The following is a 53,640-nucleotide window of genomic DNA, read 5'->3' on the forward strand; positions in this document are numbered from 1 at the left end:
GAACGCTTCGCTGGTGATCCGGCCACCCGGGACACCGCGCGAGGTCAGGTAGTCGCGAACCGATGCGTTACGACGCTCGGCGAGGCCCATGTTGTAGGCGGTCGAACCCGAAGTGTCGGTGTGACCGGCCAGCATGACCGCTGCCGTGCCGCAGTTGGCATAAGCCGAAACCGCGTTGTCGAGGATCGTCGCTGCTTCCGGAGTGATGTCCGATTCGTCCCAGTTGAAGAAGACGATGTACGGACCCTGCTCGCAAACCGGCGCAGGCGGCGGCGGAGGCGGCGGGGGCGGAGGCGGCGGCGGCGGCGGCGGCGGGGGCGGCGGAGGCGGCGGCGGAGCTGCACCGAAGTTGTAGGTCAGCGTGCCCAGCAGCGAGTGCGTCCGGACCGTTTCGTCCAGCGTATTGCCGTCGAGGTCGACCAGGTTCACGCCCGTCGCGTTGAAGAAGCGATAGCGAAGGCCGACATCCCAGTTGTCGCTCAGCGGAGCGCGCACACCGGCGAGCACCTGCCATGCAAGACCGCTGTCCGAATCGTCGAGCGCGCCGAAGTCCGAACCGGTCACATCGACGCTGGTCCGCGCGACACCGGCACCACCGCCGACATAGCCCTGAAGGCCGTCATCGGGGCCAAAGTCGAGCAGGCCATTGACCATGAACGACAGGATGCTGGTCGATCCGCCGGTTTCGGTAACACCCGCCGGCAGAAGAACACCATTACCGATCCGCAGGCCAAGAGCACCCGCGGTGACAAAATCAATATCGGCTTCGCGATAGCTGACTTCAGCTTCGGCACGGAACGGGCCGAAGTCGTAGCCAACGAAACCGCCGAAGTCGTAACCGGGTTCGTGATCGACCGAGAAGATGTCTTCGTTCGTACCGTCGAAGCGATCGAAGTCGGCATCCTGCACGATCATCGCGCCACCTTCGAGGCCGACGTACCAGGCGTCGTCCCTCGAGAGGGCAGGCGATGCAAGGGCCGTAGAGGCCATCGCCATACCTATGACGAATTTCCGCATTATAGTTTCCCCTTTTTGCGAATAAGAGCCACCGAGTGGTGCATGTCTAACTTTTCACCCGATAAGTGGCAAGCGGGCAATGCCCGGGAACTGTTGCAATTTTGCCGCTCTGGAAAAGCGGCGACGTGGTGGTTGGAAGGTCATTCCCCCTGGGGCGCGCAACGTCCCGTCTCGCATCAAGTTCCCGGCAAGATTCAGGCAATTACTGCCGCCCCCCGCAAAGCGGCCAGAATGGCGTTGATCGCCGACCGGGCCTGCGTGTCCACCACCGACCCGCCGGATGGTTCGGATAGCGATTGCGGCCGGCTCCAATCGGACAGGTAAATCCGGATAGAAGCACTGGCGATCTCATAGGCGGCGAGGCCGACCACCGGCTGCGCGAAGGTCCATTGCGCCCCGTCCCAGCCGGCGATGGCGCCGTCCATGTCGGCCCAGTCCCCGGAGGCACCGGGCGCGACGATCCAGCATTCGCCCGGAACAGGAGCCGCAGGCGCCGAAGCGGCTTCGCCCTGCACCACCGGGTGCAGCAACATGTCGAGCAACGCGATGCTCTCGTTCACGAAGAGTTCCTTCTGTACCTGGCCCGGCACTAGGTAGGGCATTGCATGGCGCGGGCTTTTGGCATTGAATTCTATCGGCTGGGTCATGGTCGTTTCGTGTCCTTAGGTGGGCGGCAGCACGCCGAGGGAAAGCGCGGCTGACTTGGCGAAGCTGCCCTGCTGCCTGACCCAGATCGCCGCGCCGGAATGGCTGGCGCGCAGGGTGGCAACGGAAGCAGAATCGAGGCTGAAGCGGGATGAATTCGTGCGATACAAAGCATGGGGTGCGGCTGGTGGACCGAAACCGATCTCATAGGCCTCGGCTTGCTCGACCAGAGGCTGGTCTGCCGCATCCAGCCAAGCCCATCCGCCACGGGCCCGGCGCGTCCATCCGCATGCCATCGATCCATCGGCACCGAACGAGAGCCATCCGTGGCACGGAAATGGCGGCCGCCGGCTCAGTCCGGGATTTTCGAGCGTCGCATAGACCGGCTCGGTGTCCGCCAGGCCGATGACGGCGAATTGACCGCCGTCGGTGTGCTGGACTTCGCTCTCGCGCAGAGCCACGAGTCGCTCGTCGAGCAGCGTGATGCTGGTCTGGGCCGGATGGGCGTGCACAGCGTGATCCTCCGTCCCGCCCCTGCCACGCAATAGTCCGCTCAAGACCCAGCGGCCCTCGCCAAGCGGTTCGGCTTGCGAAAACTGCACGATCTCGGAGCCCAGGAGCAAGCGATTTGCGCCGCGCGCGAGCATCTCCGGCGTTGCCGGATGCAGCGTGGCGGTGGCGGGTTCCAGCGCCACGCGAAGGCTGGCAGCGCGATCGAACCTGAAGGGAAGACCGGGCGGCAGGCTGTGGGTAAGAACGCCCGAGATCGCGCGCCGCCGCGGCGCGGCGGAAAGCTTTTCCAATGCGTCCCCCTGGCGGGCGTAGAGGCTCGCCCCTGCCCAGGCGCCGTCGGCCGCGCCGATCGCTGCATAGGCCCGCACGGTATCGGCAGGGCCATATCCGTCCCACGGCAATTCGAACATGCGCAGGCTGCTTGGCTGTGGCGGCAGATCGCTCGGCCGCCAGCCCAGCCCTGGATCGGACGGCCTCGTCGTCGGGCGCAAATCCAAAGCGCGCAGCAATTGCAGCTCGATGCCGGCCTCGCGCCACTCCCACGAGGCAATGCGCCATTCGCCGGGATATCCGGGCGCGCTGACGATCGTTCCCGGTTGCAGGGCGGGATCAAGCTCGGCCATCCGCCACGACAGCGTTTCCTGCGCGATCGCCTCGCGCGTCGATATCTCGCGCAAGAGACCGTTGGCTGATCCGGCCGAAAGGACGCCTGGAAACTCGACCTGTTCGTGGCGGCCCGCGGCGTGCTGGCCTTCGACCCGCTGAAGCCCCGGCTGATAGTCGCGCGCCGGATCGTAGTACCGCAAGGCCGACACGACACTCGCGGGCGAGGCCTTCCGGGTCGTTGAAACACCATCGTCGCGGCCGAAGTCGCCCTCGTTCCAGCGCGCGGCAGGCGGCAGGGACCGCGCATTGCCGTTTGGTTTCGCGGCGGGGGCAACAGTGATCCTGCTTCCCGAGAGGAGGGGAGTCAGAGGGTTTAGGCGGTCGACCAGTGAAAGCACCTGCGCGGGGGTCCCGCCATCGTGCACATATCCTTCCAGGACATCCACCGGTGCCGACCCCCGGGCTCCGGCGACGTCTTCGATGAGGCCCGACACCAGGTGCGATCCGGAGCCGGCAAAAACCTCGAAGCTCAGGGCCGGGATGCGATTGCCGAAATCGCCCAGTTGCAAATTCTCGAAAACGACATAGGCGCAGCCGCGATGGGCCGGGCATCTCTGCTCGAGCGCAGCCGCAATCAGGGGATCGGGCTCCTGATCGGCGTGGCCGGTATGGACACGCAGAACGCCGGCCGTTTTCATGTCGCCGGCGGCGCCGCGCAACAGGTTGCCATCCGCCCAGATGCGCCCGATCCGGTCGATCGGTCGGCTCGAAACGGCAACGGCGAAAGACACGCTGTAGCTATATCGCGTTGCATCGGGACTGCCCTTGCCACCGCCCGATGTCTCCTCGGTTTCGACCAGGTCAGTCGCCCAGATGATTGTCCCGGGCGTGCGCACCGTGCCGAACTGGCGCGCGATCGGTTGGCCATAGCTCGAGGTCGAGATCGCGAGATCCTTCAGTCGCGGGCCGTCGGATCTGGGCTGACCGAAGATCGCGCCGTCGATCTGGCGTCCGATCAAGGCGCCCACGGCACCCCCGAGCGGCCCTCCGACAAGCGTGCCGAGGCCGCCGATTACCAGCGTTGCCATATCAGTTTCCCGAATTGGGGGCGCACAGGCGCCAGTGATGAAGGATCGGCCATGCGATCTTTCCGGAATGAAGTGCGACACGGCGCAGGCCCGCATGGGCGTGGACGAAGTGCCGGGCGGACAGGGCGATCATCAGATGCGCCTGTGCCGGACCGGGGCGGACCAGCAGCAGGTCCCCCCGGCAGGGCGGGGCCGCCGGATGATCTGCGACAGTCTCAAACCCGTTATCGGCGGCCAGGGCGAGGTGGCCTGCAATACTCGCATTGCGCAGGCGATAGCTGTGCGGAGCCGACGGCCTGCGGCCGATATGCTCCAGCGCGCCTGCCACAAGGCCGACGCAGTCCACCCCATGTTCGCGTGAACGCCCGTGCAGGACGAAGGGCGTCCCGATGAAATCTTCGGCCGCCTTGGCGAAAGCGGCGGCATCCGCGTTCATCGCGGAATCGGATATTGTGCGAGCAGATCATTGCCCGGCAGGAAGGGTTCTCCGCGAAAATTATGGGCATTATCGAAGCGGTCCGCGCAACTGGCGATCGTCCTGTCGCAGCCTTCCCGGATGCGGACCTGCACACCGACCATGAGGCTGTCTTCGATCGGACTGTCCACCGTGACGCTGGTCGAGTCCGCATCGAGGATCCGCATTGTCATGCCGGTGCGCGCACCGCCCATCAGGCGCAACTCGCCCAAGGCGTAGTCCTCGTGACTGGCGAGATCGAGCGTCAGCCGGTTGCGTGCCCGATCGACCGCGACGATCCGCGACACGCGCTCGAAAGCGGCCGGAGCAAGCGCGCACCCCGGCCCGCAGAAACGCGCCCTGCAGGTCGGGCTGGAGACCGGCACGATATCGACTGCCAGGTCGGCCTTCGCCGAGTGCAACTGGGCGCTGAAACTTCCGCCTTCCTGCGCGATGGCCCCGATCGAGCCGCCGTAAAGCATCGCCCGTTCGAAGGTCTCCCAGTCGACGATGCCGCTGACGACGCGCGCGCCATCGAACAGGCCGGCGGACAGATCCGCCGCGCGGATGCTGTCGTGCGTCAGGGCGCCTTCGACCTCGCTTTCGTCATCCTCGAAGCCGATCGTGCGGCGGATGGCGCTTGGCAGCATGCCCGGCGCGGCTCGGTGGAGCAGGCCGTCGAACCACAGGTCGCGATCATGCGTGGTGAAACCGAGAGCAACGCCATCCCTGCGAAAGACCCGCCACCAGGCGGCCGCGGTATCGAGCTCGCCGGCAAAGAATACCCTGCTCATGCGTCCTCACGCAGTTCGACGAGCGGGACGGAGGGCGCTTCGCCCGCCGCGAAAGACGTGCCGCTGACGTCCAGCCGGTCTTCGGCAAAGCGGACCGGCACGTCGAACTCGAACCCGGCCCGTATGTCCGCGCCTGCGGCAGGCGCGACGTCGAACCGGATCCAGCCCTTGCCTTCGTAGGTGAAGCCAGCCGTTTCGATGCCGTCGACGCTGATCCGGATCGTCTCGCTTCGCGGGCGGGTTATCGTGCGCCGCTGTTCGCCGTAATACTTCGCGAGCTGGAAGCGCGTAGTCCCGCCGTCGCCGGTGCCGAGGGGCTGGTCACCGGGGCCCGGCGCATCGATCATGGCATGGGAGCTGAAATCGTAGGGATCGCGGAAGCGGAAGCCGCGCGCCGGGCCGTGGCGCGCCCTGAAAAAGGCGAGCAGCGTCCCGAGCTCGCGTTCGGACCGGATTCCGGGGCCTACGTCGTAGCGCAGGCGGGCATCGGACCACAGCGCGTTACGCCGTTCGTGCCCCGACGCGGTGACCGCGACCGAGGTCGAGAACTCGGGACTGACCGCAGCATCGCGGCCCAGCGCGAGCGGATAGGAAACATCGTCGAAAGCTTGCACATCGTCCTCCAGATAGGGCAGGCGGGTGTATCCATCGCGCGCGACCTGCGGCAGCGCCCAGACGTATCGCTGCGAAATTCCCCGCTGCCGCGCTTCGTCGAGCGCGCCGTCGATCAGCGGCCAGAACCGGTCTGCATCTTCAGGCAACAGGACGAAGCCCGACATGTAGTCGGTCGCCTCCACCGGGTAGCCAAGATGCTTTTCGACGAAGTCGTAGGCGTTGCGTCGGGCGCCCTCCGCGCCATGCGTCAACCAGTCATAGTCCTCGATCTGGAGGCGGTCGAAGGCGGGCCAGGCCCAGCCCACGGGCATGTTCGCCCGCCAGGCATCGGGGCTGCGGGTATCAAGAACGGTAGGCGTGAAGGTCAACAGCAGGATCTCGACCGGACCGTTCGCCACGCTGCGCACATGTGCAGCCAGGTCGGCAGTGGCAGCCGACAGGATCGCTCCGGCCTGGTCGAGGAGGGCCTTCTGCTCGTCATCGAGGGGCCCCCAGAGAGTGTCGATGACGACCGGATTCCCGCCCAGTGCCGCCTTCGTCGTATTGTCGTAAAAGCACGGCGCGCCGGTTTCGGGGATAGTCCACCACCAGGGTTCGCCGATCTGGAACAGCGCGCGGCCGCCAGCCGCTTCGAGCAGGCTGATGAAGTGGGCCGCAGCCCCCTTCAAAAATTCCACCGCGCCGCTGTGTGCCGGCGAAAGCAGGGCGGACGGCGGATCCCAGCCGGTGAGTGCATGCGTGCCGTCATGCGCCCGTTGGCGCCACCAGTTGGGGCAATGCTGGGCCAGGATTTCGAACGACAGCGAGACGATCGGGGCAAGCGCTGCCTCGACCGCGCCAGTGAAATAGGCTTCGTGCCAACGCCTGGCCGGACCGCACAATTCACCCGAGGGTTCGACATAATGGCTTCCGTTGGCATGTCGGAAGAGTCGGAAGAAATGACTCATCCCGACGTAGTGGATCACCCGCCCGCGATAGCCGAGGCCGATGATCGAGCGCACAAGGCGCGCCGGCGTCTGGTTGAAGCTGTCATCGTACGCGGTTGCTATTCCTTCACCATGTGGTGGCAGGAGTACATCGCCGATTTCCAGCATCGCCCGCTCGCCCTGGCAGTCGATCTCGGTCATCTCGGCCCAGGCGTCCACGCGGGAGCCCAATAGGGCGGTCGAGCCTTCGACATACCCTTCGGGCACCAGGCTGATGAACATGCGGTCTATATCGGCGACATGCACGGCTTCTCCGGGCAGAGCGTACCCCGACTCGAGGCCCGAAAATCGCAATTCGATGCGGGCGTCGGTCGGGCTCCCGCTGGCATAGTTCCATAGCCGCACATACCAGCTGCGCGGATTGCCGGCGGCATCGCGGCCCTCGATGGTGAGCGTTGGCCCGTGGGGCACGTCGAGCGGCAGGATGCCTGCGCTGCGCCAGCGGAACCGCAACACGCAATGCGAATAGTCGCGCCGGGTCTCATAGGCGAGGAGGGGATGGTCGAGCGTGTCCTCGCTCTCCCAGATCAGGCCGGCCAGTTCCCCCTTGTGGTGGAACTCGCAGTCCACGCGCATGGCGTCATGTTCGGTGCTGACCACGCTGGCCATCATCGGACGCGGGAAATTGACGGTCCAGAACCGCGGGTCGAAGCGCTTGATCCAGTCGCTATGCTGACCCTCGCGCTCACGGGCGAGCCAGAATGGCATAGGTATTCTCCTAAAACGAGAGCGCCCGGCGAACCGCCGCGGCGACCTGGCGCGAGCTGCGTTGCATGGCGACCGGTGCGCTGGTGCCGCGGGGGGCCGAGAGGTTGATTGCGACGCGCACGTCCCGGGCTGATCCCCCACCGGCATTGGCTTCGACGCGGCCTGCGCTGGTGGGGACGAACAGCTCCGGCCCACGTTCGCCGACCAGATAGGGCTTGTCCGGCCCGACGAGGCCCCCGGTCGCGCGGCCGGGCAGGCCGAACAGCGCGCCCAAGGCACCGGAAAGCAGACCGCCGACCCCGCCCGGCTGGCTTCCCGCGCCGCCGAACAGCCGGTCGAGGCCCAGCTGCAGCGCCTGGCCCGCGATCTGGTCGAGCGCGGCCGACGCCGTACGCTTGAGATCCTCGAAGCCGAGCGAGCCCTTGCGGACCGCACTCAGCAGGCCGCGCTCGAGCACGTTGCCGGCTTTTTCGAAGCCGTCCATCAGCGTCCCCTCGAAGCTTCCGCGCATCGTCCGCATGTCGGCGGCAAACGCCTGAGTATCGGCGCGCACCGAGACGATCAGCTCGTCGATCTCGTCATCCATTCTCGTCCCTTTCGATCATCCGCGCGATCAGGTCGCGCGTGGGCGGGGTCCCATCCGCACGCGGCGGTGCGAGGCTGGCGAGCAGCTCCGCCGGCGTGGCGTTCCAGAAGGTGTCGGGCGTCCAGTGCAGCGTCGTCGCGGCGAGGCCTGCACAGCGCAGCGCCATCTCCGCGAAGCGCTCGCTCATTGCGCGCCCTTGAGTATCTCGCCGAGCAGGATGCGCAGCGGTTTCGCGCTGGCGGCGAGGCCCTGCGCCATGACTGCCTCGCCGACCCGTTCGCGCGACAGGGCTTGTCGATCGGCCAGGCAGTGCCAGAACAGCGCGACGATCTCGGAGAGCCGCAATTGCCCTTCGCACGCCCGCTCGACGAGCGCGAACAGCGGTCCGAGTTCCTCCTCCGCACGGACCAGCGCATCGAAACTCGGGCGCAGAAGGTAATTCGCACCGCCCACTACCAGGGTCGCCTCGCCGCGACGTTCGTTGCTCATACCGGCAGCACCTGGCCCGAGCTTTCCAGCTGGACCGAATAGGTGCGCTCGCCATTGAAATCGCCCGCGTAGTCGAGCCGCTGGACGAGGAACTGGCCGCGCATCTTCGCGCCGTCCTCGAACGACAGCTCATAGGCATCGAGCGTCCCGGCGAGGGCATTGCCGCGCACCCGGTCCTCGGCATCGGAACCGAGAAAAATCCCGCTCGCCGAAACCGAGACCGAGCGCGTGCCTGCACCCGACAGCAGCTCGCGCCAGCCGCCCGATTCCTTGGTCGTCACGACGACGGTATCGCCGTTGATCGACATCTGCGTGGTGCGCAGGCCGGCGACGGTTTCGTAGGTTTGCGGCGATCCGCCGTCCCCGATCTTGAGGAGGAAGGCGGCGCCTTTCTGGGCTGTCATGGCGAATTACTCCGTTGCGAAAATGAGAAAGCGATATTCGAGCAGCACCGCCCGGGCGCTGCGAGCGCGGCGCTCGACACGGCTGCGCAGGAATTGCGTCGCCGCCACGCGAAAGCCCGGCTGATTGGGGCCAAGCGTGGCGATGCGATGTTCGATTTGCGCCACGATGGCGGCCGTCGCGGCTGGATCGTCGCTGCGGTCGACCAATTCGAAGGCGATGCGGACCTCGCGGCCCGCGCCGGTCTTGTGGCTGCGATCCGCCGCTGCCGAGGCGACGATGGCGAGCGAGGGTGGGCTGGCGGCCACCGGGCCTTCCTCCTCGACCGCATTCAGCAGGCCTGCGAGCGTGCTGTCCGCGCGCAACCAGTCGACCAGTGCGCGGCGCAGGGCGCTTTCCATCATGAGGATGCTCATTCGGGCCTCCGGGTGAAGTCGGGCCACAGCAGGCGTGGTTGGCGCCAGCGGGCGGGATCGGCGCGGCGATGCAGTTCGGCGCGGGCTTGCGCGATATGGGCGGCGCGTCGGGTCAGGGTTCGGGCGATGTCGGAGAACGTCACAGCCGCAACCTGCGCCATGGCCGCCAAAGGGCGGCGACCGCGCTGGGGATAGCGCTGTCGCCGCCCTGGTCGCGCTCGCGATAGGCGTGGGCGGCGAAGCGGACGATGCCGTGGCGCAGGCCGGAATCGAGCGATGCCCAGTCGTTTGCCAGTCCGACATCGTAGGAGATGCGAAGATGCGGTTCCGGGATTGCGGCGTTCAGCCTGACGCGCGCGCCATCGCCTGTGCGTTCGCAGGTGTACTCCCCCGGATCGAGCAGCCGCGACAGGCCGGTGTGCGCGATGGCCTCGACCGTGCCTACGTTGATGAAGGGGCGGGCGTTCAGGACCTGCCATTCGCACGAGGCATCGAGGCGTTCGCGGACACCGGTCTTGAGGGGGAACAGGCCGGTGAAGCTCTCGCACATCGCAGTGGCACTGGCGATCAGGCCTGCCAGCACCGCGTCGTCGCGTGTGCCGCTGATGGCGAGCCAGGTCTTGAGTTCGGCAAGCGGGAGTTCGGTGAACCCGGCCTGCGTCACGATTTGGCGCATGGAATTGGTGTCCTTTTATGAGGGCCCTCAGGCGCCGGGCGGAGCGCGTCCGCGCTCCTTGGCTATCCTCGCTCATGCGGACTGCGTCCGCGTCGCTGCGGGCGCGCCTGCAGGTGGCCTTCGGCCAGCTGCGTCTTCGACTTCGCTTCCGCGCTTGCCTCGCTTCGCTCGGTGCTCTGGGAGGGGATAGTTTCGCGCTGGATCCGGGCCGGCGGAGGCCCGGCAAGGCCAAGCGGCCGCCCCGCAGCGGGTGCGGCTTGCCGCACGTCTAGCGAGGACGAACCCGCGGATGCGGGTTCGCAAAACAAAAACACGGGCGGAGAGGGGTTAACTCCGCCCGTGTTTCGCGACCTACAGCTCGATCTTCAGGAGCTTGATCGCATTGCTGTCGACCACCTGCCCGCCCACGCGCTTGGTGGCGTAGAAGTGGACGAAGGGCTTGTTGGTGAAGGGATCCCGCAGCACCTGCGTGGCGCTGCGTTCAGCGATCAAGTAGCCGTGGCGGAAATTGCCGAAGGCGATCGGGAAGGCGCCTGCAGCGATATCGGGCATGTCCTCGGCTTCGACCACCGGATAGCCGAGCAAGCGGTCGGGCTGGCCCTCGACGAGGCCCGGCTGCCACAGGAACGCGCCGTCCGCGGTCTTGAGCTTGCGAACCTCGGCCAGCGTCGCCGAGTTCATCACGAAGCTCGCGCCCTGGCGATGGCCGGCCTTGAGCGTGTGGACCAGGTCGATCAGCTTCGCATCGGGATTGTTGTCGAACCCGTCCGCATCGCCGCTGCCGACATATTGCAGCGCGCCGAAATTGCGGCTGCCGTCGGCTTGGGTGGAGACGGGCGCATTGAGGAAGCCTTCGGGCTGGTTGAAGCCGGTGCCGTTGACGAAGGCGGCACCCTCGGCGCGGGCGAACTCCATCGCGATTTCGCTCGCAAGCCAGCTTTCGAGGTCGAAGCCGGCATCGTCCAGCATGGCCTGCGATGCCGCCGGATTGGCATAGAGCTCGCCCGTCGGCGGGGCGATTTCGGCAAAGATCGGCGTCTCGGTTTCCGGGCGGCCGGCGGTTTCGCTGACCCAGCCGCTGGCGGTGCCGCCGGTGGCAACGAGCTTGCGATAGCCCGCGCTGCCCGTCTGGACGACCTGCGCAATGGCGCGGATCGGGCTGATCTCGGTCAGCTCGCGAGCGATCATCGCATCGATCTGGCGCGGCACGGCATAGCCGCCGTCGGACGGCACAGCCCCGCTGATCGACTTGTATTCCGCCGTCGCTCCGCGGCGCAGGTAGCTGTCGACGAAGCCTTTCACTTCGGGGGCTGCCTGCTCGGTACCGCCGATGACGGGGCGAGCTGCTGCGCGGCCGATCTTGTCGACGCGAGCCTTCACCTCCTCGACATCGCTGCGCAGCGCGGCGACGTCCTGCTCGGTCCTGTCCTGGCGGGCGACGATATCGAAGCTCGCTTCTGCTGCGTCGGCGGGGGTGGGTGTCGTATTATCCATGGGTATTCCTCTTTCTTCAGGGCACAAAAAAGCCGCCCGGAAGGCGGCGAGGGGAGGGGTCAGGTGGTCAGATGTATCCGGGCTTCGGATTGCAGGGGGTGAGTGACCACGCTGACCTCGAACAATTCGATATCGGCCAGCTCGCGCCCCGCCCCGGTGTGGCGATAGGCGCGAGCGCGGTAGCCGAAGCTGAGGCCGTTTACCGCGCGCTCGCGCAGGAGTTTCGCTGCGCGCCCGTCGGGGTTGTCGATGCTCGCGACGATGCGCAACCCGCGCTCGTCCTCGCCCGCGGTTTCGACCCAGCCGATGCGCTGGTCGGGGCGATGCTGCCAGTAGAGCGGGTAGGGGCCCAAACGAGAGGATTGGCGCTCGGCCAGCGTCCGACGGAAGGCGCCGGGGCGGATCGTGTCACGCACACCATCGGCGCGGTCGAAGAGCGCGGCATAGCCGGCGATACGGAGAGTCACGAGAGCATCTCCCCGACGCCCATCCGCACCGCGATGCCGACCAGCAGCAGCGCCAGCATGCCGCGCACAAGCCATTCCAGGGCCGCCTTCCACGCGCCTTTCTTGGCGTCGCGCCAGGCGGAGAGCAGCTCGCGCAGCTCGTCGATATCGTCCTGCGCCCGCGGATCGGACAGGCCCAGCCGGTCGAGCACGCGGTTCGCGCCCAGCTCGCTCGCTTCTTCCACGATGGCGCGCAGCGTGATGAGCTCGACGCCCCCATGCGGATCGGGGCTCGCCGCTTGTGCGATCAGCCGGGCGAGCATGTCTTCTCTGGTCATCGGGCATTCTCCTGCGGCGCAATGCCCAGCATCGCGCGCTTTTCTTCGGCGCTCAGGAAATCGGCATCGCTGACCCGCGCCCACAGCTTCTCGCGGTCTTCCGCGAGGGCCGGCACGCGGTCGAGATCGATGGCGGGGGCGGATGTGAACCAGTCGGCGAGGCCCGCATGCAGGCCGCTCAGGATCTTGCCTGCCAGCGGCAGCAGCGTGAGCCGCCACAGCGCGCGGCTCGCCTCGCGATAGTTGGCATAGGTGTTGTCGCCCGGCAGGCCGAGCAGCATGGGCGGAACTCCGAAGGCGAGCGCGATGTCGCGCGCCGCGGCGGCCTTGAGCGTGGCGAAATCCATGTCCGCAGGGCTGAGGCTCATCGCCTTCCAGTCGAGCCCGCCTTCGAGCAGCATCGGCCGCCCGGCGTTTGCGTGGCCCTGGAAGGCGCTCTGCAATTCGGCCTTGAGCCGGTCGAACTGTTCGCTCGTCAGCCCGGCCGCATCGCCGCCGTCATAGACCAGCGCGCCGCTCGGCCGCGCCGCATTGGCGAGCAGCGCGCGATTCCACTCGCTCGCCGCATTGTGGATTGCGACGGCAGGAGCGGCGGCAGCGAGACAGCCCGCGCCATAGTGGTCGTCCGCCGGGTGGAAGCCCTTGAGGTGGATGACGTTCGGCCATCCGTCCTCGTCCTCCAGCGGGATGGTCAGCGTGCGATCGGCGAGGATGTAGCGATAGGCGCTGGGCCACCCATCCTCGCCCGCCACCACCTGCACCCGCTCGGGCCGCAGCGGATAGAGCTCGACCGGCACACCCGCACCGTCCTTGACGATCTGGACATAGGCATTGCCGTGCAGCGTCAGCTGCGCCGCCAGCACTTCGAGCAGCGGCTGCGACCCGCAGGAACAGGCGAGCAGCCGCGCGAGCCGCTCGTCCTCGCAGGCGACGGGCGCACCGCCGACCCCCTCGGCCACGATCCTGACGGAACGCTGCGCGATCGGATTGGCGCAATACCCTTCGCGCACCGCGCTGGCATAATCGAACGGCGCCGGCCCCGCGTCGAGCGCAGTCGCCCAGGGCGAGATGAAGCCACGCGAAACAGGCACGCGCGATTGGCCCCCGCCCTTGAAGGCGGAGGCGATACTGGTGAGGAAGGACATGGAAATTCCTATCTACGGATGATGTAGTGCCGTATTCAGGGACTTATCCCCAAAAACTGGAACAAAAAGAGACTTTCGCCTTGCGACTCATCACTTTCATCTGTGATGATCGGTCTTGGTAGCTGGTCTGCCGCATTTCGATCCGGAGTGCCGTCTCTCTGAACGGCGCGGAGGCGATGGTGCCTTCCGGAGCGCGGGCTTCAACCCGCATTCGAAAGGCGGGCAATATGCGACTTGTATTCGTACGAGCGTATACGCGCTGGCGGCTGGGCCGGGAGGAGCACGTCACTGCTCACACCCGGCGTTGGCCTAGACAGCTAGTGTTCTCGTTCTAGTCCTCTCTAGGCGGCAGGCTGGCTACCACCCCATTCCGTGATTATTCGCTCGGAATAAAATTTGAATCGCACAACTGAACCTCCCTTTCAATCGTGGGCGTTCAAAAATTTTAGTTTGCCCACTCAAATTGTCCGCACCCGCGGCCTCCCACGACGCCCCAGCATCAGCTCGCTCAGCGCCCAGACCAATGCATCTGCGCGGTCCGGACTTCGCCCCGGCCCTTCGTAGCCGCCGCCGGTCATCAACCCGCAAAGCTGGTCCTCCAGCTTCGCGAACAGGCCGGCGTGCCGCACCCGCCCGCTTTCGTAGAGCGCGGCGATGGGTTCGGCGCGGGCGACCTTGCCGCGGCTCGCGTGGACCAGTGTCAGCGGCAGGGTGAGGTCGGCGGCGCGCAGGACGCTGCCGACCATCTGGCCGCCCTGGTTGGCCTCGGCCACCACGCGGTCTGCATTCCACGCGCTCGCCGCCTCGGCCACGGCGCGCGCCCAGCGTTCGGGCGAGGGGCGGGCAAGCGAGCAATCGGCCAGCACCTGCGCCACGCCGTTCTCGCCCACGCCGCACACCACGATGCCGCATTCGTCGCCGCGCTCGCTGGCGGGCGGATCGACGCCCACCACCACGCGCGCCATCGGCATGGTGCTGTCCGTATCGCGGCACCGCTCGATCAGCGATCGCGACCATAGCGCGCCCTCGATATCCTCCAGCATCACCCCGTCGAGTTCCTGCCGCCCCAGCGCGGTCTTGCCGTATTGCCGCTGCATCCGGCTGATGAAGCGGGTGGGCAGGTGATCGGCATTCTCGTAGCTCGAGCCTGCAGTAACCACGGTGCTGCCGTCGGACGTATCCAGAAGGCGGCGCATCAGCGGTACCGGGCGCGGAGTCGTGGTCGCGACCACCTGCGGCTGCTCGCCCAGGCGCAGGCCCATCAGCAGATTGTCCCACGCCGTCATCGCGCGGTCGGAGGCATTGTCCCACTTCGCGATTTCGTCACACCAGGCGGCATCATGCTGTGGCCCGCGCAGGCTTTCCGGCTCGCCCGCCGAGTAGAGGAACGCCTGCGCGCCATTGCCGAATTGCACGCGGCGCAGCGAGGGTTCGAACACCGGGCAATTGTCCGGCGGGGCGATGGCCAGCAGGCCGCTCTCGCCCTCGACCATCACGGCCCGCGCTTCCGCCAGGGACGCGCCGACCAGCGCGATGCGCGCATCGGGGTGGCGCTTGGCATATTCGCGGACCCATTCGGCCCCGGCGCGGGTCTTGCCGAAGCCGCGGCCCGCGCTGATCAGCCAGCATTGCCAGTCGCCCTTCGGCGCGCGCTGCTCGCGCCGCGACCACAACTCCCAGACGTGCTGAAACGCTCGTCTTTCCGCCGGGCGAAGCGTCTCCATCGCCTCGAAGCGCGCCTTGTCGTCCTCGATCCGCAGCAATTCTTCGAGCAGGGTGTTCTGCTCGGGCGTCCTATTCTCCATCCGGGTCCACCCGATATACGCCGGCCTTTCCGGTTTCCGCTTCCATCGCCAGGCGCCGCTCGCGCATCTTGGAAAGCTTTTCGTTGATCGAGGCGATAATCGCATCCTCGTCTTCATTGGCGCGCAGGGCCTTCTGGCGGCCGACGGCTTCGCGATGCGCGGCCAGCAGGCGGAAGGCGATGGCATTGTCGAACTTGCGGCGACTCTTGGTCGGCCCGCCACCGGTCAATTCGCCGATGCGCAGGCGGCGGAGCAGGTCCATTTCGAGATTGTCGTATCCTTCGGCGAGCGCTTCCTGCCAGTTGCGGTAGAATTCGGCATCGCTGCGGCGCGCCTTGTAGACCGCGCCCGGATCGACATTCGCCTTGCGCGCGGCGGCAGCGACGTTCGATGTCCGGGCCAGTTCGGCGAGGAACTTGTCCTTCCACTGGCGGGGCGGCCGTTTGGCCCTTTTCGCTTTCGCCACGCATCCCTCCGTTTGTCGTGCGCAGCGCAAAAGGCGGCCCGCGACCTGCCGGTCGCCGCCGCCCTTCGAAACGCTGCTGGCTGGTGAATCACACTATCGCGATGTTCCGGTTATGTACCCAAACAGCGTCACGATGTCAATAACAAAGTACCAAATAGGTTCGCTCCGAGATCATTGCCAACAGCGCTCCGCTCGCCTAGTCCGGCGCGTGTCGGAAACGCCTGGGGTCCTGCCAATATCATGCTCATGAAACCGCTGCGCGGTCTGTACGAATGGACCATGGAAAAGGCCTCGCATCCCCATGCGGAATGGTGGCTGGCGTTCTTCTGCTTCGTCGAATCGAGCTTTTTCCCGATCCCGCCGCATCCGCTGCTCGGCCTGATGTGCCTGGCGGAACCGAACAAGGCGATCCGCTTTGCGATCATCGCTACCCTGTCCTCGGTCGCGGGCGCGCTGCTCGGCTATGCGATCGGCTGGGGGCTCTACGATACGGTCGGCGTGTGGCTGATCGGCACGCTCGGCCTGACCGAAGCCTTCCCCGTCGCCGCCTGCCACTTACGCGAGTACGATTTCGAGGCGATCCTGATCGCCGGCGCGACGCCGGTGCCGTTCAAGCTGCTGACGATCACCGCCGGCTTCGTCGGCATGAACCTTGTGACCTTCGTGCTCTCCAGCCTCTTCGCCCGCGCGCTGATCTTCATGACCGTCGGGATCCTGTTCCGCGTCTTCGGCGCCCCGATCAAGCGGGTAATCGACAAATACCTCGGCACGGTGACCACGGTCTTCGTCGTGATGGTGGTCGGTGGCATCCTGGTACTGACCCAGCTTGGCGGTAGCGAGGACGAAGAGGGCGGCCCCTGCGCGAACGCGACCGAGGTCAATCCGAGCGCTTGATGTGCAACGCAGAGCGGGTGTTGTCCGCTAGCGAACCGATGGCGGATCTTGGTTCAGGCGGCTCGTGACTCCAAAACGCACTCTCGAACTGCCGCATAAAACGATATTGGCTCGTTATCTTCTGTGAGCCACGTCAGGTCGTCATCTGTGACGTTTCCTACCTGAAGGACTAAGTCGTCTAATGTCTCGACCCGACGGTCACCATTAGCGACATGCTGCCCCTCAGCGTTTACGAAATCGAGCTTCCAGCCGCCGGGAACCTCTTTGTAGAACGTGATGGTCGTTTGCGACCAATTGTCGTCTACGTTCGCTGAAAAGGTGCGTGTCCACATCGTTATTCAACCAACTGTTGCACTAGCTACGACGTGGCTAAAGCCCTCGCGGATTGCAACGAGGCCTTTCCACCGAACAACGACCTTACCCCCCGTCGCTCACTCCAACGCAAACAGCGCGAGTGCCGCGCGGTCGGGGATCGCGATGCAGCCGTAGCCGCGCGTCACCAGCTTGCGCTTCTGCAATTCGCGCAGCGCGGCATTCGCAGTCGCGCGGGTTACGCCGAGCAGGTCGGCCAGTTCCTGCTGGGTGATCGCGATCTGCGCAGCATCCTCCTCGTTACCCGCCATATTGGCAAGGAGCCCCGCCAGCCGCTTGGGATTGGTCCCGCGCCGCAGGCCGGCCAACTGGCCAAGCGTATCCTGCAATTGTTCGGACAGGGCGGCCAGCAGCGCCCGCATGGAAGCAGGATAATTGCCCAGCGCATCGAGGAAGGCTTTCGCGCCGATCAACCGCAGGCTGCTGTTCCCGCGCGAAATGGCGTCGACGATCCGCGGGCGTCGCGCGAAGACTGCCAGCTCGCCATAGGAATCGCCGGGGCCGAGCAGGGCGACCGCGCGAAACTGTCCGTCCGGACCGAACTGGCCGATGGTAACCGCGCCCTCCTCGATCAGCCAGAACCCGTCTGCCGCCTCGCCCCGCTGCTGGATGATCTGCCCGTCAGTAAAGCGGCGCAGGATCGCGCCGCGAAGGAGATGCGCCTGCAAGCCCCGATCGAGGCTGGCGAACAGCATCGGCGCGGCAAGCGACCGCCGAGTCCTGGCAGAATGTAAAGAACTGGACATTCTTTCGCCTCGGTAAACGCTAGAGCCGGATTCGACAAGCGAGCCAGAATTTCCGGGAGACCCACCATGCCCACTTCGACTTTAGCGATTGTCGCGATCTATTTCGGTTATGCCGCGCTCGAATTGTGGCGCTCGAACCTGTTCGGGAAGGCCGAACAAACGCGCGACGACGGCATCGTCGAGGCGGTCAGCATGACCATGTTGCTGGCGGTCACCCAGCCTGCCGTGCTGTTTGCCGCCGGCGCGCTCGCCGATACTATCGCACCGCACTACGCCGGCGCGCTGTCCGGGCTGAACGTGTTCGCCGCGATCGCGCTGTTTCTCGTCGCGGACGACATGCTCCAATATTGGTGGCACCGGGCGAGCCATACGACGCCGTGGCTCTACAATCTCCATCGGGCCCATCACAACGCGCGCTACATGAGTGTGCGGCTCGTCTACCGGAACAACGTCATCTACTATGCGATGATGCCCAGCCTGTGGATGTCGGGCGTGCTCATCTGGCTCGGACTGGGCTGGGTCTATGCGGGCTATATCGTGGTCAAGCTGCTGGTGATCACCGGCGCGCATTCGGATGTCGCCTGGGACCGGCCGCTCTATCGCATCGGCTGGCTCTCGCCAGTGATGTGGCTGGTCGAACGCACGATATCGACGCCCGCGACGCATCATGCGCACCATGGCCGCCACGCCGACGATCCGGCGGTCCACTACAAGGGCAATTACGGAAACCTGCTGTTCGTCTGGGACGTGCTGTTCGGCACGGCGAAGATTACGCGGACCTATCCGCAGAGCTACGGGGTCGAGAACCTCGCGCCGGCATCACTCGGCCAGCAACTGCTATGGCCGATCTTCCCGGAACAGAAGGACAGGGCGAACGAACCGGTTAGAGAGGGGGCCGCGCCAACGAGCGCGGCCTGACGAAGGGGCCGGCCGGGCATAGCGTCCGGCCGGCCTTGAACGGCATCAGCCCTCGAATTTCGTGTCGAGTGTGATCTCGGCATTCAGCAGCTTCGAGATCGGGCAATTCGCCTTGGCATCGGCGGCAAGCTCTTCGAACTTCGCCTGTTCCATTCCGGGGACCTTGCCCTTGGTCGATAGCGCAGACTTGGTCACCGTGAAGCCATCGCCATCCTTCTCGAGCGTCACTTCGGCGCTGGTGGTTACGGTGCCGTCGGTATGGCCGGCTTCGGCCAGCTTGAACGCCAGGGCCATGGTGAAGCAACTGGCGTGGGCCGCCGCGATCAGTTCCTCGGGATTGGTCCCCGCCTCGTCTTCGAAACGGGTCTGGAAACCCTAAGGTTGGGCGGCGAGGGCGCCCGAGCCGGTCGAGACATGGCCCTTCCCGTCCTTGCCAAGGCCTTCGTAGGTCGCACTGCCGCTATTGGTCGTTTTCATGCAGAAACTCCTTTCGCCCTCCCGACGAGTGGCGAGCGATAGGGTTCCGCTTGCGCCTACATCATGTGCATGACGGACGGGGCCAGCGAGATCGCCAGCGAAATCAGCGCTGCGAAGGTGCCGAACGTCCCGGCGAGGGTGGTGAACGGGCTGCTGCCGGTATTTGCGAACATGAGGTTTCTCCTGATGGCGATACCTCATCGTTCGCCGACGACAGCGACTTGGTTACATGATGGTCCAGAAGAAAAGGGCGACCACACTGGCCGCCCCTTCACCCTGTTTGATCAATCGTCGTCGCGCCGGCGGTCCCTGCGCCTTTCGCGGCGGTCGCGTCGCTGGTCGCGCCGGGCCTCTTCGCGTCGATCGCGACGAGCTTCACGGCGAGCATCCCTGCGCCGGTCGCGGCGTGCCTCGCGTCGGGCTTCCGCGCGCCGGTCGCGCCGGGCTTCCTGGCGGGCCTCACGACGCTGCTCTGCACGCTGGCGCTGGCGGTAGTCGCGGCGCGCCTCCTGCCGACGTTCGCGAATGATCTCGCGACGGCGTTCTGCGCGGCGTTCCTGACGATAGTCGCGCCTGCGTTCTGCCCGGCGCTGGTCGCGATAGCGCTCGCGGCGATCCGCACGGCGCTCGGCCCGGCGTTCCCACCGGTCCCAATTGTTGCGCAGGCGGCGCTGGTCGCGCATCTCGGCCCGGCGGGCGAGCCAGTAGCGTTGCTGACGCGCGTTCCAGCGATGGCGGCGGCGATCCCGGTCGTAGACGTAGTAGCCGGTACCCGGATAATAGAAGTCGTCATACCAGCCGTAATAGCCGTCGTTGTAATAGCCATCGTCGTAATAAGGGTCGCCGTAATAGCCTGCGCTACCGACCGATACTCCGCCATAGGAGCCGAGGCTGCAGGCGTTGAGCAGACTGGTGCCGGCGGCAACCGCGAGCGCTGTTCGTTTGGATAGTCCCATCCCGTAATCTCCTGAATTCGTTGGAGACGGTCTAGGGGGCGGGGATTGAACTGCCTCTGAACCCGCGGTCACGTGGGGTTCATGCGGCCGGTCCGGCTCAGATAATCCCGACCTGTCTGCCCGATTGTTCGAAGATCGAAAGGATTTCGCCGACTTCCTCTTCGCTATGCTCGGCACACAGGGAGCAGCGCAAGAGCGTCATTCCGGCGGGTGTCGCCGGCGGCCGCGCGAGGTTCACGTAGAGGCCGTTCTGGATCAGCGCCTCCCACATCTGCGCGCCCTGTTCGAGGTCGGGCATGATGACCGCGATGATCGCGCTCTGCGGTTCCTCGGTCCCGAGCTTGAAGCCCAGGTCCTTGAGGCCCTTGTGCAGGGAGCGCGAATTTTCCCACAGGTGCGCGCGCTTGTTCGAACCGTGCATCAGCTTGCGGATGCTGGCCTCCGCGGTCGCAACCACCGATGGGGGAAGCGATGCGGTAAAGACGTAGGGGCGACAGACCAACCGCATGATCTCGAACTTGGGATGGTTCGAGACGCAGAAACCGCCAACGGTGCCGACGCTCTTGCTGAAGGTGCCGATGATGAAATCGACATCGTCCATCACGCCGGTATCCTCGACCACGCCGCGGCCGTTTTCGCCGATGAAGCCCATCGAATGCGCCTCGTCGACCAGCACCATGGCACCGTACTTCTTAGCGATCGCGACCATTTCCTTGAGCGGTGCGACATCGCCCAGCATCGAATAGACGCCCTCAAGCACGACCAGCTTGCCCGCGCCTTCGGGGATGCGCTTGAGGCGCTTCTCCATTGCCTCGATATCGTTGTGCTTGAACGGCACGACTTCGGCCTGGCCCATCGCGCAGCCGTCCCAGATGCTGGCATGGCTGTCGATATCGAGAACGATGTAGTCGCCCTTTCCGGCGATGGTCGAGATGATCCCGAGATTGGCCTGGTAGCCGGTGGAAAAGACCATCGCATGGTCCATTCCGTAGAAGTCCTTGAGCGCCTGCTCGCACTCCTTGTGGCCCTGATAGGTGCCGTTGAGCACGCGGCTGCCGGTTGTGCCGGTGCCGTAATCGGCCAGCGCCTGCTTGCCCGCCTCGACCACGTCGGGATCGAAGGTCATGCCCATGTAATTGTAGGTGCCCAGCAAAATGGTCTCGCGACCGTTGCAGATCGCGCGGGTCGGCGAGAGGACCTTTTCCATGACCAGATTGAACGGGTCTTCCTGTCCACTGGAAAGCAGCCCTTCGCGCAGGGCGATGATGTCATCGAACTTGGAGAAGAGATCCTTCCCTTCTCCTTCGAGTGTTTCCGGCTGGTCGGGCTGGATGATGCCTTCGCTCATCAGTCGGCCTGCAGCTTGGTGACGGCATCGACCAGCTGGCCGTAGGTTTCGATCTCGGCTTGCTGGTTCATCGAGATGATGATGTCGAATTCGTCTTCGATCTCGGCCACGAAATCCATCACGGTCAGGCTGTCGAATTCCAGATCGTTCTGGAAGGTCGTGTCCTCCTCGATCGTCACACCCTTCTTGTTGAAGGGCTCGATCAGCGAGCGGATCTTGGTGTCGACTGCGGCGCGGTCCATAGGGGGCTTTCCAATCCTTCGGGGGCGCGGCCCGGCGGGCGCGCTGTGCCCGTGCGGCAAAGCGGTGAAACACGTCTTTTGTCAAGGTTTGGCGCGCGCGGCCGCGGCTTAGTCACTCGGCAATCAGGGCGCGAACCTTGGCCATGAAGGGCATGATCGAAACCGGTTTGGCGAGGTAATCCGCGGCGCCAGCCTCGCGGATGCGTTCCTCGTCACCCTTGCCGGCATAGGCGGTGACGGCCAGCACGGGCACCTGCGCCATCGCCGCATCGCGCTTCAACTGCGCGATCAGGTCGATGCCGCTCACATTCGGCAGCTGGATGTCCATGATGACGAGATGGGGGGCGAATTTCTTCGCCGTCGCCACCACATTGGATCCGTCCGCCACGGGAACGACTTCGAAGCCGTGGGCTTTCAGGACATCGCAGAACAGTTTGCGATTGAGATCGTTGTCCTCGACAACCAGGATTCTCTTTGCCACGCCGCAGGGCCTCCCTGATACCGGGCCCCGAACTGGACCTTGCACTGGGGCAGCGCCATATGGAAAACACAAGCACGTGACAATCATTCGCAACCAAGCCGCCAGATCCGCCGAAAGCCGCGCCCCCGAAGTGTTGGCGCTGGAGGCGCTCGGCTGGGCACTTGCCGACAGCCAGCGCGCCGAACGCCTGCTGTCTCTGACCGGCCTGACGCCCGAACGCTTGCGTCACGGGATCGAGGATCGCTCCGTACAAGCCGCAGTGCTGGAATTTCTGGCCAATCACGAGCCCGATCTGGTGCTGGCGGCGGACAATCTGCAGACCACACCGGAGGCCCTGATTGCCGCGCACCGGGAGTTGTCCGCATGAGCCGCCCGCTGATCATTTCCGATTGCGACGAAGTTCTGCTCTACATGGTCTCGCCGTTCCGCGACTGGCTGGCCGAAACGCAGGGCGTCGAATTCCGCATGCAGGGCGGCGACTTCGCGACAGCCCTGCGCTGGCAGGACAGCGGCGAAATCCTGGCGCCGGACGAAATCTGGCGCAAGCTGGGTGGCTTTTTCGATACCGAAATGCACCGCCAGACCGCAATTCCCGGCGCGATCGAGGGCCTGAATGCCCTCACCGAACACGCCGACGTCGTGGTGCTGACCAATCTGGTCGACAAGCGGCAGGAAATGCGCCGCCAGCAATTGGCCGATCACGGGCTGGAGGCGCGGGTATTCACCAATCAGGGGCCCAAGGGTCCGGCCCTGCAGGCCATTCTGGATGAATACGAGCCGTCGAAGGCCATCTTCATCGACGACCTTGCCCAGCACCACCGCTCGGCACGCGAAACGCTGGGGAACATCACCACGTTGCACCTGTGCGGCGAGCCGATGATAGCACCGCATATCGACTGCGCTCACAAATCCGGCCATGCCGACGCGCGGATTGACACCTGGGACCACGCGCTGCCGTGGCTGATGGACCGACTGGAAAAGGAGCCCGCATGAGCATTTCCGCCCGCCTCGAGGAACTGGGCATCGCCCTGCCGGAAGCCGCCGCCCCGGTGGCCAGCTACAAGCCGATCGTCGTGCATGGCGGTCTGGCCTACATATCGGGCCAGCTACCGTTCGTGCAGGGTAAGATCGTGACTGGTAAGCTCGGCGCGGATCTCGATTGCGAGGAAGGGCGCAAGGCGGCGCGCGCCTGCGGGCTGATGATCCTCGCGCAGCTCGCTGCAGCCGATCTGCTCGAACGGGTGGAGTGCGTAGTGAGACTGGGCGGCTTCGTCGCCAGCACCCCCGACTTCACCGAGCAGCCGCAGGTGGTGAACGGGGCGAGCGACCTGATGTACGAGGTGTTCGGCGACTGCGGCCGCCATGCGCGCGCCGCGGTCGGCGTGCCGGTCCTCCCGCTCGACGCCGCGGTGGAGGTCGATGCGATCATTGCTCTCGAAAATTGACGACTTGCGTGTCCGCCGGTCCGATCCCGCGCGGATCGGCTGGCTGGCGCAATGGACCTATGCGCATCGCGGCCTGCACGGGGCCGGCCAGGTGGAAAATTCGCGCGGCGCCTTCGCAGCGGCGCTCGCCGCCGGCCTCGGCATCGAATGCGATATCCAGCGCAGCGCCGATGGCGAAGCGATGGTGTTCCACGATTGGGATTTTACGCGGCTGATCGGCCGACCGGAAAAGACCGAGAGCCTGACGGCGGCGGAATGGAAGAAGCTGAGCTATCTCGAGGGCGAGGAGCCGCCGATCGCGCTTGCCGACCTGCTGGAGATGGTGGCGGGTAGGGTGCCGCTGCTGATCGAGATCAAGTCGAGGCGGGGCTATGACGTCGCGCAAAGTTGCGTCGCGGTGGCGCATTGTCTGCGCTCCTATGCCGGCCCGCATGCCGTGATGAGCTTCGATCCACGGGTGTCGCGCTGGTTCGCTGCGCATTCACCGCAGACCGTGCAGGGCCTGGTGATGCGCGAAGACGACAAGGGCTATACCCAGAAGGCCTGGCAGCGACATCTGACGCTGTGGGCGGCGCGGCCCGAATTCCTTGCTTATCACATCGAGGCGCTGCCCAATCCGATGGTCGCCGGACTGCGCGAGGCCGGCCTGCCGATCGCGACCTGGACAGTGAATTCGCCCCAACTTGCGGACCGCGCACGGGACCATGCCGACGCGCTGATCGCGGAAGGGGCGGGGCTGGCGTGAGCGATCGAGATGCCCTTGCCGGTCTGGCCGCCCGCGTCGCAGGGTCCGTCGGCGCCTTCGCGCGCGACGACTGGAATGCGATTGCCGGCGACAATCCTTTCGTCAGCCACGAATTCCTCACCGCACTCGAGGATTCTGGCAGTGTCGGCGCCGGGACCGGCTGGCAAAGCGCGCCGATCGTGATTTCGCAGGACGATGGCCCGCCGCTTGCCGCCATGCCCGCCTATCTCAAGAGCCACAGCCAAGGGGAATACGTCTTCGACCACAGCTGGGCCGATGCCTACGAGCGCGCCGGCGGACGCTATTACCCCAAGCTGCAGATTGCGGCGCCCTTCACCCCGGCGACCGGCCCGCGGCTGTTGTTGTCGGAGGAGGCACTTGCCGGCCCGCTGCTGGCGGCGGCCGAGCAGCTATGCGTCCAGAACGGCTTTTCCTCCGCCCATGCGACGTTCATCGAGCCGGCGCAGATCGAATTGTTCGAGGACGCCGGCTGGATGCTGCGCTCCGACATCCAGTTCCACTGGCACAATCGCGGCTTTGCCAGTTTCGACGATTTTCTCGCCAGCCTGGCGTCGCGCAAGCGCAAGGATCTGCGTAAGGAAAGGGCGGCGGCGCAGGAGGGGGTCGAGATCGTGCGCCTGCAAGGCGACGACTTGAAACCTGCGCACTGGGACGCCTTCTGGGGCTTCTACCAGGATACCGGCGCGCGCAAATGGGGCCGGCCCTACTTGACCCGGGAGGCGTTCGATTTGTTCTCGGAGCGGATGGGCGAGCGGATCCTGCTCGTGCTCGCCCTTGTCGATCGCGAGCCCGTGGCGGGGGCGCTCAACTTCATCGGGAAGGATGCGCTTTACGGCCGCTATTGGGGCTGTTCGCGCGAAATCCGCTTCCTGCATTTCGAGCTGTGCTACTATCAGGCAATCGATGCCGCGATCGAGCTGGGCCTGTCGCGCGTGGAAGCCGGAGCGCAGGGCGGACACAAGCTGGCGCGCGGCTACGAACCCGTCGAGACGATGTCGGCGCACTGGATCGCAGATCCCGGTTTTCGCAACGCGGTCGCGGATTTTCTCGAGCGCGAACGCGCAGGCGTGGCAGCCGATCGCAATTACCTGCAGGCGCGCACGCCGTTCAGGAAGGGCTGATCGTCAGGCGACTTTGCGCTGACCTTCTGCGAGCCATTCGCGGGCTCTGCGCTGGGCTTCGGCGATTTCGCGAGCGGTCATTTCTTCCGAAACATCGGCGCGGCACCAGGCAGCTTCCTCATGGCCTTTCGACGCGGCGATGTTGAACCATTTATGCGCCTCGATCAGATCGCAGTTGCATCCGCGGCTGCCGGTCGAGAAAGCCACGCCCAGCCCATAGAGCGCATCGGTGTCCCCTCGCGCATATCCCTGCAGCGCATCGGCAATCACAGCGATCGCCTCTTCGCCCTGTTCGATCCTGCCTGCGCCGCCTTCGATAAATGTCAGTGCCATCGGAATTCCCCCTGTGTTCGTCCGGCCCCCCGACCGGTCGATCACCGGGTTCGCGAATTATGGTCAATAAAAGGTTAACGCGGGCCGAAATAATCGCATCGAAACAATAGTGCATGACGCAGTCCGGCCACGCTCATCTGGCGAACGTCGGACATGGCAGGATTGCTGCTTGTGCCGTTTGGGGTGCTTGCCTATAGGCCGCGCCATTCGGACTGCCCGGCTACCGGAAAAATCCGGGGCCGCAGGGGGGCGGCGATCCTGATGCGGTAATTCGAGGTGAGAGGGCGATGGCCTCACTGGCTAAGAGCGATACGGAAAAGCGGTTGGCGGCAGCCCGTGCTGCGATCGGCGCCGACTACACGCCGAGCGAAGACGAAGATTACATGAACGAACGGCAGCTCGACTACTTTCGGGTGCTGCTGCTCGACTGGAAGAAATCGATCCACGATGCTGCGGGACAGACCCTGCAGTCCCTGCAGGACGGTCCGATCCGCGAGCCCGACCTCAACGACCGGGCCTCGTCGGAAACGGACTGGGGGATCGAACTGCGCACTCGCGATCGCCAGCGCAAACTCATCGCCAAAATCGATTCGGCGCTTCGTCTCATAGACGGGGGGGAGTATGGCTATTGCGAGGTTACGGGCGATCCGATTGGCCTGAAACGCCTGATCGCGAGGCCCGTCGCCACCATGACCGTGGAGGCGCAGGAAGCGCACGAGCGGCGCGAGAAAATCTCGCGCGACGACTGAAATTTCGCGCCAATTCTTTGCCGAGTGTTAACCGTTTGCGGCTATCCGCGATCGACCCGGGCAATGTGATTGCTCGCAAGGCCAAAAAACGGAGTCGAGACTGCGATGCAATCGGTGGAAACCAGGAATGTCGCACGCGATAGCCTGTTCCTGTTCGCGGAACTGCATTTTGAAGGCCGTCCCGAACCGGTGCGGGTCAAGGTTCGCAATCTGTCGGCTGGCGGCATGTTGGCCGAGGCCGAGGTCGCTACCGAGCGTGGCGCGCGTCTGGTGATCAAGCTGCGCAATATCGAAGACGTGAAAGGCGCGGTCGCCTGGGTACAAGGCCCGCGCTTCGGTATCGCTTTCGATACGCAAGTGGACCCGCGGGTTGTGCGCGCACCGGTTGCGGCGTCGACCGGGCCGACCACACCATCATACGCACGATCCGCAGTGACCCGCGCGTCCTATGGCGAAGGCCCGCTGCGGACGATCTGACCGGCGCCGCAGCCAGGGAAATTGTCCGGCTGACGCCTTCCTTTCATGATGCTAGGCGGAAGGCCATGCGGCTCGCCCTCGCCCTTATTGCTGCCTCGCTTGTGCCGGCCTGTTCCGGCAGCGTCGACGACGGTGTGGTCGATGTCGCCTTCATCGCGCCAGCCAGTGAGCTTGAGGCAAGCGGCCTGCGCCTCGGCGCCGCAGCCCAGCATTTGCGTGCGGCGCAGACTCAGGGTCTCGTATCGCTGGCGGCCAATGGCGAAGTTGTGCCCGCCATTGCCGAGCGCTGGATCGTAACCGATGACGGCGAGAGCTATATCTTCCGCATCCGCGAATTCGACCTGCCAGACGGTTCGCGCCTGACGGCGCAAGTGGTGCGCGATGCGCTGGCGGTCACGCTGCGGCGGCTCGAAGGGACCTCGCTCGGCCTCGATCTCGCCAAGGTGCGCGAAGTGAGGGCAATGACGGGCCGGGTCGTCGAAATTCGCCTGTCCAGTCCGATGCCCGACCTCCTCCAGTTGCTTGCCCAGCCCGAACTGGGGTTGGCGCTCAGAAATGCATCGCTCGGTCCGATGACGGTGGAGAAGTCCGACGGCGGGCTATTCCTGGAGGCTGTGCCCCCCGAGCTGCGCGGGCTTCCCATGCAGCCGGGTTGGGACGAAGATCTGGTCGCAGTGAGGGCCTATGCGGTCGAGCCGCCAACTGCGGCCGAGGGATTTGCGAATGGCAGTTACGAGCTCGTTCTCGGCGGGCGGCTGGCATCGCTGCCGCTCGTCGATATCGGGCCCCTGACCCGCGGCACGATCCGGCTGGATGCCGCGCTTGGCCTGTTCGGGCTCGACGTTCAGCGCCGGCAGGGCTTTCTCGAGGATCGCGACAATCGCGAGGCGCTGTCCATGGCGATCAATCGTTCCGAGTTGCTCAACGCGTTCAATATCGGCGGCTGGGCGCCCACGACACGGCTGGTCTCGCCGGGGCTGCCGGGCGATAGCGGCACCGTGGCGGAGCGCTGGTCCGGTCAGTCGATCGATGAACGCCGGGCGTTGGCGGCAGCGCGGGTCCGTGGCTGGACCTCGAGCGCCGGTGCATCACCCTCGGTTTCAATCTGGCTGCCCGATGGGCCGGGATCGGACATGCTGTTCGATGCCTTGGCGAGCGATTTCGCGGCGATCGGCGTCGCGAGCACGCGCGAGGAGGTCAAGAGCGAAGCCGACCTTGTCTTGCGGGACCGCGTGGCGCGCTATGGCGCGGCGCGCTGGTTTCTGAACCAGTTCAACTGCAAGGTATCGCCGCGGGTATGCGTCGAAGATGCCGATTATCTCGTGGAACTGGCCGTTGACGCCCGCGACCTGACCGAGGAGGCATCTTTTCTGGCGGAAGCGGAAACGACCCTCACCGCGGCAAATACCTACATCCCGCTCGGCTCGCCGATCCGCTGGTCTCTGGTGCGCGGCGATATCCAGGGGTTTCTCGAAAATCGCTGGAACGTGCATCCCTTGTTCCCGCTCACGCGCGCTCCCATCTAGCGGTCATGGACGATATGCCCAACCGTGCCCGCCCGCTGGGGATCGAGCTCCCGACCGGCCGCGACCCGATCTCTATCCGTAAACGTATCGAGGCGATGGAGCAGGTGCTGGAACGCAGCTTCACCATTCCCGGAACAAACTATCCCGTCGGGCTCGATTCGATCATCGGCCTCGTCCCCGTTATCGGCGATGTCGTGACGGCAGCCATGGGCGCCTATATCGTGTGGGAAGCCCGCAATCTCGGCATCCCGAAATGGAAACTGTGGCGCATGGCCGGCAATATCGCGTTCGACAGTGCCATTGGCGCAGTTCCCGTCGTCGGCGATGCTTTCGACCTCGCCTTCCGGTCGAACACGCGCAACCTGCGGATTATCCGCAAGCATCTCGACAAGCACCACCCCCAGACGCGGATCATCGAGCAGTAGTTTCGCGTCGCGCCAATGCACGCTAGGGCACGGCGCATGGCAAGCGATGTAACCTATTCGGGCTATCTCGATCTCGACCGCATCCTCGCGGCGCAGCACCCCGCGTCCGACGCGCATGACGAGATGCTGTTCATCATCGTCCACCAGGCGAGCGAGCTGTGGCTCAAGCTGTGCCTTCACGAATTGCAGGAAGCGCGCACCTGTATCATCGCTGATCGCCTGCGCCCGGCCTTCAAGATGCTCGCGCGCGTGGCGCGAGCGCAGGGACAGTTGATTCAGAGCTGGGATGTCCTCAGCACCATGACGCCCCACGATTATTCGACGATCCGCCCGCATCTCGGCAGCTCCAGCGGCTTCCAGAGCGCGCAATACCGAATGATGGAATTCATGCTCGGCGGCCGAAAGCCCGATATGGTGACGATGCACGAGGCGACGCCCGACGTGGCGGCAGAGCTGCGCGAGGAGCTGGCTCGCAAAAGCATCTATGCGGAAGCTATCGCCCTGTTGGCGCGGCGCGGCTTCGCCATCCCGCAAGCGGTTCTGGACCGGCCCGTCGACACGGCGTGGGAACACTCGGCGGACGTCGAGGCGGCCTGGGCCGAAATATACCGCGATCCCAAGGAACATTGGGACCTTTACGAACTGGCCGAGAAACTCGTCGATCTGGAATATCACTTCCAGCGCTGGCGCTTCGGCCATCTGAAGACCGTGGAGCGGATCATCGGCTTCAAGAAGGGCACTGGCGGCACGCCTGGCGTGCCCTATCTCGCGGGTGTGCTGAAAGCGGCCTTCTTCCCCGAATTGCTCAGCGTGAGGACAGCGATATGAGCTCGTGGCGCAGCAAGCGGCGGATCTGGGATATTTCCCAGACCCTGCGGCCAGGATTGCCTGTCTGGCCGGGGGATACCGAATTCGACTTCGATCGGACGTGGAAAATGGAGGATGGCTCGCCGGTCAATGTCGGGCGGATGACCATGAGCACCCATTCGGGCACGCATGGTGATGCGCCTCTGCATTACGCTGCCGACGCGCCGGACATCGCCAGCGTCGAACTCGATCCCTATATCGGCGAGTGCCTGGTGGTCGATGCGACCGGCGTAAGCGGCGGGTCCATCGGCGTCGGCGACCTGCCGCATATCGACAGTGCGGACCGCGTGCTGTTCCGCACCTTCGAGCGCTTCCCGCACGAGGCGTGGGACCCCTCCTTCACCGCGATCGACGCCGAAACCATCGAGTGGCTTGCGTTGCAGGGCGTGAAGCTGGTGGGCACCGACGCGCCGAGTGTCGACCCGCAGGAATCGAAGACAATGGCTGCCCACAAAGCAGTGCTGGAACACGATATGTGTATTCTCGAGGGGCTGGTGCTCGATGATGTGCCGGAAGGCCGCTACGAACTGATCGCGCTGCCCCTGAAGGTGGCAGGCGGCGATGCGGGTCTGACCCGCGCGATTCTGCGCGAGCTGGCCGAATGATCGAGCGCGCAAGGGTTCTCGATGCGGGCGATCCGCTGGCGCATTTTCGCGAGCGCTTCCACGTGCCCGACGGCGTGATCTATCTCGATGGCAATTCGCTCGGCTGCCTTCCACGGGCCACGCCGGACCGCATGGCCGAAGTCATGCGAAAGGAATGGGGCGAGGCGCTGATACGCAGCTGGAACTCCGCTGGCTGGATCGACCTGCCCCAGCGGGTCGGTGGCAAGATCGCGCCGCTGATCGGAGCGCAGCCGCATGAAGTGATCGTTGCCGACAGTGTTTCGGTGAACCTCTTCAAGCTCATTAGCGCAGCACTGATGATGCGGCCCGGCCGGAAGGTCGTACTGAGCGAGCCGGGTAATTTCCCGACGGACATTTACATGATCGAGGGACTCGAAAAGCAGGGGCTGGCAGAACGGCGGCTGGTGCCGCGCGAGCAGCTGGTCGATGCGCTTGACGGGGACGTGGCGCTACTGCTGCTGACCCATGCGCATTACAAGACCGGCCAGCTGTTCGACATGGCCAGGCTGACCCAGGCGGCGCATGAGGCGGGCGCGCTGGTCCTCTGGGACCTCTCGCACTCGGGCGGCGCATTGCCAGTCGATCTGAATTCATGCGACGCGGATTTCGCGGTCGGCTGCGGGTACAAATATTTCAACGGCGGACCGGGCGCACCGGCCTATGCCTTCGTGGCAGAGCGACACCAGGACGACATCCACCAGCCACTCAGCGGCTGGATGGGCCATGCGCAACCCTTCGCCTTCAGCGACCATTACGAGCCCGCTCCGGGCGTCGACCGCCTGCTGTGCGGCACGCCCGGCATCCTCGCCCTCGCGGCGCTCGAGGTCGGCGTGGCGCTGATCGCGGAAATCGGCGTCGAGCGCCTCCACGCGAAGTCGCAGGCGCTGTCCGAATTCTTCCGCCAGTGCCTCGCTGAAGCGGGCGTAGCACTCGATCTCGTCAGCCCTGCCGACCCCGCGGCACGCGGCAGTCAGCTCTCCTTCCGCCACCCGGAAGCCTACGCTATCTGCCAGGCGCTGATTGCCCGTGGCGTGATCGGTGACTTCCGCGAGCCCGACATTCTGCGATTCGGCTTCGCCCCAGCATATCTGCGCTTCGAGGACATGGCCGAAGCGGCGCGGCACGTGTCAGATGTTATCGATGCGGGCGAATGGCAACGCGCAGAGTTTCGCGAAAGGGCGGCGGTGACCTGAAACGGGCATCTGGGCTGCCTGTGGGATTTCTATTGCTCTCGTTGAAAATATGGCCAAAAAGGGGCGCCCGCCGCTCAGGCATTCAAAGGAAACAAAGAAATGAACTTCAAGACCGTGACCCTGGCCGCTTCGGCCTTTGCATTTGCTGCTCTCGGCGCTTGCTCGGAGAGCGAGCAGGAGGCTCAGGAAGATCTGACCGAACAGGCTTACGAATCGCAGGAAGACCTGCTCGAAGAGCAGGCCGATCTGGCTGAGGCACAGGGCGACGAAGTGACCGAGGAAGCTCTCGACGCCGAAGCCGATGCCATGGGCGAAATGGGCGACCAGGCTGAAGACGCTGTGGACGAAGCAGCCGAGTAAATCGCGTCGGCGGTCGATTGCCGACCGAAACAAGGGCGGCGCCTGTCCAACGGACCGGCGCCGCCTTTTGTCATCTTGGATCAGCGGAGCGCGCTATACCGGCTGGGCTCAGCCGGGCTTCTTCTTGAGGCTGGCGCGGTACTCCTCGATGGTCATCGCGTTTGCGTAACCCTCGTGCTCGGGAGAGACACAGTCGCCGGCAGCATAGACTGTCCCGAACATGCCGCCCCGCGAGCCGGACGTGGGGGCCAGTATCTTGCGATCCGGACCGCGCTCCTCGCACATGTCGGCAAGCTGGCGCGACGCCTTGTCGATGGCCATGGTCGCACAGCCACCCAGTACCGCAACCACCGGCAGAACGCCGGCAACATACAGTCGTTTCATATTTTCGAGGTTCCCTGCACCAATAGCGGTGCATCGACGCAACTAAATCGCATAGGACTTGCGAGCAAGACGGATTCTGACAGTAGCGTTCGAAGCGCTCACGTTGTTGCCCAGATGTCGAACCCGCTATTCTTCCAGTTCGATGTCCCAATAGAGCCAGTCGCGCCAGGTTTCGTGCAGGTAATTCGGCGGAAACTGTTTGCCGTGTTGCTGCAACTGCCAGTGGGTCGGGCGGATCGGCTTGGCGTAGAGCTGCATGTTCGCCTGCTTCGGCGTGCGGCCACCCTTCTTGAGATTGCAGGGCGCGCAGGCTGTGGCGATGTTTTCCCACGTGGTCTTCCCACCCAGTCTGCGGGGGATCACATGGTCGAAGGTCAGATTGCCCATGTCGCCGCAGAACTGGCAGCTGAACCGATCGCGCAGGAACACGTTGAAGCGGGTGAAGGCGGGAAACTCGCTCGGCCGGACATATTGCTTCAGCGCAATCACGCTGGGGATTTTCATGTCGAAACCGGGTGAATGAACCTCGCGGTCGTAGCTCTCGATTACATCAACCCGGTCCAGGAAGATCGCCTTGATCGCCGTCTGCCACGGCCACAGGCTCAGCGGGTAATAGGACAGGGGCGTATAATCGGCATTGAGGACGAGCGACGGGCATGATTCCAGATTGCGCGTCGGATCTTCGGCGGCGCTCCGGAACCTTGCGGCCCGCTCCAGCAGTTCGGCCCTAAACACTCGAGTACCACACGTGCGCGTTCTCCCGATATGATGGAAAATGCACTTGCACGGGGAAGCGTCAACCCTGTTACAGACAGGCTATCCACACTTTGTCCACGGATTCGCGCACGTTGATCGTCACTCGCTTCGCTCCCAGCCCCAATGGGCCTTTGCATCTGGGGCATGCCTATTCAGCGATCGTTGCGCATGATCTTGCGAAAAAGGCCGATGGGCGGTTCCTGCTCCGGATCGAGGATATCGACGGGGCGCGTTCGCGGCCCGAACTGGCGGACGAGTTCCGTCGCGATCTCGAATGGCTCGGCCTCGAATGGGAGGAGGTGCCGGCCCAATCGACCCGCCTCCCAGGCTACGAGGCGGCAGCGCGCGACCTGCTCCATCGCGAACTGCTATATCCATGCACTTGCACGCGCGCCGAGATTGAGGCGCTCGAGCCGCGGCTGGGCCCGGAAGGCGCGATCTATCCCGGATCCTGCAAGGGACAGCTGCTCGACCCGCAGAAACCCGCGGCGCTGCGGCTCGATGTGGACCGTGCGATGGCCCAGGCTGGCGAGCTTGTATGGGAGGATGATCTGGCAGGGCGCATGATCGCGGATCCGCGTGAGGGCGGCGATGTCGTGATCATGCGCAAGGATGCCCCGGCGAGCTATCATCTCGCGGCGACGCTCGACGATGCGGCGGACGGGGTCACGCTGGTCACGCGCGGGCAGGACCTGTTTCCCGCAACGCATGTCCATCGGTTGCTGCAGGCCCTGCTGGGCCTGCCCGTCCCCCGGTGGCACCACCACGGACTGTTGATGGACGATAGCGGCCGAAAGCTGGCGAAACGGCGCGGCTCGGGCGCTGCGGGCCATGGCCTTGCCGAACGCCGGAACGCGGGCGAGAACGGACTGTTGCTTGCCGAGCAATTGCGCTTGCAGCGTTTTCCGGCTGACATTTCGCTGGTCAGTACCTAGATCGGGGTCACCATGAACACATTTCTCTCCATCGTCCTCGTCATCCTCATGCTGCTCGTGATCGTAAGCCTCGTGCGCGGGATCGTCGCTTTCCTGAAAAGCACCAAGATCGATCTGGAAAGCGGGCAGCAGACCGATGCCACGGATATGCAGCTGGCACAGAACAAGGCGATGTTCGCCCGTGTGAAGTACCAGGCGCTGGCAATCGTGGTGGTTGCGGTCATCCTCGCCATCGCGAACTGACGCGCGGCGGCCGCGGCAGATGGTCAAGCTCAACAAGATCTACACACGCACCGGTGACGACGGCACGACCGGGCTCGTCGACGGATCGCGCCTTGCCAAGCATGCGCCCCGCATGGAGGCGATTGGTGCGGTGGACGAGGCCAACAGTGCGCTCGGCCTCGCGGCCGTGGCGCTGGGCGAGGGGGAGCATGCCGACGCGCTGTTCCGCATGCAAAACGATCTCTTCGATCTCGGCGCGGATCTGGCGACGCCGGCCGGGGACCAGGACGATTTCTCGCCCTCCGAGATGGAGCTGCGGATCGTACCGGCACAGGTAACGTGGCTCGAACAGGCAATCGATGCCGCGAATGCCCGATTGGAACCGTTGACCAGCTTCGTGCTCCCCGGCGGTAGCGAGGGGGCGGCGCGGCTTCATGTCGCGCGGGCGGCGGCCCGGAGAGCGGAACGTGCGATGACGGCGATGGCCGCCGAGACGCCGACCAACCCGCAGGCGCTGGCCTATATCAACCGCCTGTCGGATTACCTGTTCGTCCTCGCGCGCGTCGCCAATCGTGACGGAGAAGGCGACCTCACATGGGTGCCGGGCCAAAACCGCTAACTGGTCGCTAGCCAGCAACTCCCGCCTTCGCTACTGCACGCGCATTGCTGCAAGTGCGAAGGATTTTTCGATGAGCAAGGTGATCGGCATAATCGGTGCCGGACAGATGGGGTCGGGCATTGCCCAGACCGTGGCGGCGCATGGCATGGAAGTGCTGCTTGCCGACGTGAGCCTAGACGTCGCTGAAAAGGCGCATGCCGGTATCGATCGCGCGCTCGGCAAGCTGGTCGGGCGCGGCAAGATCGAGATCGCCGATGCCGAAGCCACGCTGGGGCGCATCACCCCTGTCGCCGACTACGCGCCGATGGAACGGGCCGATTTGATCATCGAAGCGGCTACCGAGAAGGAAGCGATCAAGCAGGCGATCTTCGAAAAGGCAGGTCAGGTGCTCGCCGCCGATGCAATCATGGCATCCAACACCAGCTCCATCCCGATCACCCGCATGGCGAATTATTCGCCGGATCCGGCGCGCTTCATCGGGTTGCATTTCTTCAATCCGGTGCCGGTGATGGGGCTGATCGAAGTCATTCCCGGCCTCGCCACCGCCCAATCGACGACCGACCGAACGGTGGCTTTCGCGGAAGGATTGGGCAAGCAGGTCGTGCTCAGCCAGGACGAGCCCGGCTTCGTGGTCAATCGCATCCTTCTCCCAATGATCAACGAAGCGGTTTTCGTGCTCGGCCAGTCCACGGCCGGGATCGAGGATATCGACAAGGGCTGCCGCCTGGGCCTCAATCACCCGATGGGGCCGTTGCAGCTGGCCGATTTCGTCGGGCTCGATACCTGCCTCGACATCATCATGGTGCTCTACAAGACCACGCGGGATGCCAAGTATCGCCCCGCACCCCTCCTGGTGAAATATGTCGAGGCCGGCTGGCTGGGGCGGAAGACGGGACGCGGCTTTTATGATTACTCCGGCGAGGAACCGGTCGCGACGCGTTGATTTTCTCGCCTGACGGCAGCGGGATGGGACAGCAAGGTCAGGACGAGGGTCATGACCCGACGCAATAAAGAACGGAACTCCCGGCCGTACCGCGCCGTTGATCTCGCAAAGGAGATCAGCGCGATGAGCGATACGAGCAAGAAGAACACCCCGGTCGGCGAAAGTCAGGAAGCGCGGCAGGCCAATCTCGCCCCTGAAACGCATAACGACGAACAGGACGACCACCGCATGCAGGCGCAGGAAGTTGCCGAACAGGCTCGCGCCACCACGCGCGAGACGCATTCCCCGACCGAGAGCACGAAGGGTGACAACAAGTCGGGCCTGATGGGCGATTCAACTCAGGATACGATCGATCACATGCGCGACATGGAAAGTTCGGGCCGGATCGACATGGATGCCTATAAGGGCGAGCCCAATCACGACGACAATGTCGACAAGTATGGCAAGGACAACAAGCCCGACGGCCTGCGGGGCGATGGAACCTAGGGTCCTTCGGTCAACACCCACAAACCGGTGACCAGCACAAGGGAGCCGACGCCTACGCCATAGGCCATGACCTTGAAATTCGGGGTGGATATCGCTTCGAATTCATGCGTGTTGAGGCGCGCCAGCGTTTTGCATGCGCGCCGCTCGGCCGTGATCGCCAGCCAGCCACCGCCGAGGATGAAAGCGGTGGCGATCGCCTTCGGTAGCCAGGATGGGTCCCAGGCGCCGAAGAGGGCGCGGAAGCCGAGGCCGATCCCGATGGCGGCGAACGCGGTGCGCATCCATCCGGCAAATGTCCGCTCCATTGCCATGATGTTGCGATCTTCTGCCAGATCGGTTCGGAATTCCGCCCAAGCGGTGCTCTTGTCCTTGTCCTCGGGCGGGTCGTCTTGTGCCATAAACCGTCAATCGGCGGGAGCCGCTACCGGTTCCGAAAGCGCTCGATTAGTCTTCGACCGGATCCGTCGCGAAGTCTTCGGGCTCGGCTGAGTCCATTTCAGTCGGATCTGGGGGAGCAACCTCTGCATACCAGTCGTCGAGCGTCAGCTGCTCGCTATCACCCGATGCTTTGCGTGACCCGGATGTCGGGACCGGGGCCGAGTAGACGGGTGGAGTGGACGCCGTGTCTTGGCCGCGCTCCTTGCTGACCTGCGCAAGCATGCCCGGATTATCCTCGCCGCCGATCAGCACGGCGATGGCAGCGAGGAACGTTACGAAAGGTCCCAGTTTCTTGCCTATTCGCGCGAGCGCCGCATTCTCCATGCTCGCAAATCTATGGGCGCGACGGTTAAAGTTCCCTTGAGCCGGCGCGCGCCTTCAATTCGTATAGCTTCTCCAGCGCCTCGCGCGGGGTCAGGGCGTCGAGATCCAGCGCCTCGAGCGCCTCGCGCAGCTCGTCCCGCTGCTGCTCGTCCTCTTGCACGCTCGCCGCGAATAACGGCAATTCTCCCAGTCCGGCCGCCAGCCCCCCGGTTTCTGCACGGCCTCGCTCCAGCTTGGCAAGCACCGCCTTGGCGCGCTTGAGCACGGGGGGAGGCACCCCGGCAAGGCGGGCGACATCGATCCCGTAACTGCGATCGGCCGCGCCCTTCGTCAATTCGTGCAGCAGGACAAGGTCACCCTTCCACTCGCGCGCGCGGACATGGTGGAGGCTCAGGGCATCGCATGTGTCGGCCAGGCGGCTGAGTTCGTGATAATGCGTGGCGAACAGGCAGCGGCAACGCAATTGCTCGTGCACTGCCTCGACCACTGCCCAGGCCAGGGCCATGCCATCATAGGTCGAGGTGCCGCGGCCGACCTCGTCGAGGATGACGAAGCTCCTATCCGTCGCCTGGGCGAGGATCGCTGCAGTTTCCACCATCTCGACCATGAAGGTCGAGCGACCGCGCGCAAGATTGTCGCTTGCCCCGACACGGCTGAACAGGCGATCGGCGATGCCGATGCGCGCGGTGCTTGCAGGCACGAAACTTCCTGCCTGGGCGAGGAGCAGGATAAGGGCGTTCTGCCGCAGGAAAGTGGACTTGCCGCCCATGTTCGGCCCGCCGATCAGCCATAGCCGATCGTCGGGGCCAAGCACGCAGTCGTTGGCGACGAAGCGCTCGCCCGCCTTCGCCAAGGCCTGCTCGACCACGGGATGCCGGCCGCCCGCTACTTCGAGGCACGGTGCATCGAGCATTTCGGGCCGTGCCCAATCGCCCTCGGCCGCTCGCTCCGCCAGCCCCGCAGCGACATCGATCCGCGCGAGTGCCGCGGCCGTTGCCGCGATGGCTTCGCGCGCTGCCACGACCTCGCCGACCAGATCCTCGAAATGCGCCTCCTCCGCCACCAGCGCATGGGCGCCGGCTTCGGCGATCCGCGTGGCTTCCTCGTGCAGGCCGAGCGAATTGAACCGCACCGCGCCCGCCATCGTCTGGCGGTGCGTGAACCCGCTATCGGCTGCCATCAGCTTGTCGCCGTGCTTGGCGGGGACTTCGATGAAGTAACCGAGTACCTTGTTGTGCTTGATTTTGAGCGATGGGGTTGCGGTCTGCTCGCGATAGCCCGCCTCCAGCGCGGCGATCGCCTTGCGGGCATTGCCGCTCGTCTCGCGTAGCGCATCGAGTGCGTGATCGTAGCCGCTGGCGATATAGCCGCCCTGCTGCCGCTCGGTTGGAGGTGAGGGCACCAGAGCCCGGTCGAGATGGTCGACCAGCGCGGCGTGTCCGCCAAGCGCGGCGAGGGCGTGATCGATCAGGGCCGGCAGGTCCCGGCTCGCGCTCAGCATATCGCGCACCCGCCGCGCTTCGCTAAGCCCGTCGCGGATCTGGCCGAGATCGCGCGGACTTCCGCGCCCGGCGACGAGGCGGCCGAGCGCGCGGCCGATATCGGGTGCCTGGCGCAGGGCGGCACGCAGGTCCGCACGCAGCAAGGGGTCGCGATGGAAGTGGTGGACGGCGGCATGCCGGGCCTCGATCGCGGCGCGGTCGGAGAGCGGGGCGGCCAGATCATCGGCCAGCTGGCGCGCGCCCGCTCCGGTAACGCAGCGATCGACGCAGGCGATCAGGCTGCCAGCCCGCCCGCCGCCCTGTGCTTCGAGTATTTCCAGGCTTGTCCGTGTCGCTGCGTCCATCGCCAGATGCGCCCCGGACCCGCGTGCTACGGGTGGAAGCAGGAAGGGCAATTCGCCGCGACCGGTATGCTCGAGATAGGCGATCAGCCCGGCCGCCGCTGCGAGCATCGGGCGCGAGAAATCCCCCAGCCCATCGAGCGTGGCGAGGCCATGGATGACCTTCAGGCGGCTTTCGCCATCCTCGCTGCGGAACTCGCCGCGTGGCCTGCGGATGAGGTCGTCCATGCCGCTGTCCCAGTCTTCGGGAGCCACGACTTCGCTCGCGCCCAGCCGCGCGAGTGCGGCATCGACGCCGGCGGACTCGCACTGTTCGAGCTCCATGCGGCCGGTCGAGATATCGCAGCTGGCAAGCCCTATGCCGTCGCGCACCGGTGCCACTGCAACCAGCACATTTGCGCGGCGCGGCTCCAGCAAGGCATCCTCGGTCAGCGTGCCGGCCGTGACGAAACGCACGATATCCCGCGCGACCAAGGCTTTCGACGAGGGTGTACCCTCGCGCTTGGCGCGGGCCTTGGCCTGCTCGGGCGTTTCAGTCTGCTCGGCGATCGCCACGCGGCAGCCGCCCTTGATCAGCCGTGCTAGATAGCCCTCGGCCGAATGGACCGGCACGCCGCACATCGGCACTGGCGCGCCGCGATGCTCGCCGCGACTGGTGAGCGCGATGTCGAGTATTTGTGCCGCGACCTTCGCGTCTTCGAAGAACAATTCGAAGAAATCACCCATGCGATAGAACAGCAACGCATCGCCCGCCTCGCGCTTGAGCGCGAGATACTGTTCCATCATCGGGGTCGGCTTGCCGGACATGCAATCTGCCTAGCTGGCCTCGTTCCGATTCGGGAAGCGAGGGGCGAGAGGTTTCCCCTACCGCTGGGCGGGTATTGCGGTTAGGGCGGGCGCATATTCACGAGGACCCGCAATGGACGAAGACAATCCGACCGCATTCAAGGCGCGCGAAGCGCTGTTCTATCACGAGACAATCCGGCCCGGAAAGATCGAGATCATTGCGTCCAAGCCGATGGCGAGCCAGCGCGACCTCAGCCTGGCCTATTCGCCCGGCGTCGCCGCCCCGGTGGAAGCGATTGCGGAGGATCCGCGCAACGCGGCCCGCTACACCGCGCGCTCCAATCTCGTCGCGGTCATCTCCAACGGCACGGCCATCCTCGGCCTCGGCAATCTCGGTGCCCTGGCCTCGAAGCCGGTGATGGAGGGCAAGGCAGTGCTGTTCAAGCGCTTCGCCGATGTCGATTCCATCGATCTCGAACTCGACACGGAGGACCCGGAGAAATTCATCGAGGCGGTCGCGCTGATGGAGCCGAGCTTCGGCGGCATCAATCTGGAGGACATCGCCGCGCCCGAATGCTTCATCATCGAGCAGGCGCTGCGCGAGCGGATGAACATCCCGGTGATGCACGATGACCAGCACGGCACGGCGATCATCGCCGCGGCCGGTCTCATCAATGCCTGCAAGCTCACCGGGCGCAACCTGCGCGATGTGAAGATGGTGGTGAACGGGGCGGGGGCATCGGCGCTGGCCTGCACCGCGCTCATAAAGTCGGTCGGCGTGCCGCACGACCACGTGATCGTGTGCGACCGGTCGGGGCCGATCTATCCCGGGCGGGCGGATGTCGACCAGTGGAAGAGCGCGCATGCGGTCGATACGCCTGCACGCAGTCTTGAGGAGGCGCTGGACGGCGCGGATATCTTCCTTGGCCTGTCGGCCGCAGGGGCGCTGAAACCCGAATGGGTAGAGAAGATGGCAGACAGGCCCATCATCTTTGCAATGGCCAATCCGGTTCCCGAGATCATGCCGGAAGATGCCAAACGGGTTCGTCCTGACGCGATTATCGCCACCGGGCGGAGCGACTATCCAAACCAGGTCAACAATGTGCTCGGCTTTCCCTTCATCTTTCGCGGCGCGCTCGATGTGCAGGCGACTGCGATCAACGAAGAAATGAAGGTCGCCGCAGCGCAGGCCATCGCAGAGCTCGCGCGCGAGCGCGTGCCCGAAGAGGTCGCCGCCGCCTATGGCGTGACGCACCAGTTCGGCGAGGAGTATATCATTCCCGCGCCCTTCGATCCGCGCCTGATGGAGGTCGTGTCGAGCGCCGTCGCCAAGGCGGCGATGGACAGCGGCGTCGCGCAGGCTCCGATCGAGGATTTCGAAGCCTATCGCCACCAGCTCAAGGCGCGCCTCAACCCGACCACCGGGGCGCTGACCAATATCTACGAACAGGCCAAGGCCAATCCCAAGCGCATGGTCTTCGCCGAAGCGGAAGAAGACGTGGCCCTGCGCGCGGCGATCCAGTACCGCGAGTTCGGTTATGGTGAGCCGATCCTTGTCGGACGAACCGAAAAGGTTCTCGAAAAGCTGCGCGAGCTGGCGGTGGACGACCCCGAGGACTGGATCATCGAGAATTCCGCCGTGTCGGACAAGGTCCCGGCCATGGTGGACTATCTCTACCAGCGCCTGCAACGCCGCGGCTATACCGAGCGCGACGTCGGACGCATGGTCAATCAGGAGCGCAACGTCTTCGCTGCCCTGCTGGTGGCGCTGGGCCATGGCGACGGGTTGATTTCCGGCCTGACGCGCACGTTTGCGCAGACCGCGCGCGAAATCGGCCGCGTCCTGGACGAGGCCCCGGGCGCGGTGCCCTTCGGCATCCATCTTCTGATCGGCAAGAACCACTCGACGTTCCTCGCCGACACCACGATCAACGAACGGCCGACTGCCGAGCAACTGGCCCATATCGCCAAGGAAACGGCCGCAGTCGCGCGCCGCATGGGGCACGAGCCGCGCGTCGCCTTCCTGTCCTATTCGACCTTCGGCAATCCCTCGGGCCAATGGCTCGACACCATCCGGGACGCAGTCGCGATCCTCGATGCGGAACAGCCGGATTTCGAATATGAAGGCGAGATGGCCCCCGATGCGGCGCTCAACCCCACGGTCATGAAGCTCTATCCCTTCAGCCGCCTGTCGGGACCAGCCAATGTGCTGGTCATGCCCGGCCTGCAATCGGCGAACCTTTCAGCGAAGCTGCTGCGCGAACTGGCGGGCAATGCGACGATCGGCCCGATGCTGGTCGGCATGGAAAAACCGGTCCAGATCGCGCCGATGACCGCCATCGCGCCGGACGTGCTCACATTGGCCGTGCTCGCCAGCGCGGGCGTCGTGGGCTGACCCGCGGATGATCCCATCGCAGCGGCATCGCTTCGCCATTCCCGACGAGGTGCACTATCTCAATTGCGCCTACATGGCGCCGCTCGCGCATGAGGTGAGCGAGGCGATCGTGGCAGGGGCCCGGCGCAAGGAGCAACCGTGGACGATCAGGCCCGCGGATTTCTTCAGCGTGACCGAGGAGTTTCGCGCCAGCGCAGCGCGCCTGATGGGCGTTTCGGCGGATAACCTCGCGATCGTGCCCTCGGTAAGCTACGGGCTTGCCGTAGCCGCGGCGAACCTGCCGGTCGCTGCGGGCCAGACCATCGTGACGCTGACCGACCAGTTTCCCTCCAACGTCTATGCATGGCGGGAACTGGCCCGGTGCACCGATGCGCGTGTCCAGCAGGTGCAGCGCCCGTCGCAAGGATGCTGGACCGAAGCGGTGGTCGACGCCATCGGCCCCGATACGGCGATCGTGGCGGTACCGAACTGTCACTGGGCCGATGGCCGCGTGGTGAATCTGGCCGTGGTGAGCAGGGCATGCCGCAGGAATGGTGCTGCGCTGGTGCTGGACCTCACCCAGTCGCTGGGCGCGATGCCGATCGACTTCGGCGCGGTCCGGCCCGATTTCGCCGTTGCCGCCTGCTACAAGTGGATGATGGGCCCCTATGGCGTTGCCATCCTCTACGTCGATCCGAGACACCATGACGGTTCGCCGATCGAGCACAACTGGATCAATCGCGCGGGATCGAAGGATTTCGGTCGGCTCGTCGACTATCGCGAGGATTTCCAGCCGGGCGCGCGGCGCTTCGACATGGGCGAAAAGTCCAATCCGCCGCTACTCGACGGCGCGCGCGCAGGGATCGAGCTGCTGCTCGAATTCGGAGTGGACACGATCGCCCAGACGCTGGCCGGGCGCACCGAGGCCATTGCACAGGAGGCCGGGCGACTGGGGCTGCTCTCGGCTCCCGTCGGAACCCGTGCCGCGCATTTCCTCTCGCTGGAGTTTCCAGGAGGCATGCCGCAAGGTCTGGCTGAACGGCTGGCCGAAGCGCGGGTGCATGTCTCGACCCGTGGTTCCTCGCTCAGGGTTACGCCGCATCTCTACAATACCGATGCGGACAGTGCCGCGCTTATCGCAACGCTGGAAGGCTGCCTCGCCTAGAAGGGCAATTCCTTGCCGCTGTAATCGACGTAGCGAAAGCCGCCCTTGCCTGCTGCCTCGATGACGTCCGCGAGTCCGGACACGCTGTCGTCGATCGTCAGTGTCGCATTCGGCCCGCCCATGTCGGTCTGGACCCAGCCAGGATGCAACGCCAGTACCTCGATATTGCGCGGGCCGGCATCCTGCTCGGCCACGCCCTTGGCGAGCATGTTCAGCGCTACCTTGCTGGTCCGATAGAGCTCGTATCCACCCGAGCTGTCGGCGATCGAGCCCATCAGCGAGGACATGAAACCCAATGTCCCACCGTCCTTGATTTTGGGCAGTAGGGATTTGGCAGCCCGCGTCGGGCCGAAGGCATTGGTCATCATCACATGCGCGACCTCGTCCGCCGTCGCTTGTTCGGCAGACTGATGCCGTGCGCCGGTGATCCCGGCATTGACGATGATTGCGTCGAGCGTCTGGTCGTCGAAGGCGAGGTCGGCATAGCTGCCCGGATCGGTCACGTCAGCCGTGACGATCCGCAGCCGATCTGACTCAAGAGCATGCAAATCGTCGCTGCGATCGCGCTCGCTCGCCACGACATGCCAGCCGCGATCGAGAAATTCCCGCGCCAGCCCAAGGCCGATGCCGCGCGATGCGCCGAGGATGAAGATTGTCCGGTCGCTCATTCAGGCACGCTCCTCGAGGATGGATTGCATTTCGTCCCACCCGTCGCGGGCATTGTCGAGACAGGTCTGCAGCTTTTTCGCGTCTTCGTCGAGACCGAGCCGCTTCGCTTCGCTGACCAGCGCAGCATAGCTCGCCAGGCCGAAGTGCGTGAAGCGCTGGAACTGCATCAGGATGGCCGCGTCGCGCGCGTCCTCGTCATCGAAGTCGTCGGCGAGTGCGGTCCTTTCGGTATCGACCACCAGCCCGCTCATGCCCTTGTTCTCGCGCCCCTTGGCGGGCTGGCCGTGGGCCTTGAGGATGGCTTCCACAATCTCGATCCCGTCGCCGATCCCGCACACGCCGTTCTCGAGCGCGATCTTCAGCGTTTCGCTCGAGGCCAGCTCTGCCATGTCGGCGGTGGCATCCTGCGAAGCGCGGTCCGCGGCCAGCATTTCCTGCAGTTGACCGAGATAATAGTCTCTCGCGCTCTGACCCATTGCAATTCTCCACTTCGTTCGGAGTCGAGAAAGCGGCGAACGGGGCAGCTTGTTCCTGATCGGAGGCGCGAATTGGCGGGCCTTACTCCAGGCCCAGCTCCGCCTTGACCGCCGTAATGCTCTCGAACTCGGCTGCCTCGGGCCGCCCGATGGCAGGCTTGCCCTGCACCCAGCTGTCTTCGATCACGAAGTCGAGCAATGCACCGGCGAGATCGGCATGGCGGCAGCGAAAGCAGCCGTCGGCGAGCCGTCGGTCAGCGATCACAGCCTCACCGGTAAAGGGCTCGTCGAGCAGCCAGCCCGGACGCGCTGCCGTCCACGCGATATCCGGCTCCCGCACCAATATGCCTTCCATCGTGCGCATCTGTTCGAGGATGTTGTGCAAGGCGGGCCGCGCAGTGAAGTCGAACCAGGTCGGAACGCTTGGTTGGTGCTCGACGAAGGCCGCCGAGATCAGCACGAGGCGCGAGAGCGATGCCTGCTTCATGGCGGCGATGAGGTTGCGCGTGCCGTCGGTGTAGAGCGGCGGCGGATCGAGCGCCGCGGAAGGCCCGAAACTCACACCGAGCGCGGAAACGACAGCGCGGCACCCTTCGAGATCCTTCGCGAAATCGTCTTTCAGCACGTCGCATTCGATATACTCGACGCCTTCGAACCGGTCTTCGGGAGCAGGCAAATCGTGTTCGAACGCCTTGATGGAAATGCCCCGTTCCCGCGCAAGGCGAAGAACCTGGGAGCCGGTCTTTCCGCCTGCTCCAAAAAGGGCGATGGGTGAGGTGTTGGTCAAGGCGTCGCGTCCGTCGATTGCTGCTGCATGTCCTCGAAGGACGCTGCGCGAAGCCGGGGGTTCCGCAACAGCGGGTGGCGTGGCCTAGCGTCGCCGGAACCGAAAGTACCAGACCTCGTGGCCATAGACCGTGCGGGCCTTGTGCTCGTAGCGCGTTTCGGGCCAGCCCGAAGGGCGGTTCTGCCAGCTTGCCGGACCGTCGACCTGCCATTCGAATTCGTCGGTGAAGCGCCGCATCACCATCAGCGCATGGCGCAGGTAGACCGGGTGGTCGGTTCCGAAGCGGAGTTCGCCGCCGGGTTTCAGCTTGTCCGCGAACATGCGCACCGGGCCATCGTTCATCATTCGCCGCTTGGCGTGCTTGGCCTTGGGCCAGGGATCGGGATGGAGCAGATAGAGCATCGTGAGCGACCCGTCGGGCACGCGGCGCAGGACCTCCAGCGCATCTCCATGGTGAATGCGCACATTCGCGAGCGTCCTGTCGCGCACATGGGTCAGCGCCTGGGCGACGCCATTGACGAAGGGCTCGGCCCCGATGAAGCCGTGATCGGGGAGGAGGTCGGCGCGTTCGGCCATATGCTCGCCGCCGCCGAAACCGATCTCGAAATGCAGCGGTCGGTCGAAACCGAACAGCGCCTCGGCCGTCACGGGGCCCTCTTGCGGCACGGCGATCTGCGGTAGCAGCCGCTCGACCAGCTCTTGCTGCGCCGCGCGCAGGGGTTTGCCCTGGCTGCGGCCATAGAGCCGGTTGAGCGTGGTCGGATCGCCTTCCTTATGTGCAGACATGGCGCGCGCGTTAGCGGGCAGGGCGGCTGCGGTCCAGCGGGGGCTTCAGGCGAAAAACGCCCAGATCGCAAGCGAAGTCGCGAGGCCTACGCCGAGGTTCATCGGTATGCCGATCTTCAGGAAATCTGCGAAGCGGTAATTCGCCGCGCCATAGACCAGCGTATTGGTCTGGTAGCCGATCGGCGTGGCAAAGCTGGCGCTGGCCCCGAACATGACCGCCACGATCAGGGCACGCGCATCGATCCCGGCGGCCTCGGCCAGAGCGATGGCGATCGGCGTCATTATGACGGCAATGGCATTATTGGTGATAAGCTCGGTCAGCAGGCTGGTGACGGCATAGGTAACGAGGATGAGCAGCAGGGGCGAACTGCCGGTCAGATAAGGCTCCATGCCTGCGACGATCAGCTCGATCGAACCGGCGTTTTCCAGTCCCTTGCCGAAGGCCAGCATCGCGAAGATCAGCACCAGCGTATTGCCGTCGAGACTGGCCCAGGCGTCGCTCGGCTCGATGCAGTGCGTGAGGAGGACCACCGCCACCCCGCACACGGCCAGTGCCTCGATCGGCAGGCCGAACAGCGCGGCGCCGACCACCACCGCCGCCAGCGTGGCGATGGCGATGGGGGCCTTGTCGCGACGGAAGGACCGCGCGGTGCTAGCGCCGACATGCGCCAGCTGCATATTGCCCTCGAGCGCCTGGGCGGCATCGGTACCGGCTGCGATCAGGAGGCGGTCACCCGCCCGCACTCGGACATCGGCCAGCGTGGGTCCGGCGACATGGCGCGGGCGCGACAGGCCGAGCACGCGCACCCGGAAGCGGGACAGGAGAGGTATCTCTGCCAGCCTTTGCCCCACAACCGGATGGCTGCCGGAAATGACAGCTTCCATCACGCGCAGATCGGCTGGCCGGTCGGGCCGTGCCGTGGCTACTCCGCCGCCCACGCCGACCAGGCCGGTACGAAAGTCCGGCGCCTCGGCAAGCGAGTTGATCTCCTCCGGCGTCGCGCTGACGATCAGCTGGTCCTCGGGCGCGAGCACGATCTCGTCCAGCCCCTTGCGATGCAGTTCCGAACCGCGCCGCACCGCGAGAACCTTCACGCCCGGCCGGCTGCCGATATTGCTGTCGGCGAGGCTGCGCCCGACATTGCGGCTGTCGGGATTGAGGACCAGATGGGACAGATAGAGATCGCGCTCGTCCTGGTCCTCCTCGACCCGCCTGCCGCGACTGGGCAGCAGGTACGGCCCCAGCACCAGCAGTATGCCGAGACCCGAGAGCAGGGCGACGGCGCCGACGGCCGTAATCTCGAATATACCGAAGGGGGCCTGGCCGGCCTCCTGCGCAACCCCATCGACCAGCAGGTTGGTTGAGGTGCCGATCAGCGTCATCGTGCCGCCGAGGATCGTGAGATAGGACAATGGGATCATCAGCTTGGTCGCGGCGATCTTCATCACCTGCGCCAGCTTGCGCACGATCGGGATCATCACGATCACGACGGGCGTGTTGTTCATGAAGGCGGAGGCGAGCACAGTGCCTGCTCCGATTTCGGCGATAGCGGATCGGGGGCTACGCGTGGTCCGCCGGATGACCCAGCCCGACACCGTCTCCAACGTTCCGGTCCGCAACAGAGCGCCCGAGAGAATGAACATGGCCGCGATGGTGATCGGCGCGGAATTGGCGAAGGTGCCGAGCATGTCCTTGGGCGGGAGAAAGCCGAGGGCCACCATGAGCGCCGCCGCCACTATTGCGATGACCACCGGCGGCCTGCGTTCGGTCATGAAGGCGATGAAGGTGGCCAGCAGCAGCAGGCAACCGATCTGGGCCGAGTAATCCGAGAGAATCATCATGCGGCCCGCTCGCCCTGATCGTCGTCAGATCGCGAAGTCGCAGACAAGTCCGCAGGTGCCAAGCGGAATCGCCGCTACACGCGCATGCGGAAACGCCCGGCTGCCATTGGCTGCCGGGCGTTCTCGCTATTCCCGTCCAGGAGGAGTTCGGATTATCCGATCATTTCTGGTCGGCGAGGCCGGAAGCGCCCGCAAACCGATGGTTTTTAGCTCACAGTGGCGAAACGCTGTGTCTGATCGAATGGAACGCGTCGTTTGACAAGCCTGGATGGAGACACGATAGGCGGCGAAAAATCGAGCAGTTCTCGCCAATTGCGCAGACTGACGCGAAAGCTAAAGGAAATTTACATGCGAGCAGTCGATCGCCTGTATCCGGAAATTCAGGTTGGCGGATTTTCCCGTCGGGATCATAAGATATCGTTCTTCAGCCGGGTAAATGCGCTGTTGAAGGGTGATGAGGTCGTAGTCGATTTCGGTGCCGGACGCGGCCAGTGGGGCGATGTTCAGGACAGCTACGCCTTTCGCCTACAGCACATGCGCGGTCGGGTGAAAGAGGTCATCGGGCTCGATGTAGACGAAGCGGTATGCGAGAACCCTTTCATGGACCGGAAGTTCGTCATTACTCCTGGCGAACCTCTTCCGCTGCCCGATGCCAGTGTGGATCTGATATATTCCTATGCGGTCTTCGAGCACGTCGCCAATCCCGAGTTCACCGCGAGTGAGCTGGACAGGATTCTGAAACCGGGCGGCTGGATTTGCGCCTGGACGCCAAATGCCAGGGGTTACATCGCTGCGATTGCCCGGATGGTGCCCAACCGTCTGCATGCCAAGGTGCTGCGAAAGATCGGGATGGTGGGCAACAAGCCCGGTCAGCGTGAGGATCACGATGTCTTTCCCACCGTCTACAAAATGAATGGTGTGGCGGAAGTCGGTCGCTTGTTTCCTGGATTCGAAAATTATTCCTATTGCTTTTCAGGGCCGGAAGGATACGCCGGAAAATCGATGGCGCTGGCAGGGGCGATGAAGCTCTACAATTGGCTACTGCCCCAATCGTTCGGAACGCATCTCTACGTTTTTCTGCGCAAGAAATAGCCCTTTATCCAGGGCTCAGCTGCTTTTGATCGGGCCTAGGCAAAACGCCCGGCTGCCATTGGCTGCCGGGCGTCCTCGCTATTCCCGTCCAGGAGAAGTTCGGGTCAGGCCGCTTCGGCCTCTTCATTCGGGTCGCGCAGCACGTAGCCGCGGCCCCATACGGTCTCGATGTAGTTCTCGCCGCCGCATGCGTGGCTGAGCTTCTTGCGCAGCTTGCAGATGAAGACGTCGATGATCTTGAGTTCGGGCTCGTCCATGCCGCCATAGAGGTGGTTGAGGAACATTTCCTTGGTCAGCGTGGTGCCCTTGCGCAAGCTGAGCAGCTCGAGCATCGCATATTCCTTGCCGGTCAGATGCACGCGGGCGCCGTCGACTTCGACGGTCTTGGCATCGAGATTCACGGCCAGTTTGCCGGTGCGGATGATCGACTGGCTGTGACCCTTCGAACGGCGCACCACGGCGTGGATGCGGGCGACCAGTTCCTCGCGGTGGAACGGCTTGGTCACGTAATCGTCGGCACCGAAGCCGAACGAGCGGATCTTGCTGTCCATTTCGGCAATGCCGGAAAGGATCAAGACCGGGGTCTGCACCTTGGCGACGCGCAGCTTCTTGAGCACGTCGTAACCATGCATGTCGGGCAGGTTCAGGTCGAGCAGGATGATGTCGTAATCGTAGAGCTTGCCGAGGTCCAAGCCCTCTTCGCCCAGGTCGGTCGAATAGACGTTGAAGCCTTCGGTCGTGAGCATCAGCTCGATCGCCTTGGCAGTGGTCGGTTCGTCTTCGATCAGCAGTACACGCATGGGAAATCCCCCGTTGGCCCCGAGTGTGGTCTGGTAACTACCCGATAAGGGAAGTTGACCTGAATTAACCACACGAGGTCTGAACGGAAAAGGTTAACGTGCGGTAAAGGTCATTAACTTTTTCGACTGTGGCTTATTGGAGTCACAGATTCTTAAGCTTTTTTTCCCGCCGCCGCTGGGCGCTCGATCCGATTCCGATCGCCTCGCGGTACTTTGCGACCGTGCGCCGGGCGAGATCGAATCCTTCCTCGTTGAGCAATTCGGCGAGTTTCTGGTCCGACAGGACCTTCTTGGGATCCTCTGCGTCGCAGAGCGCCTTGATACGCGCCTTGATCGCCTCGCTGCTGGCGCCCTCGCCATCGGCCGCCGCGACGCCGCTGGAGAAAAAGTACTTCAGCTCGAAGGTGCCGCGCGGGCAGGCGAGATACTTGTTGCTCGTGACCCGGCTGACCGTGCTCTCGTGCATCTCGATGGCTTCGGCGACCTCGCGCAGGGTGAGGGGCCGCATGGCGGTCACGCCTTCGCGGAAGAAGCCCTCTTGCCGCTTCACGATTTCTGCGGCGGTTTTCAGAATGGTGCGCTGGCGTTGGTCCAGGGCGCGGATCAGCCAGTCGGCTTCGCCCAATTGCTCGTTCAGCCATGCCGTCGCGGCCTTGTCGCGCGCCCCGGCCTTGAGTTCGACATAATAGTCGCGATTGACCACGAGGCGCGGCAGGCTCGCTTCGTTAAGGCGGATGTCCCAGCCGTCGCCTTTCGGGCTGAGCAGCACATCGGGCACGATCGCCGCCTCGCGACCGCCGCCATAACGGCAGCCTGGCTTGGGATCGTAGCTGCGCAGTTCGGCGAGCATGTCGGCGAAATCGTCTTCGTCGACACCGCACAGGCGTTTCAGGCGCGCCACCTCTCCGCGTGCGACCAGGTCGAGATTGTCGATCAGCGCGGCCATGCAGGGATCGTAGCGATTGGCTTCCTTGGCCTGCAGGGCGAGGCATTCCGACAGGCTGCGTGCACCCACGCCGGTCGGGTCGAGCGACTGCACGAGGAGCAAGGCATCCTCGACATCGTCCGGCGAGGCACCCAGCTCCTTGGCGATATGGCCCAGATCCGTGGAGAGATAGCCGGCCTCGTCGAGCTCGCCGATGATCCGCAGGGCGATGATCGCCTCGCTGGCGCTGAACGAGGCGGCGCCGACCTGGTCCGCGAGATGTTCGGCCAGCGTCGGGCCGTCCGACGAGCGGTTCTCGAGGTCGGGAAGATCGTCTCCCGACAAGCCACCCGCGGTGGCTGCGCGGCCCCAGTCGCCGATGTCGCCCGGTGCAGCCTCGGGATCGAGCGCGCGCTCGGGCACATCGAGAGCTTCGGTGCCCGCCGTGTCAGGCGCGCTGTCGTGTTCGGGGGACTCCGGCGGGGTGTCCTCGCCCTGCTCGCGGCGTACATCGCCGATTTCCAGCAGCGGATTGGACTCCAGCGCTTCGCCGACGAAGGTCTCGATCTCGAGATTGGACAGCGCCAGCAGCTTGATCGCCTGCTGTAGCTGCGGCGTCATGACCAGCGACTGGGTCTGGCGGAGGTCGAGGCGCGGCGTCAGCGCCATTTGGTGTTCGGGTCCCTTCGGGAGCGCAACGCGCATCCTCGCTTTGCTCGCGGCACCGGCCCAGGTTTCTTTCGCGTGCGGGCCGGACATCCGCCCGTCCCTTCGGCACCAGCCCACGCCCCCACCCGGCCACCCATGGCACTATGCTGGATGGGTGGCCGGGTGGGGGCGTGGGCTGGTGCCGGCCCGGCGGACCAAGTTGCGCGGATCAGCGACATCTCTCCAGACCGCCGGAAATCATAAAGTGAAATTCTCGCCCAGATAGAGGCGCTTCACGTTCTCGTCGGCCACCAGAGCCTGCGGCGTACCGGCGAACAGCACCTGTCCGCCATAAATGATGCAGGCGCGATCCACGATTTCGAGTGTCTCGCGTACATTGTGGTCGGTAATCAAAACGCCGATGCCGCGGGTCTTCAAATCCTTCACAAGGTCGCGAATGTCGCTGATCGACAGCGGGTCGATCCCGGCAAAGGGTTCGTCGAGCAGCATGATCGAGGGCTTGGCCGCCAGCGCACGCGCGATCTCGCAACGGCGGCGCTCGCCGCCCGACAGCGCCATCGCGGGGCTGGTGCGCAGGCGCGTCAGCCCGAACTCGTCGAGCAGCCGCTCCAGCTCTGCAGCGCGCGTGTCCTTGTCGGGCTCGACCATTTCGAGCACGCAATTGATGTTCTGCTCCACCGTCATCCCGCGAAAGATGCTGGTTTCCTGCGGCAGATAGCCAAGGCCCAGGATCGCGCGGCGATACATCGGCAGGTTGGTGACGTCGTGCCCGTCCATCAGGATGCGCCCGGCGTCGGGGCGAACGAGGCCCATGATCGAATAGAAACAGGTCGTCTTGCCCGCGCCGTTCGGACCGAGCAGGCCGAGCACTTCACCCTTGCCTACGGTCAGCGAAATATCGGTGAGGACCGCGCGCTTGTCGTAGCTCTTGGCGATCGAGACGACTTCGAGCCCGCCCTGCGGGATGGGCGGAGCGGCGTCGTGGACCGGGTCTGAAACGGTGGCGGGATCGATATCGGCCATGTCCCGCGCCATACGCAGGCGAAAGCGCGCTGAAAACCCCGCCGGGACCATTCTTCGACGAATTGGCAGGATTCCTGCATGGACGACATTTGCCGCAACGACGGACCAAAGCGGGACAGAACGGAGGGCCGATCCGGTGCCCGCTTGCCCATCGGCAGCAAATTTGAAACAATGCGAGTCGGTGGAGAGAAATCGGGGAGATTGTCATGGGCAAGGCGCTGCACGAAAATCATGTAAGTGACGGCCAGGATCGGTCCCACGTCCCCGACTGGCGCAAGTCTATGAGCGACAATGTGGCGCTGGCGCTGCTCGTCTACACCGGCCTGCAGATCTTCGTCACCGTCCACGCCATGAAAAGCGGCATGAGTTCGATCATGCCCTATATCCTGCTGGTGTTGCTGGTCGTCGCCATCATCCCATTCTGCCGCAAGTTCGAGCAGCGCTGGACGGGCCTGTCCGATGCCGATGCCCACGATCCGTCGCTTGCCGCGAGTTTCCGGCGGGACCAGGTCGGGCTCTGGATACTCGCGATCGGCGCACCCCTGCTGCTGACTGCTTTCTTCCGACTGATTTTCGGCTGACGCCTCTCGCGGTCGAGCCACGCCCGGTTGCCAGCCTGCACGGCTGGCCCTAGTCCGACCGGCATGGCAATTTCCGGACAAATTCCGCAATGATCGATACCCAGAGTGCGGTGACGCGCTGCGAGGAGCTCGTCGCCCTTGCGCTTGCGCGCGGCGCCGATGCGGCCGATGCCGCCTGCCGCGCGGGCGCGTCCGAAAGCGTGACGGTCCGGCTCGGTGAACTGGAAGAGGTCGACCGGTCGGAAAGCGAGCAGATCAGCCTGCGCGTTTTTGTCGGCAGGCGGGCGGCGTCCATCCAAACCAGCGATTTCGCGCCGGAAGGCCTGGCCGTGCTGGCCGATCGCGCGGTGGAGATGGCCCGGCTGGCACCCGAAGACCCGTATGGCGGGCTGGCTCCGCAGAAGTGCCTGTTCGCTGGATCGGCGCCCGATCTCGAGCTGTTCGATCCCGAGGAGCCCCGCCCTGAAGAGCTGCGCTCCGCCGCTCTGGCTGCCGAGGATGCGGCCCGCCGCGTGCCCGGTGTGACCAATTCCGAAGGCGGCAGCGCCAGCGCCTCGCGTGCGGTTTTCGGCCTTGCCACCTCCAATGGCTTCGCCCGCGGCTATGCCAGTGGTTCGCACTCGCTTTCGGCCAGCGTGGTCGCGGGCGAGGGCGGTGGCGGGATGGAAACCGATTATGCCTATGCAACCAAGCGCTTTCGCGGC

Annotated in this window: 62 protein-coding genes and 1 pseudogene (2 of these 63 cut by a window edge); 25 read left to right on the top strand and 38 right to left on the bottom strand. The window is 64.8% G+C overall.

Annotated elements, in window-relative coordinates:
* From P8Q88_RS08585 to P8Q88_RS08670, 18 genes are all read right to left on the bottom strand, one after another.
* Window positions 1–1,017 carry the 5' portion of an OmpA family protein gene (locus P8Q88_RS08585; RefSeq protein ID WP_278323438.1) on the bottom strand. Its footprint begins 96 nt before the window's first position, so only the first 1,017 of its 1,113 coding nucleotides appear in the window; the start codon lies at window positions 1,015–1,017; its stop codon lies beyond the left edge, outside the window.
* A gap of 194 nt (window positions 1,018–1,211) precedes the next feature.
* Complete coding sequence (locus P8Q88_RS08590; protein WP_278323439.1) at window positions 1,212–1,664, bottom strand: DUF2793 domain-containing protein; 453 nt, start codon at window positions 1,662–1,664, stop codon at window positions 1,212–1,214.
* A 15-nt stretch (window positions 1,665–1,679) separates the two neighbouring features.
* Window positions 1,680–3,869 (bottom strand): phage tail protein, encoded by a 2,190-nt coding sequence (locus P8Q88_RS08595; protein WP_278323440.1) that lies wholly within the window; start codon window positions 3,867–3,869, stop codon window positions 1,680–1,682.
* A 1-nt stretch (window position 3,870) separates the two neighbouring features.
* Entirely contained in the window at window positions 3,871–4,305 is a 435-nt protein-coding gene (locus P8Q88_RS08600; protein WP_278323441.1) for a DUF6950 family protein, read from the bottom strand.
* Window positions 4,302–5,117: a phage/gene transfer agent baseplate hub protein gene (locus P8Q88_RS08605; RefSeq protein WP_278323442.1), complete on the bottom strand. Its 816-nt coding sequence runs from the start codon at window positions 5,115–5,117 to the stop codon at window positions 4,302–4,304. The genes P8Q88_RS08600 and P8Q88_RS08605 overlap by 4 nt, the downstream gene beginning before the upstream one ends.
* Window positions 5,114–7,426, bottom strand: a complete 2,313-nt coding sequence (locus P8Q88_RS08610; RefSeq protein ID WP_278323443.1) for a DUF2460 domain-containing protein — start codon at window positions 7,424–7,426, stop codon at window positions 5,114–5,116. Before P8Q88_RS08610 ends, P8Q88_RS08605 begins: the two co-directional genes overlap by 4 nt.
* Before the next feature lie 10 nt (window positions 7,427–7,436).
* Window positions 7,437–8,012 (bottom strand): tail tape measure protein, encoded by a 576-nt coding sequence (locus P8Q88_RS08615; protein ID WP_278323444.1) that lies wholly within the window; start codon window positions 8,010–8,012, stop codon window positions 7,437–7,439.
* Complete coding sequence (locus P8Q88_RS08620) at window positions 8,005–8,199, bottom strand: phage tail assembly chaperone (protein WP_278323445.1); 195 nt, start codon at window positions 8,197–8,199, stop codon at window positions 8,005–8,007. Before P8Q88_RS08620 ends, P8Q88_RS08615 begins: the two co-directional genes overlap by 8 nt.
* Window positions 8,196–8,501: a gene transfer agent family protein gene (locus P8Q88_RS08625; RefSeq protein ID WP_278323446.1), complete on the bottom strand. Its 306-nt coding sequence runs from the start codon at window positions 8,499–8,501 to the stop codon at window positions 8,196–8,198. Before P8Q88_RS08625 ends, P8Q88_RS08620 begins: the two co-directional genes overlap by 4 nt.
* On the bottom strand, window positions 8,498–8,905 hold the full coding sequence (locus tag P8Q88_RS08630; RefSeq protein WP_278323447.1) for a phage major tail protein, TP901-1 family: 408 nt from the start codon (window positions 8,903–8,905) through the stop codon (window positions 8,498–8,500). The genes P8Q88_RS08625 and P8Q88_RS08630 overlap by 4 nt, the downstream gene beginning before the upstream one ends.
* A 6-nt stretch (window positions 8,906–8,911) precedes the next feature.
* Window positions 8,912–9,319 carry a DUF3168 domain-containing protein gene (locus tag P8Q88_RS08635; RefSeq protein ID WP_278323448.1) on the bottom strand — a complete coding sequence of 136 codons (408 nt, stop codon included), beginning with the start codon at window positions 9,317–9,319 and terminating at the stop codon, window positions 8,912–8,914.
* Between the two features lie 139 nt (window positions 9,320–9,458).
* On the bottom strand, window positions 9,459–9,995 hold the full coding sequence (locus tag P8Q88_RS08640) for a head-tail connector protein (RefSeq protein ID WP_278323449.1): 537 nt from the start codon (window positions 9,993–9,995) through the stop codon (window positions 9,459–9,461).
* A 351-nt stretch (window positions 9,996–10,346) separates the two neighbouring features.
* Window positions 10,347–11,489, bottom strand: a complete 1,143-nt coding sequence (locus tag P8Q88_RS08645; protein WP_278323450.1) for a phage major capsid protein — start codon at window positions 11,487–11,489, stop codon at window positions 10,347–10,349.
* A 59-nt stretch (window positions 11,490–11,548) separates the two neighbouring features.
* A complete protein-coding gene (locus P8Q88_RS08650; RefSeq protein WP_278323451.1) occupies window positions 11,549–11,956 on the bottom strand; it encodes an HK97 family phage prohead protease in 408 nt (135 codons plus the stop codon).
* Complete coding sequence (locus tag P8Q88_RS08655) at window positions 11,953–12,273, bottom strand: DUF6127 family protein (RefSeq protein WP_278323452.1); 321 nt, start codon at window positions 12,271–12,273, stop codon at window positions 11,953–11,955. Before P8Q88_RS08655 ends, P8Q88_RS08650 begins: the two co-directional genes overlap by 4 nt.
* Window positions 12,270–13,418 (bottom strand): phage portal protein, encoded by a 1,149-nt coding sequence (locus tag P8Q88_RS08660; protein WP_278323453.1) that lies wholly within the window; start codon window positions 13,416–13,418, stop codon window positions 12,270–12,272. Before P8Q88_RS08660 ends, P8Q88_RS08655 begins: the two co-directional genes overlap by 4 nt.
* 458 nt (window positions 13,419–13,876) lie before the next feature.
* Window positions 13,877–15,223 carry a DNA-packaging protein gene (locus tag P8Q88_RS08665; RefSeq protein ID WP_446532542.1) on the bottom strand — a complete coding sequence of 449 codons (1,347 nt, stop codon included), beginning with the start codon at window positions 15,221–15,223 and terminating at the stop codon, window positions 13,877–13,879.
* Window positions 15,213–15,689 (bottom strand): hypothetical protein, encoded by a 477-nt coding sequence (locus P8Q88_RS08670; RefSeq protein ID WP_278323454.1) that lies wholly within the window; start codon window positions 15,687–15,689, stop codon window positions 15,213–15,215. The genes P8Q88_RS08665 and P8Q88_RS08670 overlap by 11 nt, the downstream gene beginning before the upstream one ends.
* Window positions 15,690–15,929: 240 nt before the next feature.
* On the opposite strand from P8Q88_RS08670, the gene P8Q88_RS08675 reads away from it, so the two are divergent.
* Window positions 15,930–16,583 carry a YqaA family protein gene (locus P8Q88_RS08675; protein WP_278323455.1) on the top strand — a complete coding sequence of 218 codons (654 nt, stop codon included), beginning with the start codon at window positions 15,930–15,932 and terminating at the stop codon, window positions 16,581–16,583.
* 431 nt (window positions 16,584–17,014) lie between these two features.
* Here the strand turns inward: P8Q88_RS08675 and P8Q88_RS08680 are convergent, their stop codons facing one another.
* Window positions 17,015–17,650 carry a Crp/Fnr family transcriptional regulator gene (locus tag P8Q88_RS08680; RefSeq protein ID WP_278323456.1) on the bottom strand — a complete coding sequence of 212 codons (636 nt, stop codon included), beginning with the start codon at window positions 17,648–17,650 and terminating at the stop codon, window positions 17,015–17,017.
* A 117-nt stretch (window positions 17,651–17,767) separates the two neighbouring features.
* Between P8Q88_RS08680 and P8Q88_RS08685 the strand changes: the two genes are divergently transcribed.
* A complete protein-coding gene (locus P8Q88_RS08685) occupies window positions 17,768–18,619 on the top strand; it encodes a sterol desaturase family protein (RefSeq protein WP_278323457.1) in 852 nt (283 codons plus the stop codon).
* Between the two features lie 45 nt (window positions 18,620–18,664).
* On the opposite strand, the pseudogene P8Q88_RS08690 reads toward P8Q88_RS08685, so the two are convergent.
* From P8Q88_RS08690 to P8Q88_RS08710, 5 genes and pseudogenes are all read right to left on the bottom strand, one after another.
* Window positions 18,665–19,096, bottom strand: a pseudogene (locus P8Q88_RS08690) (OsmC family protein).
* 284 nt (window positions 19,097–19,380) lie between these two features.
* Window positions 19,381–20,052 carry a peptidase gene (locus tag P8Q88_RS08695; RefSeq protein ID WP_278323458.1) on the bottom strand — a complete coding sequence of 224 codons (672 nt, stop codon included), beginning with the start codon at window positions 20,050–20,052 and terminating at the stop codon, window positions 19,381–19,383.
* A 97-nt stretch (window positions 20,053–20,149) separates the two neighbouring features.
* Window positions 20,150–21,400 (bottom strand): serine palmitoyltransferase, encoded by a 1,251-nt coding sequence (gene spt, locus P8Q88_RS08700; RefSeq protein WP_278323459.1) that lies wholly within the window; start codon window positions 21,398–21,400, stop codon window positions 20,150–20,152.
* On the bottom strand, window positions 21,400–21,642 hold the full coding sequence (locus P8Q88_RS08705) for an acyl carrier protein (protein ID WP_278323460.1): 243 nt from the start codon (window positions 21,640–21,642) through the stop codon (window positions 21,400–21,402). Before P8Q88_RS08705 ends, spt begins: the two co-directional genes overlap by 1 nt.
* Before the next feature lie 112 nt (window positions 21,643–21,754).
* Window positions 21,755–22,123, bottom strand: coding sequence for a response regulator (locus tag P8Q88_RS08710; protein ID WP_278323461.1), 369 nt, complete (start codon window positions 22,121–22,123; stop codon window positions 21,755–21,757).
* A gap of 76 nt (window positions 22,124–22,199) precedes the next feature.
* Here P8Q88_RS08710 and P8Q88_RS08715 point away from each other — a divergent pair, with 76 nt between their 5' ends.
* From P8Q88_RS08715 to P8Q88_RS08735, 5 genes are read left to right on the top strand one after another with little or no spacing between them, the layout of a single operon-like run.
* Window positions 22,200–22,490, top strand: coding sequence for a DUF3572 family protein (locus P8Q88_RS08715; protein ID WP_278323462.1), 291 nt, complete (start codon window positions 22,200–22,202; stop codon window positions 22,488–22,490).
* Window positions 22,487–23,116: an HAD family hydrolase gene (locus tag P8Q88_RS08720; protein WP_278323463.1), complete on the top strand. Its 630-nt coding sequence runs from the start codon at window positions 22,487–22,489 to the stop codon at window positions 23,114–23,116. The genes P8Q88_RS08715 and P8Q88_RS08720 overlap by 4 nt, the downstream gene beginning before the upstream one ends.
* Window positions 23,113–23,568, top strand: a complete 456-nt coding sequence (locus P8Q88_RS08725) for a RidA family protein (protein ID WP_278323465.1) — start codon at window positions 23,113–23,115, stop codon at window positions 23,566–23,568. Before P8Q88_RS08720 ends, P8Q88_RS08725 begins: the two co-directional genes overlap by 4 nt.
* Window positions 23,543–24,313: a glycerophosphodiester phosphodiesterase family protein gene (locus tag P8Q88_RS08730; RefSeq protein WP_278323466.1), complete on the top strand. Its 771-nt coding sequence runs from the start codon at window positions 23,543–23,545 to the stop codon at window positions 24,311–24,313. Before P8Q88_RS08725 ends, P8Q88_RS08730 begins: the two co-directional genes overlap by 26 nt.
* Window positions 24,310–25,455 carry a GNAT family N-acetyltransferase gene (locus tag P8Q88_RS08735; RefSeq protein ID WP_446532543.1) on the top strand — a complete coding sequence of 382 codons (1,146 nt, stop codon included), beginning with the start codon at window positions 24,310–24,312 and terminating at the stop codon, window positions 25,453–25,455. Before P8Q88_RS08730 ends, P8Q88_RS08735 begins: the two co-directional genes overlap by 4 nt.
* A 3-nt stretch (window positions 25,456–25,458) precedes the next feature.
* Here P8Q88_RS08735 and P8Q88_RS08740 read toward each other — a convergent pair whose 3' ends face one another.
* On the bottom strand, window positions 25,459–25,788 hold the full coding sequence (locus P8Q88_RS08740; RefSeq protein ID WP_278323467.1) for an SEL1-like repeat protein: 330 nt from the start codon (window positions 25,786–25,788) through the stop codon (window positions 25,459–25,461).
* A 287-nt stretch (window positions 25,789–26,075) separates the two neighbouring features.
* Between P8Q88_RS08740 and dksA the strand changes: the two genes are divergently transcribed.
* The 8 genes from dksA to P8Q88_RS08780 all read left to right on the top strand — a co-directional run bounded on the left by dksA (window position 26,076) and on the right by P8Q88_RS08780 (window position 32,011).
* Window positions 26,076–26,537 carry an RNA polymerase-binding protein DksA gene (dksA, locus tag P8Q88_RS08745; RefSeq protein ID WP_278323468.1) on the top strand — a complete coding sequence of 154 codons (462 nt, stop codon included), beginning with the start codon at window positions 26,076–26,078 and terminating at the stop codon, window positions 26,535–26,537.
* A gap of 105 nt (window positions 26,538–26,642) precedes the next feature.
* Window positions 26,643–27,014 (top strand): PilZ domain-containing protein, encoded by a 372-nt coding sequence (locus P8Q88_RS08750; protein ID WP_278323469.1) that lies wholly within the window; start codon window positions 26,643–26,645, stop codon window positions 27,012–27,014.
* Between the two features lie 65 nt (window positions 27,015–27,079).
* Window positions 27,080–28,540 (top strand): ABC transporter substrate-binding protein, encoded by a 1,461-nt coding sequence (locus P8Q88_RS08755; protein WP_278323470.1) that lies wholly within the window; start codon window positions 27,080–27,082, stop codon window positions 28,538–28,540.
* Between the two features lie 5 nt (window positions 28,541–28,545).
* Window positions 28,546–28,965: a DUF4112 domain-containing protein gene (locus P8Q88_RS08760; RefSeq protein ID WP_278323471.1), complete on the top strand. Its 420-nt coding sequence runs from the start codon at window positions 28,546–28,548 to the stop codon at window positions 28,963–28,965.
* 36 nt (window positions 28,966–29,001) lie between these two features.
* Window positions 29,002–29,793, top strand: coding sequence for a tryptophan 2,3-dioxygenase (locus tag P8Q88_RS08765; protein WP_278323472.1), 792 nt, complete (start codon window positions 29,002–29,004; stop codon window positions 29,791–29,793).
* On the top strand, window positions 29,790–30,437 hold the full coding sequence (kynB, locus tag P8Q88_RS08770; protein WP_278323473.1) for an arylformamidase: 648 nt from the start codon (window positions 29,790–29,792) through the stop codon (window positions 30,435–30,437). Before P8Q88_RS08765 ends, kynB begins: the two co-directional genes overlap by 4 nt.
* Window positions 30,434–31,651, top strand: a complete 1,218-nt coding sequence (gene kynU, locus P8Q88_RS08775; RefSeq protein WP_278323474.1) for a kynureninase — start codon at window positions 30,434–30,436, stop codon at window positions 31,649–31,651. The genes kynB and kynU overlap by 4 nt, the downstream gene beginning before the upstream one ends.
* A 99-nt stretch (window positions 31,652–31,750) precedes the next feature.
* A complete protein-coding gene (locus tag P8Q88_RS08780; protein ID WP_278323475.1) occupies window positions 31,751–32,011 on the top strand; it encodes a hypothetical protein in 261 nt (86 codons plus the stop codon).
* A 108-nt stretch (window positions 32,012–32,119) separates the two neighbouring features.
* On the opposite strand, the gene P8Q88_RS08785 is transcribed toward P8Q88_RS08780, so the two are convergent.
* Window positions 32,120–32,395 carry a hypothetical protein gene (locus P8Q88_RS08785; protein WP_278323476.1) on the bottom strand — a complete coding sequence of 92 codons (276 nt, stop codon included), beginning with the start codon at window positions 32,393–32,395 and terminating at the stop codon, window positions 32,120–32,122.
* Between the two features lie 126 nt (window positions 32,396–32,521).
* Window positions 32,522–33,115: an HNH endonuclease gene (locus P8Q88_RS08790; RefSeq protein ID WP_446532552.1), complete on the bottom strand. Its 594-nt coding sequence runs from the start codon at window positions 33,113–33,115 to the stop codon at window positions 32,522–32,524.
* Between the two features lie 128 nt (window positions 33,116–33,243).
* Between P8Q88_RS08790 and gluQRS the strand changes: the two genes are divergently transcribed.
* The 5 genes from gluQRS to P8Q88_RS08815 all read left to right on the top strand — a co-directional run bounded on the left by gluQRS (window position 33,244) and on the right by P8Q88_RS08815 (window position 36,356).
* On the top strand, window positions 33,244–34,086 hold the full coding sequence (gluQRS, locus tag P8Q88_RS08795; RefSeq protein ID WP_278323653.1) for a tRNA glutamyl-Q(34) synthetase GluQRS: 843 nt from the start codon (window positions 33,244–33,246) through the stop codon (window positions 34,084–34,086).
* Between the two features lie 12 nt (window positions 34,087–34,098).
* Window positions 34,099–34,329 (top strand): hypothetical protein, encoded by a 231-nt coding sequence (locus tag P8Q88_RS08800; protein WP_278323477.1) that lies wholly within the window; start codon window positions 34,099–34,101, stop codon window positions 34,327–34,329.
* 19 nt (window positions 34,330–34,348) lie between these two features.
* Window positions 34,349–34,927 (top strand): cob(I)yrinic acid a,c-diamide adenosyltransferase, encoded by a 579-nt coding sequence (locus P8Q88_RS08805; RefSeq protein ID WP_278323478.1) that lies wholly within the window; start codon window positions 34,349–34,351, stop codon window positions 34,925–34,927.
* 70 nt (window positions 34,928–34,997) lie between these two features.
* Entirely contained in the window at window positions 34,998–35,870 is an 873-nt protein-coding gene (locus P8Q88_RS08810) for a 3-hydroxyacyl-CoA dehydrogenase NAD-binding domain-containing protein (RefSeq protein WP_278323479.1), read from the top strand.
* Window positions 35,871–35,993: 123 nt separating this feature from the next.
* Window positions 35,994–36,356, top strand: coding sequence for a hypothetical protein (locus tag P8Q88_RS08815; protein WP_278323480.1), 363 nt, complete (start codon window positions 35,994–35,996; stop codon window positions 36,354–36,356).
* Here P8Q88_RS08815 and P8Q88_RS08820 read toward each other — a convergent pair.
* From P8Q88_RS08820 to mutS, 3 genes are read right to left on the bottom strand one after another with little or no spacing between them, the layout of a single operon-like run.
* Window positions 36,353–36,754, bottom strand: a complete 402-nt coding sequence (locus tag P8Q88_RS08820; protein ID WP_278323481.1) for a YidH family protein — start codon at window positions 36,752–36,754, stop codon at window positions 36,353–36,355. The two genes, P8Q88_RS08815 and P8Q88_RS08820, sit on opposite strands and share 4 nt — an antisense overlap.
* A gap of 46 nt (window positions 36,755–36,800) precedes the next feature.
* Complete coding sequence (locus P8Q88_RS08825) at window positions 36,801–37,118, bottom strand: hypothetical protein (RefSeq protein WP_278323482.1); 318 nt, start codon at window positions 37,116–37,118, stop codon at window positions 36,801–36,803.
* Window positions 37,119–37,143: 25 nt separating this feature from the next.
* Window positions 37,144–39,768 (bottom strand): DNA mismatch repair protein MutS, encoded by a 2,625-nt coding sequence (gene mutS / locus P8Q88_RS08830; RefSeq protein ID WP_278323483.1) that lies wholly within the window; start codon window positions 39,766–39,768, stop codon window positions 37,144–37,146.
* Window positions 39,769–39,880: 112 nt separating this feature from the next.
* On the opposite strand from mutS, the gene P8Q88_RS08835 reads away from it, so the two are divergent.
* Both P8Q88_RS08835 and P8Q88_RS08840 read left to right on the top strand, forming a co-directional pair.
* A complete protein-coding gene (locus tag P8Q88_RS08835) occupies window positions 39,881–42,142 on the top strand; it encodes an NADP-dependent malic enzyme (RefSeq protein WP_278323484.1) in 2,262 nt (753 codons plus the stop codon).
* A gap of 7 nt (window positions 42,143–42,149) precedes the next feature.
* Window positions 42,150–43,286: an aminotransferase class V-fold PLP-dependent enzyme gene (locus P8Q88_RS08840; protein WP_278323485.1), complete on the top strand. Its 1,137-nt coding sequence runs from the start codon at window positions 42,150–42,152 to the stop codon at window positions 43,284–43,286.
* Here the strand turns inward: P8Q88_RS08840 and P8Q88_RS08845 are convergent.
* The 5 genes from P8Q88_RS08845 to P8Q88_RS08865 all read right to left on the bottom strand — a co-directional run bounded on the left by P8Q88_RS08845 (window position 43,283) and on the right by P8Q88_RS08865 (window position 47,846).
* Complete coding sequence (locus P8Q88_RS08845; RefSeq protein ID WP_278323486.1) at window positions 43,283–43,954, bottom strand: SDR family NAD(P)-dependent oxidoreductase; 672 nt, start codon at window positions 43,952–43,954, stop codon at window positions 43,283–43,285. The two genes, P8Q88_RS08840 and P8Q88_RS08845, sit on opposite strands and share 4 nt — an antisense overlap.
* Window positions 43,955–44,431: a DUF892 family protein gene (locus P8Q88_RS08850; protein WP_278323487.1), complete on the bottom strand. Its 477-nt coding sequence runs from the start codon at window positions 44,429–44,431 to the stop codon at window positions 43,955–43,957. It lies immediately after the preceding gene.
* Between the two features lie 82 nt (window positions 44,432–44,513).
* Window positions 44,514–45,218: an NAD(P)-dependent oxidoreductase gene (locus P8Q88_RS08855; RefSeq protein WP_278323488.1), complete on the bottom strand. Its 705-nt coding sequence runs from the start codon at window positions 45,216–45,218 to the stop codon at window positions 44,514–44,516.
* A gap of 84 nt (window positions 45,219–45,302) precedes the next feature.
* The gene (gene trmB, locus P8Q88_RS08860) at window positions 45,303–46,004 is read right to left on the bottom strand and encodes a tRNA (guanine(46)-N(7))-methyltransferase TrmB (protein WP_278323489.1); all 702 of its coding nucleotides are present in this window, start codon (window positions 46,002–46,004) and stop codon (window positions 45,303–45,305) included.
* A gap of 45 nt (window positions 46,005–46,049) precedes the next feature.
* Entirely contained in the window at window positions 46,050–47,846 is a 1,797-nt protein-coding gene (locus tag P8Q88_RS08865; protein ID WP_278323490.1) for an SLC13 family permease, read from the bottom strand.
* 348 nt (window positions 47,847–48,194) lie between these two features.
* On the opposite strand from P8Q88_RS08865, the gene P8Q88_RS08870 reads away from it, so the two are divergent.
* Entirely contained in the window at window positions 48,195–48,938 is a 744-nt protein-coding gene (locus P8Q88_RS08870; protein WP_278323491.1) for a class I SAM-dependent methyltransferase, read from the top strand.
* A 104-nt stretch (window positions 48,939–49,042) separates the two neighbouring features.
* On the opposite strand, the gene ctrA is transcribed toward P8Q88_RS08870, so the two are convergent.
* From ctrA to lptB, 3 genes are all read right to left on the bottom strand, one after another.
* Complete coding sequence (ctrA, locus tag P8Q88_RS08875) at window positions 49,043–49,738, bottom strand: response regulator transcription factor CtrA (protein WP_142787809.1); 696 nt, start codon at window positions 49,736–49,738, stop codon at window positions 49,043–49,045.
* A 142-nt stretch (window positions 49,739–49,880) separates the two neighbouring features.
* On the bottom strand, window positions 49,881–51,332 hold the full coding sequence (gene rpoN, locus P8Q88_RS08880; protein WP_278323492.1) for an RNA polymerase factor sigma-54: 1,452 nt from the start codon (window positions 51,330–51,332) through the stop codon (window positions 49,881–49,883).
* Between the two features lie 237 nt (window positions 51,333–51,569).
* The gene (lptB, locus tag P8Q88_RS08885) at window positions 51,570–52,355 is read right to left on the bottom strand and encodes an LPS export ABC transporter ATP-binding protein (protein WP_278323493.1); all 786 of its coding nucleotides are present in this window, start codon (window positions 52,353–52,355) and stop codon (window positions 51,570–51,572) included.
* A gap of 206 nt (window positions 52,356–52,561) precedes the next feature.
* On the opposite strand from lptB, the gene P8Q88_RS08890 reads away from it, so the two are divergent.
* Together P8Q88_RS08890 and P8Q88_RS08895 are read left to right on the top strand one after the other, a co-directional pair.
* Window positions 52,562–52,936 carry a hypothetical protein gene (locus tag P8Q88_RS08890; protein WP_278323494.1) on the top strand — a complete coding sequence of 125 codons (375 nt, stop codon included), beginning with the start codon at window positions 52,562–52,564 and terminating at the stop codon, window positions 52,934–52,936.
* A gap of 89 nt (window positions 52,937–53,025) precedes the next feature.
* Window positions 53,026–53,640 carry the 5' portion of a TldD/PmbA family protein gene (locus P8Q88_RS08895; RefSeq protein ID WP_278323495.1) on the top strand. Its footprint extends 732 nt past the window's final position, so the window shows 615 of its 1,347 coding nt (coding positions 1–615); the start codon lies at window positions 53,026–53,028; its stop codon lies off the right edge, out of view.

Source organism: Qipengyuania marincola (assembly GCF_029688625.1).
In the GTDB taxonomy this organism is placed as follows: Bacteria; Pseudomonadota; Alphaproteobacteria; order Sphingomonadales; family Sphingomonadaceae; genus Qipengyuania.

What these genes read in the sequence shown, in the direction of transcription:
- P8Q88_RS08660 (WP_278323453.1), bottom strand. Translation starts at nt 13,418, where the DNA reads ATGTCCTTCCTCACCAGTATCGCCTCCGCCTTCAAGGGCGGGGGCCAA.
- P8Q88_RS08695 (WP_278323458.1), bottom strand. Translation starts at nt 20,052, where the DNA reads ATGGGACTATCCAAACGAACAGCGCTCGCGGTTGCCGCCGGCACCAGT.
- P8Q88_RS08890 (WP_278323494.1), top strand. Translation starts at nt 52,562, where the DNA reads ATGGGCAAGGCGCTGCACGAAAATCATGTAAGTGACGGCCAGGATCGG.
- P8Q88_RS08645 (WP_278323450.1), bottom strand. Translation starts at nt 11,489, where the DNA reads ATGGATAATACGACACCCACCCCCGCCGACGCAGCAGAAGCGAGCTTC.
- P8Q88_RS08595 (WP_278323440.1), bottom strand. Translation starts at nt 3,869, where the DNA reads ATGGCAACGCTGGTAATCGGCGGCCTCGGCACGCTTGTCGGAGGGCCG.
- P8Q88_RS08590 (WP_278323439.1), bottom strand. Translation starts at nt 1,664, where the DNA reads ATGACCCAGCCGATAGAATTCAATGCCAAAAGCCCGCGCCATGCAATG.
- spt (WP_278323459.1), bottom strand. Translation starts at nt 21,400, where the DNA reads ATGAGCGAAGGCATCATCCAGCCCGACCAGCCGGAAACACTCGAAGGA.
- P8Q88_RS08705 (WP_278323460.1), bottom strand. Translation starts at nt 21,642, where the DNA reads ATGGACCGCGCCGCAGTCGACACCAAGATCCGCTCGCTGATCGAGCCC.
- P8Q88_RS08835 (WP_278323484.1), top strand. Translation starts at nt 39,881, where the DNA reads ATGGACGAAGACAATCCGACCGCATTCAAGGCGCGCGAAGCGCTGTTC.
- P8Q88_RS08625 (WP_278323446.1), bottom strand. Translation starts at nt 8,501, where the DNA reads ATGAGCAACGAACGTCGCGGCGAGGCGACCCTGGTAGTGGGCGGTGCG.
- P8Q88_RS08740 (WP_278323467.1), bottom strand. Translation starts at nt 25,788, where the DNA reads ATGGCACTGACATTTATCGAAGGCGGCGCAGGCAGGATCGAACAGGGC.
- dksA (WP_278323468.1), top strand. Translation starts at nt 26,076, where the DNA reads ATGGCCTCACTGGCTAAGAGCGATACGGAAAAGCGGTTGGCGGCAGCC.
- P8Q88_RS08615 (WP_278323444.1), bottom strand. Translation starts at nt 8,012, where the DNA reads ATGGATGACGAGATCGACGAGCTGATCGTCTCGGTGCGCGCCGATACT.
- P8Q88_RS08605 (WP_278323442.1), bottom strand. Translation starts at nt 5,117, where the DNA reads ATGAGCAGGGTATTCTTTGCCGGCGAGCTCGATACCGCGGCCGCCTGG.
- P8Q88_RS08840 (WP_278323485.1), top strand. Translation starts at nt 42,150, where the DNA reads ATGATCCCATCGCAGCGGCATCGCTTCGCCATTCCCGACGAGGTGCAC.
- P8Q88_RS08785 (WP_278323476.1), bottom strand. Translation starts at nt 32,395, where the DNA reads ATGAAACGACTGTATGTTGCCGGCGTTCTGCCGGTGGTTGCGGTACTG.
- P8Q88_RS08780 (WP_278323475.1), top strand. Translation starts at nt 31,751, where the DNA reads ATGAACTTCAAGACCGTGACCCTGGCCGCTTCGGCCTTTGCATTTGCT.
- rpoN (WP_278323492.1), bottom strand. Translation starts at nt 51,332, where the DNA reads ATGGCGCTGACGCCGCGCCTCGACCTCCGCCAGACCCAGTCGCTGGTC.
- P8Q88_RS08675 (WP_278323455.1), top strand. Translation starts at nt 15,930, where the DNA reads ATGCTCATGAAACCGCTGCGCGGTCTGTACGAATGGACCATGGAAAAG.
- P8Q88_RS08600 (WP_278323441.1), bottom strand. Translation starts at nt 4,305, where the DNA reads ATGAACGCGGATGCCGCCGCTTTCGCCAAGGCGGCCGAAGATTTCATC.
- P8Q88_RS08870 (WP_278323491.1), top strand. Translation starts at nt 48,195, where the DNA reads ATGCGAGCAGTCGATCGCCTGTATCCGGAAATTCAGGTTGGCGGATTT.
- P8Q88_RS08750 (WP_278323469.1), top strand. Translation starts at nt 26,643, where the DNA reads ATGCAATCGGTGGAAACCAGGAATGTCGCACGCGATAGCCTGTTCCTG.
- P8Q88_RS08610 (WP_278323443.1), bottom strand. Translation starts at nt 7,426, where the DNA reads ATGCCATTCTGGCTCGCCCGTGAGCGCGAGGGTCAGCATAGCGACTGG.
- P8Q88_RS08805 (WP_278323478.1), top strand. Translation starts at nt 34,349, where the DNA reads ATGGTCAAGCTCAACAAGATCTACACACGCACCGGTGACGACGGCACG.
- P8Q88_RS08850 (WP_278323487.1), bottom strand. Translation starts at nt 44,431, where the DNA reads ATGGGTCAGAGCGCGAGAGACTATTATCTCGGTCAACTGCAGGAAATG.
- P8Q88_RS08815 (WP_278323480.1), top strand. Translation starts at nt 35,994, where the DNA reads ATGAGCGATACGAGCAAGAAGAACACCCCGGTCGGCGAAAGTCAGGAA.
- kynU (WP_278323474.1), top strand. Translation starts at nt 30,434, where the DNA reads ATGATCGAGCGCGCAAGGGTTCTCGATGCGGGCGATCCGCTGGCGCAT.
- mutS (WP_278323483.1), bottom strand. Translation starts at nt 39,768, where the DNA reads ATGTCCGGCAAGCCGACCCCGATGATGGAACAGTATCTCGCGCTCAAG.
- P8Q88_RS08640 (WP_278323449.1), bottom strand. Translation starts at nt 9,995, where the DNA reads ATGCGCCAAATCGTGACGCAGGCCGGGTTCACCGAACTCCCGCTTGCC.
- P8Q88_RS08620 (WP_278323445.1), bottom strand. Translation starts at nt 8,199, where the DNA reads ATGAGCGAGCGCTTCGCGGAGATGGCGCTGCGCTGTGCAGGCCTCGCC.
- P8Q88_RS08665 (WP_446532542.1), bottom strand. Translation starts at nt 15,223, where the DNA reads ATGGAGAATAGGACGCCCGAGCAGAACACCCTGCTCGAAGAATTGCTG.
- trmB (WP_278323489.1), bottom strand. Translation starts at nt 46,004, where the DNA reads ATGTCTGCACATAAGGAAGGCGATCCGACCACGCTCAACCGGCTCTAT.
- P8Q88_RS08730 (WP_278323466.1), top strand. Translation starts at nt 23,543, where the DNA reads ATGCGATCATTGCTCTCGAAAATTGACGACTTGCGTGTCCGCCGGTCC.
- P8Q88_RS08720 (WP_278323463.1), top strand. Translation starts at nt 22,487, where the DNA reads ATGAGCCGCCCGCTGATCATTTCCGATTGCGACGAAGTTCTGCTCTAC.
- P8Q88_RS08630 (WP_278323447.1), bottom strand. Translation starts at nt 8,905, where the DNA reads ATGACAGCCCAGAAAGGCGCCGCCTTCCTCCTCAAGATCGGGGACGGC.
- kynB (WP_278323473.1), top strand. Translation starts at nt 29,790, where the DNA reads ATGAGCTCGTGGCGCAGCAAGCGGCGGATCTGGGATATTTCCCAGACC.
- P8Q88_RS08800 (WP_278323477.1), top strand. Translation starts at nt 34,099, where the DNA reads ATGAACACATTTCTCTCCATCGTCCTCGTCATCCTCATGCTGCTCGTG.
- P8Q88_RS08635 (WP_278323448.1), bottom strand. Translation starts at nt 9,319, where the DNA reads ATGAGCATCCTCATGATGGAAAGCGCCCTGCGCCGCGCACTGGTCGAC.
- P8Q88_RS08810 (WP_278323479.1), top strand. Translation starts at nt 34,998, where the DNA reads ATGAGCAAGGTGATCGGCATAATCGGTGCCGGACAGATGGGGTCGGGC.
- P8Q88_RS08725 (WP_278323465.1), top strand. Translation starts at nt 23,113, where the DNA reads ATGAGCATTTCCGCCCGCCTCGAGGAACTGGGCATCGCCCTGCCGGAA.
- P8Q88_RS08865 (WP_278323490.1), bottom strand. Translation starts at nt 47,846, where the DNA reads ATGATGATTCTCTCGGATTACTCGGCCCAGATCGGTTGCCTGCTGCTG.
- ctrA (WP_142787809.1), bottom strand. Translation starts at nt 49,738, where the DNA reads ATGCGTGTACTGCTGATCGAAGACGAACCGACCACTGCCAAGGCGATC.
- P8Q88_RS08760 (WP_278323471.1), top strand. Translation starts at nt 28,546, where the DNA reads ATGGACGATATGCCCAACCGTGCCCGCCCGCTGGGGATCGAGCTCCCG.
- P8Q88_RS08825 (WP_278323482.1), bottom strand. Translation starts at nt 37,118, where the DNA reads ATGGAGAATGCGGCGCTCGCGCGAATAGGCAAGAAACTGGGACCTTTC.
- P8Q88_RS08765 (WP_278323472.1), top strand. Translation starts at nt 29,002, where the DNA reads ATGGCAAGCGATGTAACCTATTCGGGCTATCTCGATCTCGACCGCATC.
- P8Q88_RS08820 (WP_278323481.1), bottom strand. Translation starts at nt 36,754, where the DNA reads ATGGCACAAGACGACCCGCCCGAGGACAAGGACAAGAGCACCGCTTGG.
- P8Q88_RS08685 (WP_278323457.1), top strand. Translation starts at nt 17,768, where the DNA reads ATGCCCACTTCGACTTTAGCGATTGTCGCGATCTATTTCGGTTATGCC.
- P8Q88_RS08845 (WP_278323486.1), bottom strand. Translation starts at nt 43,954, where the DNA reads ATGAGCGACCGGACAATCTTCATCCTCGGCGCATCGCGCGGCATCGGC.
- lptB (WP_278323493.1), bottom strand. Translation starts at nt 52,355, where the DNA reads ATGGCCGATATCGATCCCGCCACCGTTTCAGACCCGGTCCACGACGCC.
- P8Q88_RS08655 (WP_278323452.1), bottom strand. Translation starts at nt 12,273, where the DNA reads ATGACCAGAGAAGACATGCTCGCCCGGCTGATCGCACAAGCGGCGAGC.
- P8Q88_RS08680 (WP_278323456.1), bottom strand. Translation starts at nt 17,650, where the DNA reads ATGCTGTTCGCCAGCCTCGATCGGGGCTTGCAGGCGCATCTCCTTCGC.
- P8Q88_RS08755 (WP_278323470.1), top strand. Translation starts at nt 27,080, where the DNA reads ATGCGGCTCGCCCTCGCCCTTATTGCTGCCTCGCTTGTGCCGGCCTGT.